The organism is Pseudomonas sp. EpS/L25 (assembly GCF_001512295.1).
GTDB lineage: Bacteria > Pseudomonadota > Gammaproteobacteria > Pseudomonadales > Pseudomonadaceae > Chryseomonas.
This window is the reverse complement of record NZ_LNUP01000014.1, coordinates 1-57,671: the sequence shown is the minus strand read 5'-3', so window position 1 is coordinate 57,671 and position 57,671 is coordinate 1. Positions and strand designations below refer to the sequence as shown.

Annotated in this window: 45 protein-coding genes (1 of these 45 running past the window's edge); 22 read left to right on the top strand and 23 right to left on the bottom strand. The window is 64.7% G+C overall.

Translation table 11 applies throughout. The features are described from left to right. Positions 1 to 1,685 carry the 5' portion of an AAA family ATPase gene (locus tag AR540_RS15160; RefSeq protein ID WP_059230044.1) on the bottom strand. It extends 229 nt beyond the left edge of the window, so the window shows 1,685 of its 1,914 coding nt (coding positions 1-1,685); the start codon lies at positions 1,683 to 1,685; its stop codon lies beyond the left edge, outside the window. A 197-nt stretch (positions 1,686 to 1,882) separates the two neighbouring features. On the opposite strand from AR540_RS15160, the gene AR540_RS15155 reads away from it, so the two are divergent. Continuing rightward, complete coding sequence (locus tag AR540_RS15155) at positions 1,883 to 2,656, top strand: SIR2 family NAD-dependent protein deacylase (protein ID WP_059230043.1); 774 nt, start codon at positions 1,883 to 1,885, stop codon at positions 2,654 to 2,656. 200 nt (positions 2,657 to 2,856) lie between these two features. Here AR540_RS15155 and AR540_RS15150 read toward each other — a convergent pair whose 3' ends face one another. After that, the gene (locus AR540_RS15150) at positions 2,857 to 3,624 is read right to left on the bottom strand and encodes a hypothetical protein (RefSeq protein WP_059230042.1); all 768 of its coding nucleotides are present in this window, start codon (positions 3,622 to 3,624) and stop codon (positions 2,857 to 2,859) included. 152 nt (positions 3,625 to 3,776) lie between these two features. On the opposite strand from AR540_RS15150, the gene AR540_RS15145 reads away from it, so the two are divergent. After that, entirely contained in the window at positions 3,777 to 4,028 is a 252-nt protein-coding gene (locus AR540_RS15145) for a hypothetical protein (protein WP_059230041.1), read from the top strand. Between the two features lie 55 nt (positions 4,029 to 4,083). Here the strand turns inward: AR540_RS15145 and AR540_RS15140 are convergent, their stop codons facing one another. Beyond that, positions 4,084 to 4,359, bottom strand: coding sequence for a hypothetical protein (locus AR540_RS15140; protein ID WP_059230040.1), 276 nt, complete (start codon positions 4,357 to 4,359; stop codon positions 4,084 to 4,086). 125 nt (positions 4,360 to 4,484) lie between these two features. Then, a complete protein-coding gene (locus tag AR540_RS15135; protein ID WP_201786121.1) occupies positions 4,485 to 5,303 on the bottom strand; it encodes an HDOD domain-containing protein in 819 nt (272 codons plus the stop codon). A 342-nt stretch (positions 5,304 to 5,645) separates the two neighbouring features. On the opposite strand from AR540_RS15135, the gene AR540_RS15130 reads away from it, so the two are divergent. After that, entirely contained in the window at positions 5,646 to 6,665 is a 1,020-nt protein-coding gene (locus AR540_RS15130) for a GGDEF domain-containing protein (RefSeq protein ID WP_059230038.1), read from the top strand. Position 6,666: 1 nt separating this feature from the next. Here the strand turns inward: AR540_RS15130 and AR540_RS15125 are convergent, their stop codons facing one another. Next, complete coding sequence (locus tag AR540_RS15125) at positions 6,667 to 8,196, bottom strand: GGDEF domain-containing protein (RefSeq protein ID WP_059230037.1); 1,530 nt, start codon at positions 8,194 to 8,196, stop codon at positions 6,667 to 6,669. Positions 8,197 to 8,737: 541 nt separating this feature from the next. Between AR540_RS15125 and AR540_RS15120 the strand changes: the two genes are divergently transcribed. Beyond that, positions 8,738 to 8,995, top strand: a complete 258-nt coding sequence (locus AR540_RS15120; RefSeq protein WP_059230036.1) for a hypothetical protein — start codon at positions 8,738 to 8,740, stop codon at positions 8,993 to 8,995. 27 nt (positions 8,996 to 9,022) lie between these two features. Here the strand turns inward: AR540_RS15120 and AR540_RS15115 are convergent, their stop codons facing one another. Next, positions 9,023 to 10,105 carry an AbrB family transcriptional regulator gene (locus AR540_RS15115; RefSeq protein ID WP_059230035.1) on the bottom strand — a complete coding sequence of 361 codons (1,083 nt, stop codon included), beginning with the start codon at positions 10,103 to 10,105 and terminating at the stop codon, positions 9,023 to 9,025. A 116-nt stretch (positions 10,106 to 10,221) separates the two neighbouring features. After that, positions 10,222 to 12,186 carry a choline BCCT transporter BetT gene (betT, locus tag AR540_RS15110; protein WP_153014263.1) on the bottom strand — a complete coding sequence of 655 codons (1,965 nt, stop codon included), beginning with the start codon at positions 12,184 to 12,186 and terminating at the stop codon, positions 10,222 to 10,224. Positions 12,187 to 12,435: 249 nt separating this feature from the next. Between betT and AR540_RS15105 the strand changes: the two genes are divergently transcribed. After that, entirely contained in the window at positions 12,436 to 12,840 is a 405-nt protein-coding gene (locus AR540_RS15105) for a response regulator (protein WP_236712077.1), read from the top strand. 474 nt (positions 12,841 to 13,314) lie between these two features. Here the strand turns inward: AR540_RS15105 and AR540_RS15100 are convergent, their stop codons facing one another. The 3 genes from AR540_RS15100 to AR540_RS15090 all read right to left on the bottom strand — a co-directional run bounded on the left by AR540_RS15100 (position 13,315) and on the right by AR540_RS15090 (position 17,251). Beyond that, complete coding sequence (locus AR540_RS15100) at positions 13,315 to 15,144, bottom strand: glycoside hydrolase family 15 protein (RefSeq protein ID WP_059230033.1); 1,830 nt, start codon at positions 15,142 to 15,144, stop codon at positions 13,315 to 13,317. Next, the gene (locus AR540_RS15095; RefSeq protein ID WP_059230032.1) at positions 15,137 to 15,940 is read right to left on the bottom strand and encodes an SDR family oxidoreductase; all 804 of its coding nucleotides are present in this window, start codon (positions 15,938 to 15,940) and stop codon (positions 15,137 to 15,139) included. The genes AR540_RS15100 and AR540_RS15095 overlap by 8 nt, the downstream gene beginning before the upstream one ends. A gap of 84 nt (positions 15,941 to 16,024) precedes the next feature. Further along, the gene (locus AR540_RS15090) at positions 16,025 to 17,251 is read right to left on the bottom strand and encodes an MFS transporter (protein ID WP_177339244.1); all 1,227 of its coding nucleotides are present in this window, start codon (positions 17,249 to 17,251) and stop codon (positions 16,025 to 16,027) included. Positions 17,252 to 17,546: 295 nt separating this feature from the next. Between AR540_RS15090 and AR540_RS15085 the strand changes: the two genes are divergently transcribed. The 4 genes from AR540_RS15085 (at position 17,547) to AR540_RS15075 (ending at position 22,083) form a co-directional block, all read left to right on the top strand. Continuing rightward, positions 17,547 to 18,992 carry a cytochrome ubiquinol oxidase subunit I gene (locus tag AR540_RS15085; RefSeq protein WP_059230030.1) on the top strand — a complete coding sequence of 482 codons (1,446 nt, stop codon included), beginning with the start codon at positions 17,547 to 17,549 and terminating at the stop codon, positions 18,990 to 18,992. After that, positions 18,989 to 20,011: a cytochrome d ubiquinol oxidase subunit II gene (gene cydB / locus AR540_RS15080; protein ID WP_059230029.1), complete on the top strand. Its 1,023-nt coding sequence runs from the start codon at positions 18,989 to 18,991 to the stop codon at positions 20,009 to 20,011. The genes AR540_RS15085 and cydB overlap by 4 nt, the downstream gene beginning before the upstream one ends. Continuing rightward, on the top strand, positions 20,011 to 20,172 hold the full coding sequence (locus AR540_RS24915; RefSeq protein ID WP_017640936.1) for a DUF2474 domain-containing protein: 162 nt from the start codon (positions 20,011 to 20,013) through the stop codon (positions 20,170 to 20,172). The genes cydB and AR540_RS24915 overlap by 1 nt, the downstream gene beginning before the upstream one ends. Positions 20,173 to 21,189: 1,017 nt before the next feature. Continuing rightward, a complete protein-coding gene (locus AR540_RS15075; protein ID WP_059230028.1) occupies positions 21,190 to 22,083 on the top strand; it encodes a proline iminopeptidase-family hydrolase in 894 nt (297 codons plus the stop codon). Here the strand turns inward: AR540_RS15075 and AR540_RS15070 are convergent. Both AR540_RS15070 and AR540_RS15065 read right to left on the bottom strand, forming a co-directional pair. Continuing rightward, the gene (locus tag AR540_RS15070; protein ID WP_059230027.1) at positions 22,080 to 23,456 is read right to left on the bottom strand and encodes a GTPase/DUF3482 domain-containing protein; all 1,377 of its coding nucleotides are present in this window, start codon (positions 23,454 to 23,456) and stop codon (positions 22,080 to 22,082) included. The genes AR540_RS15075 and AR540_RS15070 overlap by 4 nt on opposite strands. After that, positions 23,453 to 24,838: a DUF2868 domain-containing protein gene (locus tag AR540_RS15065; protein ID WP_059230026.1), complete on the bottom strand. Its 1,386-nt coding sequence runs from the start codon at positions 24,836 to 24,838 to the stop codon at positions 23,453 to 23,455. Before AR540_RS15065 ends, AR540_RS15070 begins: the two co-directional genes overlap by 4 nt. A gap of 81 nt (positions 24,839 to 24,919) precedes the next feature. On the opposite strand from AR540_RS15065, the gene AR540_RS15060 reads away from it, so the two are divergent. Both AR540_RS15060 and AR540_RS15055 read left to right on the top strand, forming a co-directional pair. After that, a complete protein-coding gene (locus tag AR540_RS15060) occupies positions 24,920 to 25,435 on the top strand; it encodes a dihydrofolate reductase (protein ID WP_059230025.1) in 516 nt (171 codons plus the stop codon). 129 nt (positions 25,436 to 25,564) lie between these two features. Next, the gene (locus AR540_RS15055) at positions 25,565 to 26,476 is read left to right on the top strand and encodes a hypothetical protein (RefSeq protein WP_177339243.1); all 912 of its coding nucleotides are present in this window, start codon (positions 25,565 to 25,567) and stop codon (positions 26,474 to 26,476) included. A gap of 40 nt (positions 26,477 to 26,516) precedes the next feature. Here AR540_RS15055 and AR540_RS15050 read toward each other — a convergent pair whose 3' ends face one another. The 10 genes from AR540_RS15050 to AR540_RS15005 all read right to left on the bottom strand — a co-directional run bounded on the left by AR540_RS15050 (position 26,517) and on the right by AR540_RS15005 (position 38,139). Then, the gene (locus AR540_RS15050) at positions 26,517 to 26,954 is read right to left on the bottom strand and encodes a hypothetical protein (protein ID WP_059230024.1); all 438 of its coding nucleotides are present in this window, start codon (positions 26,952 to 26,954) and stop codon (positions 26,517 to 26,519) included. A gap of 129 nt (positions 26,955 to 27,083) precedes the next feature. Beyond that, on the bottom strand, positions 27,084 to 28,091 hold the full coding sequence (yejK, locus tag AR540_RS15045; protein ID WP_059230023.1) for a nucleoid-associated protein YejK: 1,008 nt from the start codon (positions 28,089 to 28,091) through the stop codon (positions 27,084 to 27,086). A gap of 253 nt (positions 28,092 to 28,344) precedes the next feature. Then, the gene (locus AR540_RS15040) at positions 28,345 to 29,223 is read right to left on the bottom strand and encodes a GntR family transcriptional regulator (protein WP_059230022.1); all 879 of its coding nucleotides are present in this window, start codon (positions 29,221 to 29,223) and stop codon (positions 28,345 to 28,347) included. Positions 29,224 to 29,312: 89 nt separating this feature from the next. Then, the gene (locus AR540_RS15035; RefSeq protein WP_059230021.1) at positions 29,313 to 30,767 is read right to left on the bottom strand and encodes an amino acid permease; all 1,455 of its coding nucleotides are present in this window, start codon (positions 30,765 to 30,767) and stop codon (positions 29,313 to 29,315) included. A 319-nt stretch (positions 30,768 to 31,086) separates the two neighbouring features. After that, positions 31,087 to 32,577 (bottom strand): aldehyde dehydrogenase, encoded by a 1,491-nt coding sequence (locus AR540_RS15030; RefSeq protein ID WP_059230020.1) that lies wholly within the window; start codon positions 32,575 to 32,577, stop codon positions 31,087 to 31,089. Between the two features lie 2 nt (positions 32,578 to 32,579). Next, positions 32,580 to 33,482: a dihydrodipicolinate synthase family protein gene (locus tag AR540_RS15025; RefSeq protein ID WP_059230019.1), complete on the bottom strand. Its 903-nt coding sequence runs from the start codon at positions 33,480 to 33,482 to the stop codon at positions 32,580 to 32,582. Positions 33,483 to 33,528: 46 nt separating this feature from the next. After that, complete coding sequence (locus tag AR540_RS15020; RefSeq protein WP_059230018.1) at positions 33,529 to 34,845, bottom strand: NAD(P)/FAD-dependent oxidoreductase; 1,317 nt, start codon at positions 34,843 to 34,845, stop codon at positions 33,529 to 33,531. A 180-nt stretch (positions 34,846 to 35,025) separates the two neighbouring features. Next, complete coding sequence (proX, locus tag AR540_RS15015; protein ID WP_059230017.1) at positions 35,026 to 36,051, bottom strand: glycine betaine/L-proline ABC transporter substrate-binding protein ProX; 1,026 nt, start codon at positions 36,049 to 36,051, stop codon at positions 35,026 to 35,028. 45 nt (positions 36,052 to 36,096) lie between these two features. After that, entirely contained in the window at positions 36,097 to 37,053 is a 957-nt protein-coding gene (gene proW, locus AR540_RS15010) for a glycine betaine/L-proline ABC transporter permease ProW (RefSeq protein WP_059230016.1), read from the bottom strand. Positions 37,054 to 37,104: 51 nt separating this feature from the next. Further along, a complete protein-coding gene (locus AR540_RS15005) occupies positions 37,105 to 38,139 on the bottom strand; it encodes a quaternary amine ABC transporter ATP-binding protein (protein WP_059230015.1) in 1,035 nt (344 codons plus the stop codon). 333 nt (positions 38,140 to 38,472) lie between these two features. On the opposite strand from AR540_RS15005, the gene AR540_RS15000 reads away from it, so the two are divergent. The 5 genes from AR540_RS15000 to AR540_RS25450 all read left to right on the top strand — a co-directional run bounded on the left by AR540_RS15000 (position 38,473) and on the right by AR540_RS25450 (position 44,293). Beyond that, a complete protein-coding gene (locus tag AR540_RS15000; protein ID WP_059230014.1) occupies positions 38,473 to 39,438 on the top strand; it encodes a LysR substrate-binding domain-containing protein in 966 nt (321 codons plus the stop codon). A 94-nt stretch (positions 39,439 to 39,532) separates the two neighbouring features. After that, positions 39,533 to 40,876, top strand: coding sequence for an MmgE/PrpD family protein (locus AR540_RS14995; protein ID WP_059230013.1), 1,344 nt, complete (start codon positions 39,533 to 39,535; stop codon positions 40,874 to 40,876). A 224-nt stretch (positions 40,877 to 41,100) separates the two neighbouring features. Beyond that, complete coding sequence (locus tag AR540_RS14990; RefSeq protein WP_059230012.1) at positions 41,101 to 42,336, top strand: aromatic ring-hydroxylating oxygenase subunit alpha; 1,236 nt, start codon at positions 41,101 to 41,103, stop codon at positions 42,334 to 42,336. 141 nt (positions 42,337 to 42,477) lie between these two features. Then, a complete protein-coding gene (locus AR540_RS14985) occupies positions 42,478 to 43,491 on the top strand; it encodes a GlxA family transcriptional regulator (protein WP_059230011.1) in 1,014 nt (337 codons plus the stop codon). 244 nt (positions 43,492 to 43,735) lie between these two features. Next, positions 43,736 to 44,293, top strand: coding sequence for a hypothetical protein (locus AR540_RS25450; RefSeq protein ID WP_153014254.1), 558 nt, complete (start codon positions 43,736 to 43,738; stop codon positions 44,291 to 44,293). A 175-nt stretch (positions 44,294 to 44,468) separates the two neighbouring features. On the opposite strand, the gene AR540_RS14980 is transcribed toward AR540_RS25450, so the two are convergent. Continuing rightward, positions 44,469 to 45,386 (bottom strand): DMT family transporter, encoded by a 918-nt coding sequence (locus AR540_RS14980; protein ID WP_059230010.1) that lies wholly within the window; start codon positions 45,384 to 45,386, stop codon positions 44,469 to 44,471. Between the two features lie 97 nt (positions 45,387 to 45,483). On the opposite strand from AR540_RS14980, the gene AR540_RS14975 reads away from it, so the two are divergent. The 6 genes from AR540_RS14975 to AR540_RS14960 form a co-directional block, all read left to right on the top strand. Next, positions 45,484 to 46,344, top strand: coding sequence for a LysR family transcriptional regulator (locus AR540_RS14975; protein ID WP_059230009.1), 861 nt, complete (start codon positions 45,484 to 45,486; stop codon positions 46,342 to 46,344). 724 nt (positions 46,345 to 47,068) lie between these two features. Next, the gene (locus AR540_RS24910; protein ID WP_160328348.1) at positions 47,069 to 47,761 is read left to right on the top strand and encodes a type II secretion system protein N; all 693 of its coding nucleotides are present in this window, start codon (positions 47,069 to 47,071) and stop codon (positions 47,759 to 47,761) included. Next, positions 47,758 to 49,554: a type II secretion system secretin GspD gene (gene gspD / locus AR540_RS14970; RefSeq protein WP_082707022.1), complete on the top strand. Its 1,797-nt coding sequence runs from the start codon at positions 47,758 to 47,760 to the stop codon at positions 49,552 to 49,554. The genes AR540_RS24910 and gspD overlap by 4 nt, the downstream gene beginning before the upstream one ends. Positions 49,555 to 49,651: 97 nt before the next feature. Beyond that, positions 49,652 to 50,254, top strand: a complete 603-nt coding sequence (locus tag AR540_RS25445) for a hypothetical protein (RefSeq protein WP_059230007.1) — start codon at positions 49,652 to 49,654, stop codon at positions 50,252 to 50,254. Positions 50,255 to 50,285: 31 nt separating this feature from the next. Next, positions 50,286 to 51,017: a transglutaminase-like domain-containing protein gene (locus AR540_RS24905; protein WP_160328347.1), complete on the top strand. Its 732-nt coding sequence runs from the start codon at positions 50,286 to 50,288 to the stop codon at positions 51,015 to 51,017. Between the two features lie 2,184 nt (positions 51,018 to 53,201). After that, a partial coding sequence (locus AR540_RS14960; protein ID WP_153014253.1) for a hypothetical protein occupies positions 53,202 to 57,671 on the top strand: 4,470 nt, incomplete at its 3' end.

Below are 57,671 nucleotides of genomic sequence, written 5' to 3'. Positions count from 1 at the left end.
CTGTGCAGCAACTGGTCGGCGGCGGCGATGCTGGGCGCGGCGTCGAAGTCGATGCCGGCGTCGCGCAAGGCCTGCAGGCTGAGCAGCGAGCCACTCGGGCCCATGCCCAGGGACGCGACCATGGACAGCGCCAGCTTGGAGGCCTCCTGCAGGTCCTGGGCGGCGCCCGAGGAGACCTCGTTGAAGTACAGCTGCTCGGCGCAACGGCCGGCCAGCAGCATCTGGATGCGGCCTTCGAGCTCCGACTTCAGGTGCAGGCGCTTGTCTTCGGTAGGAGTGATCAGGGTAACGCCCAGGGCCTGGCCGCGGGGCAGCAGGGTGACCTTTTCCACCCGGCCGACGTTGAGCACGGCGGCGACCAGGGCATGGCCGGCCTCGTGCACCGCGATACGGGTGCGCTCGGCGGCGCCCAGCGGGGTGACACCGACCGGTTGCTCGCCGATGCGGCAGGTCTCGATGGCCTCGACGAAGTGGGTCATGGTCACGGCGCTGGCGCTCTCACGAGCGGCGAGCAGGGCGGCATGGTTGCTGATGTAGGCGATGGCCGCCGGGGTCAGGCCCACGGTGTTGCGCGCCAGGGCCGCCAGGTCCAGCTCGCCCTGGCAGGGCAGCTTGCCGGCATAGAGCTCGAACAACGCGCGCCGATCTTCCAGGCTCGGCAGCGGCACGGCGATGGTACGGTCGAAGCGGCCTTCGCGGCGCAGGGCCGGGTCCAGGGAGTCGGCGAAGTTGGTGGCGCCCAGGACCAGCACGCCGCTGGTACCGTCGAAGCCGTCCAGTTCGGTGAGGAACTGGTTGATGATGCGGTTGGCCTCGGCGTCGCTGGAGCGCGACTGCTCGGCGCGGCGACCGATGCCGTCGATCTCGTCGATGAAGATGATGCAGGGCGCCTTCTTGCGCGCGGTGCGGAACAGCGACTTGACCTTCTGGATGCCGACGCCGAAGAACATCGAGGAGAAGTCGCTACCGGTCACCTGGATGAAGTGGGCGTTGCACTCGGTGGCCAGGGCCTTGGCCAGCTGGGTCTTGCCGGTACCGGGCTCGCCGGTCAGCAGCACGCCCTTGGGCGGACGGGCACCCAGGGCGGCGAAGGCCTTGGGGTTGCGCAGGCAGGTGGTGACGTCTTCCAGCGCCCGCTTGGCCTCGGCGGCGCCGACCACGTCGGTGAAGGAGATGCCGGTGCCCTTGCGGTGCAGCTTGAAGGGGCTGGTGAAGCGCAGCGCCAGGGGCACGGCGAGCAGCAGCAGGAGCAGGTAGCCCGGCAGGTTGATCAGCAGGGTATCCAGCCAGGGATGGCGCTGGCCGGCTTCGCTCCAACTGGCCACCGGGAACAGCGGTTCGGCCTGGGTGGCGTAGTCGGCCAGCAGCCGGTCGGCGATGCGCCCGCCGTTGTCGGCCACGGCATAGTGCTCACCGCGGTTGGTGTCGATGTAGAGGGTGTGATCGCCGATCACGGCGCCGGTGATGGCCCTGGCGCGCAGATCGGCCAGCAGCACGGATAGGTCACGCGGCTGCTGGGTCCAGTGTTCGGGGGCCTGCTGCACGCTGGCGAGCATGGCAGTGGCGGTCGGGGCCGGGTCGGTGGGCTTGAGCCACAACCAGCCGGCCAGGCTGGCGACGGTGACGAGGGACAGTGCGCCAGCGACGAGCCGGCGCGGATACTTGGCAAAGAGGGACTTCTTCATTCACATACCGTTAGGGTCGGAGCGACATCGGACGCGGACTTCCGGATTATCGGCCTGTGGCGGCGGGGGTGAACCTCGGTTCGGCGGAAAACGATGAGTGGACTCACCATCCGTCGAGTATCGTCACACTTTCGGTCTTTTCCGCGGTCCGCAAGGCCCGTTTGTTTTGCGCCAGATTTCACGGAGTAACCCCTACCATGCCTGCTCCCCTGGATTGCCGAACGGCGCTGCCGACCCTGCCGCCGGCCCTGCTCGAACGCCTGCGCACGGCCGACGAAGTGCTGGTGCTGACCGGCGCCGGCGTCTCGGCGGAGAGCGGTATCGCCACCTTTCGCGAGGCGCTGACCGGTCTCTGGGCACGCTTCGACCCGGCGCAACTGGCCACGACGGAAGCCTTCGTGCAGGACCCGGCCAGGGTCTGGGGTTGGTACGAATGGCGTCGCCGTCAGGCGCTGGAGGCCCAGCCCAATGCGGCTCATCGCGCCTTGGCGGCCTGGGCCGAGCGACACGGGCGGTTGCGGCTGGTCACCCAGAACGTCGATGACCTGCACGAGCGCGCCGGCAGCCGCGACGTCATCCATCTGCACGGCAGCCTGCACGCACCGCGCTGCTTCGACTGCGCGCGACCCCTGGCGTCGCCGGCGCTGCCAAAGACCGGGGATCGACTGCTGGCGCCACCGCGCTGCCCTGCCTGCGGCGGTCCGGCTCGCCCCGGGGTAGTCTGGTTCGGCGAGTCCCTGCCGGCAGAGGCCCTGGCCACCGCCTGGGACCTGGCCGAGCGCTGCGACCTCTGCCTGGTGATCGGCACCTCCGGGCTGGTGCAGCCAGCGGCCAGTCTGCCGGTGGTGGCACGCCAGCGGGGCGCCACGGTGGTGCGCATCGATCCGCAGCCGGCGGCCGATTTCGGTGGTGACTGGCAACTGCTGGGCGCGGCCGGGGCGATCCTGCCGGCGCTCCTGGAGCGGCTCTAGTGTGGTGCTTCAGAGGTTCGCGCAAGAGTTGGCGAGTGATTTTTTGGCGATTCGGCGCGCCGGCTGGGCTAGGCGCCGCGACGAGTCATGGCGGGGCTATGGCGAGGAGTGGCAACCATGCCCAGACGGTCCGCCGCTGCGGCCGAAAAAGCGCCGCCAAGGTTGTGTAGATAACGTCTGAAGCAGCACACCAGGACGGCTCAGTGCAGCGCCTGGCCGCCGGTACCCAGGGCATCCAGGGTGCGCTTGAGGGCAGTGTAGGCCTGGCGCTGCTCGTCGTCTTCGGTGAGCAGGCCATCGAACAGGGTAGCCACCAGCGTCGGGTCCTGGGCCACGAAGCGATCGATGAGCACGTCGTTCTCCTGGCGACCGGCGGTGATCAGCAGCACGGCGAGCTGGGCGACGTAGCGCGCGGCCAGCGGATAGGCCTTGAGGAATACCTTGAAGGGCGCATCGGCCAGGCCCGGGGCGAAGCCCTTGGCGAGACCCTGCTGGGCGGCGGCGATGGCCTGGCGGATGGCGTCCTGCCAGTTGCCGGCGGTCACCGCACCAGCCGGCAGAGCGCGGCGCATCTGGCCCAGCAGGCTGTTGAGGAAGATGCGGCGGTTGGCCTGGTAATCGTGATCGGTATCGAGCAGTTCGCTGCGGATACGGTTGAGTACCCGGTCGTCCTCGGCGTCGGCGGTCACCGCATCCTTGAACGCCAGGGTCAGGTCGCGATCCAGCAGGCCAGGCTTGCGGCCTTCCAGTTCGGCCTGCAGCAAGGGGCCACTGGAGTCGGCGAAGAAGAAGCGTTCGGCATGGGGCGCCAGGCGTTCGCGCAGCCGCGGCCAGAGCTCCGCCGCGAACAGCTGTTCGGCCGTACCGCCGGAGACGATGACGCGGTGCTGTGGCGCCTCGGCCAGGTACTCGAACAGGGCAGGGGTGTCGAGCGCGGTGCGGTCGACGATGAGATAACGGTACTTCACGGCAACTCCTGAACACGACGGCCGCACCTGGCAAGGCGCGGCGGGATGGCCGTTAGTCTATAGGAAGGCGGGAACGCTTGGCCCGGCCTTTGGCCTAATCAGTCAGGGTGCAGTCCGCGACACCCTCCTTCTCGCGGCAGGAGGACACCAACATGCGCAAGACTTCCCTGATCCTCGCCTGCGGTGCCGCGTTGGCGATCCTGGCCGGCCCGAGCCTGGCCGCCAGCAGCAATGACGCCGGGGTCACCGGCAACGGCATAGGCGCCCCGGGTAGCTCCAATACCAGCAATCGCGACAGCGCCGACGATACCTCCACGGCCAACCCCTCCACCCAGAAGAAAGCGGACAGAACGCCGGCCACCAAGGCCCAGGGCGAGAAGCAGAAGCGGGTGCTCAACGACTGACAGGCAAGAAAAAGGCGCCTCGCGAGGCGCCTTCCCAGGCAAAAAACGGCCGGACTCAGGCCAGCGAGCAGGTGTAGCGGACTTGCCAATCAGGTCGCTCGTGGGTGGCGCGCTCGATGCGCGCGCGGCTGTCGCAGATGAAGGCCTCCAACAGCGAGTTGTCCAGCAGGTCGACCCGGGCGATGCGTCGTTGCAGCAGGGCCGTGCCGTTGGGCGCATAGACCTCGACGTTGAAGGTCGCGGGGTCCTGGGCGGTCATGGCGCACAGCATGGGCTGGAAGGCACCCTTGATGATGGTGTTCGCATCCGTGAACTTCAGCGGCTCGGCCATCGCACTCACTCCTGTTAGCTATATGGCTTTGACCGATTCTTGCGACACCCGTTCGACATTTGCCACGACCGACTGGCAGATTTGTGATGCACGCGATGGCGGCGACCGTCGCCACGGACGGCCGGTCAGTTGATGAGGGTGCCGAAGGCCTTGTCCGCCTCGATGATCTCGGGCAATTCCGCCAGCAGCCTGGCCAGATCCAGGTCGTTGAGCAAGGGGTTGACCAGCGCGACCTTGGCCTGCTCGTTGATGCCGCCATGGCGCCGCAGCACGAAGGACACCAGCCGGGCCTGGGCCACCAGCCGGGCCATGCCGGTCTCGTCGGGAGCGTCTTGCGGATGCTGCTGGTAGGCGATGGCCTGCTGTATCTCCAGTGGCAACTGCCAGCGCCGCGCCAGCTCGGCGCCTACCTCGGGATAGCCGAAGCCCACGGCCTGCTCGGGCGTCACGCTCGCCGGGGCGCGCTGCTCGGCGTCGATGCGCGCGCCGATATCGGGCGCCGCGGTTCGGATCAGCAATTCGCCGATGTTGTGCAGCATGCCACAGGTGAAGGCGGTTTCCCGGTCGGCGCCGGCTTGGCCGGCGATGACGCGACAGATGCTGGCGACATCGAAGCTGTGCTGCCAGAAATCGCGTGGATCGAAGCTGGAATTGTAGCGGAAGGCGGCCGTCACCGCCGACGCCAGCACCAGGGTGCGCAGGGCGTCGAAGCCCAGGCGGATGGCGGCGCCTTCGATGCTGGTCGCCGGACGCACCCCGCGGAAGCGGGCCGAGTTGGCCAGGCGCAGCACCTTGGCCGAGAGCACCGGATCGAGGGACAGGTTGCGCGCGATCTCCTCGATGCTGCTGGTGGGGTCGTCGAACTGCTGGATGAGCTCCTGGGCCACCTTGGGAATGCTGGGCAGTATGTGCAGGTGATCGAACAGCGCATCGATTTCCATGATGGAGCCTGGTTTGTTCTATACCGATAGGGAGGGGAGGGATGGCGTAAATCGTGAAGAATATGAACGACCGCACCGCTACTGCCAAGCCTAGCCGAGAATTCGTTTCCCCACCCTAGCGAGTGGTGGTGATGTCCTGGCAGGCCGAGCGGACCGGTGGCGGCATTTTCCCGCCGTCCGTCGTGCCTGCAGCGGCGGATATGAGGTCTTACTCAGGCGGAAGATGAGGTCGGATGAGCGGATGTCTAGACTCCCGACGTGCCGGAGATCGGCCGACGAAAGGCAGGGAATGGTGTCAGGGGTATGATGTCATTTAGCCACTAAATTTGGCGCCAGAGTGCTTCGATGACGTACCAGACTCACATTCGCCAGATGCTGCAATTGCCCAACGTCCTGGCGCAGTGCACCGGTATGCTCGGCTGGCTGCTCAGCGTCGCGATCAACCCTTTCCTCACCGATGGCGTGGCGATCTGGGGTTGGCTGGCCCTGGGCGGCATGGTGCTCTCCTGCCTGGCGATGAGCACTGCGCGGCGTTTCGTGCTCTGGCGTTTGTTCGCCCTGGTCTTCGTGGTGTTCGAGGCCCTGGCCTTCCGCTTCCAGATTGCCGGCATGGGCGAGGCCGGCTATGCCTGGATGATCCCCATCGCCATCATCATCACCCTGGGCTCGACCATCCTGTTCGCCCAGGTGCTCGACTATGGCATCGCCGCCGGAGCGGTCTGGCTGGTGCTCTTCTATGGTCAGTTCGACAGCGTTAGCCCCCAGACGCTGCCGCTCCTGGTGGCGATAATGGTGTCCGGCATGGTGCTCGGCCTGCTGCTCAGTGCCACTTTCGTGCGCATCGTCGGCAGCACCCTGCAGCTCAAGGAAAGCTATCGCCTGCAGGCGGAAACCGATGCCCTGACCGGCATCAGCAACAGGCGCGCCCTGATGCTGGATCTGGAGCGAGTCTGCGCGGAGCCGTCGCCGGACTGGTATTTCGTCATGCTCGACATCGACGACTTCAAGCGCATCAATGATCGCTTCGGGCACGATGTGGGCGATCTGGTGCTCAGGGAAACGGCCGCCACCCTGAGTCGGCACTTCCCTGATGGCTACTTCGGCCGGCTGGGGGGCGAGGAATTCGGCGTGTTGGTCAAATCCGAAGGCGACCGTGAACTGACGCTGCGCCTACAGGGGCTGCTCGACGACATCCGCGCCAATACCCAGGCCGGCTCGTGCTTTTCCTTCAGCGCCGGCGTGACCCGCCTCGCCCCCGGCAGCCTGCCGTCGGACCTGTTCAAGCAGGCCGACGGCGAGCTCTACCATGCCAAGCGCGCCGGCAAGGACCGGGTGCACTACCGCGGCGCGATGATCTGCGGCTAGCTCAGTCGGGTACGGGGGACGGGTGGGTGCGATTACGGCCAGAATGCTTGGCTACGTATAGGGCTTCGTCGGCGCTGGCCAGTAGGCTGGCCGCCTGGGGTTGCCGGGTCTGGTCCGGCTGGTGCACGGCGAAGCCCAGGCTGATGGTGATGCGACCGAAGGGACTGGTCGCATGGCGCAGCTCCAGGGCGAGCAGCCGCTCCTGCACGATGCAAGCCACGCGATAGGCGCCGAGTTCGTCGCAATTGGGCAGCAACAGTGCCATCTCCTCGCCGCCATAGCGCGCGGCGAGATCCCCTGGGCGCCGGGCCGCGCTGGCCACCACGCCGGCGACCGCCTGCAGGCAGCGATCCCCGGCAGGATGGCCGTAGTGGTCGTTGTAGGCCTTGAAGTGGTCGACGTCGATCATCAGCAGGCTGAGCGGCTGACCGCTGCGCTGCGCCCGGGCCAGCTCCAGCGGCAGCAGGGTATCGAACTGGCGGCGATTGCCCAGGCCGGTCAGGCTGTCCTTGAGCGTCAGCAGCTGCAGGTCGTCATGGGCCTGGCGTAGCGCCGCCTCACTGCGCACGTTGGCACGGATCTGCCGCAGCAGGCTGAAGCCGAAGACCAGCATGCCGACGACGAGGATGCCTACGACCACGATCGAGCGCAGCATGTCCTGGCGCCAGCTGGCGAGGATGGCGCTCCGGGAGATGCCGGCCAGGGCCACCAGCGGATAGCCCTGCAGGTGTTCGAAGGCATAGAGCCGCTCCTGGCCGTCGACCACCGCGCGGACCACGGCCGTACCGGTGTCGGCCTGCTTGATGTACCGCTGGAACAGTTCGCCGGCGGCGAGGTTGGTGCCTACGAAATCCGCCTGGAAGGGCCTCCGTACCAGCAGGGTGCCGTCGTCCAGGGCCAGGGTGATGGCGCCGCGCTCGTCGAGCCGGAAGCGGGCGTAGTAGTCGACGAAGTACTTGAGGCGGATGGTGGCGAGCAGGACTCCGGCGAACCGGCCTTCGGCGTCGTCGATGCGCCGCGACACCGGGATGATCAGCTCGCCGGAACTACGGCTGGTGATGACGGCGCCGACGTGCAGGACGTCTTCGGGATGTTGCCGGTGGAACTGGAAATATTCGCGGTCGGCATTGTTGGCCTGTGGCGGGATGGCGCCCTGGTCGGTCACCAGCCAGTTGCCGTCACGGTCGTAGACGAACAATCCGTGCAGCTGCGGCAGCAGGGCGGCCTGGCGGGCGAGCAGCCGGTGCATGCGGGGGCGGTCCAACTGCGCCAGCGGGGCGTCGTCCAGGCGATCGCGGATGCTGATCAGCAAGGAGTTGGCCTCCTTGAGGGCGTCGCTGGCGTGCTGGGACACCGCCAGGGTGATGTTGCCGACATCGCTGCGCGCGCTGGCGAAGGCGTTCTGGTAATTGCGCCAGACCTGCCAGGACTCCAGGGCGAGGATGACGGCGACGGCGCACACCAGCAGGGCCAGCGCCAGGCGTTGGGTGACCAGGTTGCGAGAGGCGGCAGCGGTAGGGCCTTGGGCCATGAGGCAGAAAGATCCTTGCGGTGGAAGACAGGGCGAGTCGCCCGTGGCGATATCCTAGTGTGGTGTGGCAAAGGTCATCTGCACAATTTTGACGGCACTTTTTTGGCCCGGACTGCGTTGACACTCCTCGCCACAGCCCTGCCGTGACTCGTCCTGGCGCCTGGCCCGTACCCAAAAAATCACTCGCCAGTTCTTGCGCGAACGTCTGAAGCGCCACACTGGGACCGCGACGGCTCGACCGGGTCGACAATTTCGTCGGAATCTCGCTGTGCTGGCGAATCCCTGCCGGGCGTCCGCGGTCTCTAGTGTGGTGTTTCAGAAGTTAACTACACAATTTTGGCGGCGCTTTTTGTCCGCAGCGGCGGACCGCCCTGGACGTCGTTGCCACTCCTCGCCATAGCCTGCTATGACTCGTCGCGGCGCCTAGCCCTTGAACAAAAACCACTCGCCAATTCTTGTGCGAACTTCTGAACCACCACACTAGCGGTACAGCCGTCCCTGCGGACGACGTCTTGATACTAGCCGACCAGGAGGTCACCAGATGTCGCAGATTGCCGAACAAATCGTCGACGATGCCATGCAGCGCATCGAGCAGGACGAACAGCAGCATGCCAGCGATCCCGTGCGCAGCTTCTCTCTTACCCTGACCGACCCCGCCGAGATCCGCGCGGGCGCGGAAATCTACTTTCTGTTCCAGCAGCGCCTCAAGGGGTTCTATCCCAATGCGCGGGTAGTGGTGCGTGGCCATGCCGCCAATGGCTACAACATCACGGCCCAGGTGGAGCGCCGCTCGGCCTGAGAGCCTGAGCGCCCGGCCCGCGCCTGTTCAGGTGCGGGCGAGCTTGACCAACTGACGGGCCAGCAATGGCCCGGTCAGGACCACCCCGATCAGGCGCAAGGCCTGCATCGCCAGCACCAGCCCGACGTCGGCATGGGCATCCACCGCGATGATGGCCATGGAATCCAGCCCGCCCGGACTGGTGGCCAGATAGGCGGTGAGGAAGTCGACGTGCATCAGCTTCGCCATCAGCAGCGCCGAGAGCGCGCACAGCACGATCAGCAGCAGCGAGGCGACGATCATCTTCGGCAGGGCGCGCCAGACGTAGCGCACCGTGGCGCGGTCGAATCTAAGGCCGACGTAGCAGCCCATGGCGCCGTAGGCCAAGGCCAGCAGGGCGTGGGGCAGGGTGATGTCCAGCCAGCCATTGAGCTGCAGCACGGTGCCCAGGGCGATGGGCACCAGCAGGGCACCGGCGGAAAACAGGCGGCCGCCCAGCCAGCTGCCGGCCAGGGCCACCGCCAGGGTCAGCAGCAGGTTGAAGGCGAAATGGCCATCGAGGCTGACGACCGTGGCCTGGTGCCCGGTGCCGCTACCTTCGGCGCCGAGCAGCCGTCCGACCAGGGCGCTGATGACTACCACGCAGACCACCCGTACGTACTGCATGGTGGCAACGATGCGCGGATCGGCGCCGTATTCCTCGGCCATGGCGACCATGGCGGCCGCTGCGCCGGGCGTGGTGCCCCAGGCGGCGGTGCTGCCGGGCAGGCCGCCGAAGCGGACCAGCAGGGCGCCGGTGAGCAGGCTGAGCAGTACGGTAAGGGCCGTCGCCAGCAACATCACCGGCCAGTGTTCGGCTACGGTCAGCAGGACCGCGGCGGTCATGGCGTGGGCGATCAGGCAACCGACGACGCCCTGGCCGGACTGGAACAGGCGCCTCGGCACCCGGATGCTGGCACCGCCCACGCCGAAGGCGATGGCCGTGAGCATGGGGCCGAGAAATAGCGCCGCCGGCATCTGCAGCCAGCTGAGCAGACCGCCGACCAGGGCGGAGCAGAGCAGCAGGGCTAGCCATTGCAGCAGGGGCGGACAGGGCGAGGCGGCAGGCGGGGCGGACAAGGCGGTCTCCATACGGCGGGGGACCGGTTGGGCGTACCGACCCCAGGGCCGGCATGGCGCCAGCCCTGGGGCGATTATACGGGCTTTGCAGCTTTCAATGGCCTTTCGGTCCATGAAAAAACCATCGGCTAACGTACCAGGTGCAGGAACTGCAGATGGCGTTCGTACTGGTCGAGCATGTCGTTGAGGATCTGCTCACGGCTGTAGCCCACCAGATCGTAGTCCTGGCTGCCTTCGGTGAGATGCACCTCGGCCCGATAGTAGCGACGATTCTTCAGATGCAGCCCGCCGATGCCGGCACGCGCGAACGAAGGCGTGAAGTAACCCTGCATGATTACCTGGTAGATGAAGGGATGCTCCTCGCCATGGCCGATGATGAGCTGCAGGTTGGCGTTGGTGGCGTCGAATTGGGTATCCACCACCAGGCCTTTCTCCCGCGAGACCTCGACCATTTCCTCCATGGCCGGGCGCACCGTGCTGTCCATGAAGCGATAGACCTCGTCCCGCGAGGGGAAGTACACCGCCTGGGACAGCCGTTGGCGCCAGCCGCCATGGCGCGCCTTGCCGTTGGTCGCCACCGGCGCCAGGGAGTGCAGCCGCGCGCGCTGGCGCTGGGATTCCAGGTGCAAGGCCTTGTGCAGGCCCCACATCATCAGCAGGACCACCACCGAGAAGGGCAGCGAGGTCAGCACCACCGCCGACTTCAGGGCGTCCATGCTGCCGGCGAACAGCAGGCCACCGGTCACCACCGCCACCGCCGCGCCCCAGAAGACCCGCAACCACTTGGGACCGTCCTCGTCGGCCTCGCCGCCGGTGGAGGACAGGGTGGACAGCACCACGGTGCCCGAATCGGCCGAGGTGACGAAGAAGACGAAGCTCACCAGCACGGCGACGCTGATCACCACGCGGCTGGCCGGATAGGTCTCCAGCACCCGGTAGAAGGCCATGGCCGGATCGGTGAGGGCGGTCTGCGCCAGGCCGGTCAGGCCCTGGCCGAGGACCAGTTCCAGGGCGCTGTTGCCGAAGATCGACAGCCACGCCAGGGTGAAGCCCAGCGGGATGAACAGCACGCCGAAGACGAATTCGCGAATGGTGCGGCCGCGGGAAATGCGCGCGATGAACAGGCCGACGAAGGGCGCCCAGGCGATCCACCAGGCCCAGTAGAACACCGTCCAGCCGCCGAGCCAGTCGGAGGGCTCGTCGTAGGCGTAGAGGTCGAAGCTCTTGCCGGGCAGGGCGGCGAGATAGTCGCCGATGTTCTGGATCAGGGTGTTGAGCAGGTGCTGGGTGGGCCCCGCGAACAGCACGAACAGCAGCAGGGCGACGGCCAGCACCATGTTGATGTCGGACATGATGCGCACGCCCTTGTCCACGCCGGAGACGGCCACGGCGATGGCTGCGCCCATCATCAGCACGATGAGGATGAGTTGCACCCAGTGGCTGTGGCTGATGCCGAACAGGTAGTCGAGGCCGGCGTTGAGGTGCAGCACGCCGAAGCCCAGGTCGGCGCCGAGGCCGAAGATGGTGGCGATGATGCCGAAGGCGTCCACGGCATGGCCGATGGGCCCGTTGATGCGCTTGCCGATCAGCGGATAGAGCGCCGAGCGCAGCGCCAGCGGCAGGTTGTGGCGATAGGCGAAATAGGCCAGGGCCATGGCCACCAGGGCGAAGACGCCCCAGCCGTGCAGGCCCCAGTGCAGGAAGAGGATCTGCATGGCCTGACGCGCCGCGGCGGGGGTACCGCCTTCGCCGGCCGGTGGCTGGGTGAAGTGGGTCAGCGGCTCGGAGACGCAGAAGAAGAACAGGGTGATGCTGATGCCGGCGGCAAACAGCATGCCGGCCCAGGAGAGGTAGCTGAACTCGGGTTGGTCGTGGTCGGCACCGAGCTTGATCTTGCCGTAGCCGGACAGGGCGGTGACCACCACGAACACCAGATAGAGCGTCATCGCCAGCAGGTAGTACCAGCCGACGGTGTTGGCGGCCCAGGTCTGGGCCTGGAGCAACCAGGCACCGGCCTGCTCGGGGCGAATGATGACGATCAGGGAAAACAGCAGGATCACCGCGGCCGCGCAGTAGAACGCGGGGGGATTCAGCCGTACGGTGCCGGATGAGGGCGTCGCACTCATGGGGACTCCTTGCGAGCTGCCGAAAGGGGAGGGATTCTTTTTTTATTGATCGTTCGATTAAAAAAGAATACCACAGGCGCCCCCATGGGTGAACGCTTCGAGTCAAGGAGGCGCTGAAAGTTGCCGTTTAGAGGGGCGTCACTGCCGGTTGTCGACTTTGGGACATGAGAGGCCTGAACGGCCAGAACCGAGCCTGCCCGGCAAAGTCTGTTGGGTATGACCCAGGCATCCGCTCCACTCGGCTCCTATCGTCCGCTACTGCTCTTGGTAGAGGACGAGCCGTTGCTGCGGGAATTGGCCACGGAAGCCTTGGAGAGCCTGGTCGACCTGCAGGTGGTGGCCCTGCCCACCGCCGATGCGGCGCTGAGCTACCTGGAACAGATCAATGCGCGGGTCGACGTGCTCTTCACCGACGTACGCATGCCTGGGCAGATTGACGGCGAGGCACTCGCCCAGGTGGTCTCCCAGCGCTGGCCGCACATCCCGGTCATCCTCACGTCCGGCGATCGCCTGACGATCCCCCGTGGTGCCGGCCGCGCCCGCTTCATGCCCAAGCCGTGGCACATCGACGACATGGCCCGTTGCGTCAACGAGGTGCTGGGGCAGAGCCGGGTGGCGTAAGGACGGGCGGAATGGCTGGGCGTCGAGTGATCAGGCGTTGTCTTGCCATCTGCGGATTAGCTGCGCCATCACTCGCTCTACGAATGATTGAGTGATGGCGGTTGCTGTCTGACCTTGAGGGAGTCTTGCCTGAACCTCTAAGTGACTGGGCTATCGCGGCCATGGGCCGCTCCTACGGGTTACATCGCAGTCTGTAGGAGCAACTGTCTTATCGCTGTTGGGATACCTCACGTAGCGTGGAAAACGACGCAGCCTTTTCCACTGGAGACTTGGTGGCGAGGAGGCCCTCACCCCAACCCTCTCCCGAGGGGAGAGGGGGCTATCCGAGCAGGCGTTCAGTTTCATCAGCCACGGCAAAGATCACGTCAAACCGGCGTACCTCTTCCTGTAGGAGCGGCCGCATCGGCGGACCGCCATGGCCGCGATTGGGTTCAAGCCGAGCCGGCGATACATAGAGGGATCAGCCAAGCTTATCTACGGCTGCCACTGCGGGTCCTTGCCGCTCAGCTTGCGATCCAGGAAGAAGGCCGTGCTGATCAGCGCCAGGTGCGACAGCGCCTGGGGGATGTTGCCCAGGGGATAGCCGCGCTTGTCCAGTTCCTCGGCGTAGAGGCCCAGCGGGTTGGCGTAGCCCAGCAGTTTCTCGAATTCCAGATGGGCTTCGTCGACCCGGCCGGCGCGGGCCAGGCATTCGACGTACCAGAAGGAGCAGGCGACGAAGGCGCCTTCCTCACCCTTGAGGTTGTCGGCCGGGGTGTCGACCGGGTTGTAGCGGCGGATCATGCCGTCATAGGCTAGGTTGGTCTTGATGGCGTCGAGGGTGGACAGCCACATGGGGTCGGTGGCGCTGACGAAGCGCACCAGCGGCATCAGCAGCAGGGCGGCGTCCAGGCTCTTGCCGTGGCGGGTCGAGGTGAAGTGACCCAGCTCGGCGTTCCAGAAGTTGTCCCAGATGTCTTCCTGGATGGCGGCACGGGCGGCGTACCAGCGTTCGTAGGGCATCGGCAGCGAGCGCTTGACCGACAGCCGCATGGCGCGGTCGATGGCCACCCAGCACATCAGCCGTGAATGCAGGAAGTGCTCGGGATCGCCGCGCATCTCCCAGATACCGGCATCGGGCTGGTTCCAGTTCTCGCAGACGTGGTCGATCATCCGCACCACGTCCTTCCAGCCGTGGTGGGAGATGGCTTCGCCATACTTGTTGGACAGGTAGATGGCGTCCATCAGCTCGCCATAGATGTCCAGCTGGACCTGTTTGTAGGCCTCGTTGCCGATGCGTACCGGACTCGAGTCGGCATAGCCCGCCAGGTGGTCGAGGGTTTCCTCGGGCAGGTCCAGGCCGCCGTCCAGGCGATACATGATCTGCAGCTTTTCCGGAGCGTTGTGACTGTTTTCCACGCACTGGCCGACCCAGTGGGTGAAATCCTTGGCTTCCTGGGTGTAGCCCAGGCGCATGAAGGCGTAGACGGTAAAGGAGGCGTCGCGGATCCAGGAGGCGCGATAGTCCCAGTTGCGCTCGCCACCCAGGGCTTCGGGCAGGCTGAAGGTGGCGGCCGCGGCGATGGAACCGTGCTTGCAGGAGGTCAGCAGCTTCAGTGCCAGGGCCGAGCGGGTGACCATCTCGCGCCAGCGCCCCTGGTAGTGACTCTTGGCGGCCCAAGAGGTCCAGTAGGCGAGGGTGTCCTCGAAGCAGAGATCGCTCTGGCCGGCGACGACCTTGTCGTCTTCAGCGCAGCCAAAGACGAAATCCAATTGCTCACCCTGTTCCAGTTCGAACTCGGCCAGGGCCGCGTTGCCGTCGACCCGCAGGGTGACGTCCGACACCAGGCGCAGGGTCGGCTGGCCAGCGGCTTCGAACAGGGCGCCGCCGTCCACCAGGCGGGCGCGGGTCTCGGCACGGGCATAGTCGTGGGCCGGAGCGCAGACCAGGCGGAAACGGCAGCGCCCGGCCACCACCTGCACGCGGCGGACGATGCGCGGCTGGGTGTCCTCGCTGCTGCACACCGGCATCAGGTCGGTGACCTCGGCGACTCCCTCCGCCGACAGCCAGCGGGTCTGCAGGATGTTGGTATCCGGCAGGTAGAGCTGTTGTTCGCGGGCGTCTTCCCAGACCGGCGCCAGGCTGAAGTAGCCGGCTTTTTCCGAATCCAGCAGGGAGGCGAACACCGAAGGGCTGTCCAGGTTCGGCCAGCAGAAGTGGTCGATGGTGCCGTCGGTGGCGACCAGGGCGCAGGTGCGCAGGTCGCCGATGACACCGTGGGCGCCGATACTGCGGCGGGCGTGCACGGAGGTGGAATCAGCCATTGTCTTCGAATCCCGGATAGAGGCACATGCCGCCGTCGACGAAGAGGGTGGTGCCGACGATGTAGTCGGCCAGGTCGCTGGCGAGGAAGACCGCCACGTTGCCCACGTCCTCGACCTTGCCGACGCGCTTGTAGGGGATCAGCCTGAGCAGCTCGCGGGCCTTGGCCTCGTCACCGGTCACCTCTTCGTTGATGGCGGTGGCGATGGCGCCCGGGGCGATGCTGTTGACGCGGATGCCCTCGGCGGCCACTTCCTGGGCCAGGCTGCGCATCAGCAGGTTGACCCCGCCCTTGGAGGCGGCGTAGTTGACGTGGCCGGCCCAGGGGATGACCTCGTGCACCGAGCTCATATGGATGATCTTGCCCAGGGCGCGGGAGATGCTTTCGTCGCGGCCCTGCCGGCGGAACTGCCGGATCGCCGCCTGGGCGCAGAGGAACTGCCCGGTGAGGTTGGTGTTGATCACCGTGTTCCAGTCCTCGAGGGACATGTCGGCCACCGCCGCGTCCTTTTGCAGGCCGGAGTTGGCGACCAGGATGTCCAGGCGGCCGAAGGCTTCCAGGGTGCGCTCGAACATGGCCTTGACCGCGGCCTCGTCGCCGACGTCGCCGCCTACGGCAATGGCGCGGCCGCCGGCGGCCTGGATGCGCTGGGCCAGTTCTTCGGCCGGCTCGGCGTGGGAATGGTAGTTGATGGCGACGGCGGCACCGGCCTTGCCCAGGGCTTCGGCGACGGCGGCGCCGATCCCGGAGCTGCCGCCGGTGACCAGGGCGACCTGGCCGTTGAGGGAAAGCTGCATGTCCAGACTCCTGCGCGGAAAAGGTGTCTGACTGCTGACCGTTCCGCTCGGGTCTAGGTTCAGCCCGCGAGCGTTGCCGGATGTTCAGGGCTGGGGTGGTTCGTGCAGCCGGTCGCGCTTGGCCAGGCCCGGAAACAGCTTCATCCACACCCCGGTGACCACCAGGGTGCCGACGCCGCCCAGCACCACCGCCGGCACCGTGCCGAAGAAATGCGCGGTGACCCCGGACTCGAACTCGCCGAGCTGGTTGGAGGCGCCGATGAACAGGCCGTTGACCGCGCTGACCCGGCCGCGCATGGCATCGGGGGTCGCCAGCTGGACGAAGGAGCTGCGGATCACCACGCTGACCATGTCGGCGGCGCCCAGCACCACCAGGGTGAACAGCGAGAACCACAGCGAGGTCGAGAGGCCGAAGGCGATGGTGGCCACGCCGAAGAGGCCCACCGCGCCGAACATGATGCGTCCCACGTGGCGATCGAGACTGACGTAGGCGAGCAGGAAGGACATGCCCAGGGCGCCCACCGCCGGCGCCGAGCGCAGCAGGCCCAGGCCCCAGGGGCCGGTGAGCAGGATGTCGGCGGCGAACACCGGGAGCAGGGCGGTGGCGCCACCCAGGAGTACGGCGAAGAGATCCAGGGAGATGGCGCCGAGCACATCCGGGCGGCTCCGGATGAAGCGGATGCCGGCCAGCAGGTTGTCCAGGGTCGGCTTTTCCTTCTGGCTGGGCGTCTGCCGCGCCGGCAGGCTGGAGACCAGTAATACCGCCACGCCGTAGAACAGCAGGGCCGGGCCATAGACCCAGGCGGCGCCGAGGGCATAGAGCAGGCCACCGAGCGCGGGGGCGATGATGGTGGCCCCCTGCATGGCCGAGGCCGCCGCGGCGATGGCGCGCGGGAAGATCGCCGGCGGCACGATGTTGGGCAGCAGCGCCTGGGTGGTGGGCTGCTCGAAGGCGCGGGCAGTGCCCAGGCAGAAGGCGAGGATAAAGATCAGCTCGCGGGTCACTGCCTGATTCAGGCTGCCCACCAGCAATGCCAGGGCGATCAGCCCCTGGCCGGTCTGGCAGAGGGCGGCGACCCGGCGGCGGTCGTAGCGATCGGCGACGTGGCCGGTGTGCAGCATGAACAGCACCCGTGGCAGGAATTCCACCAACCCGACCAGCCCCAGGTCGAGCACGTTGCCGGTGAGGGAGTAGAGGTGCCAGCCGATGGCCACGGTGAGCATCTGGAAGCTGCCGGCAGTGCAGATGCGGGCGAACCAGAAAGCGACGAAGGGACGATGGTGACGCAGCAGCAGTGTATCGCCGGACATGACGGGGGCTCGGGGCGGAGGCGGCATCTTAAGCCACCTGGGACTGATCGTCATACAACTGCGGGGGTGCGACAGCCTGCCCAGTGCGACATCGAACCACGTAAGCAAATGTATCCAGGAGGACTACTCTAAAGCCTGGCGTTGATCCACGTCAGCCCTGCGGCCGACTGGATGGGCTAGCCGGCGGTTTTTCCCGTTGCGCTAGAACCGTCCGGTCGCCGAGGGGTTCGAACCTCGGTCAGCGTCTTACTCGACCGGCTACCCTCGATGGCCGGCTTGCCTGAGAGGAATCATCATGCTCGGCCTCGAAGCCCTGGATCTCGCGCGGATCCAGTTCGCCTTCACCGTCTCCTTCCACATCATCTTCCCGGCGTTGTCCATCGGTACCGCGAGCTTTCTCGCCGTGCTCGAAGGCCTCTGGCTGAAGACCGACGACCACGTCTACAAGGACCTGTACCACTTCTGGCTGAAGATCTTTGCCATCTTCTTCGGCATGGGCGTGGTGTCCGGCCTGGTGATGGCCTATGAGTTCGGCACCAACTGGAGCGGCTTCTCCGACTTCGCCGGTGCCGTGACCGGGCCGCTACTGACCTACGAGGTGCTCACCGCCTTCTTCATCGAAGCCGGCTTCCTCGGCGTCATGCTGTTCGGCTGGAATCGCGTGGGCCGTGGCCTGCACTTCTTCTCGACGGTGATGGTGGCGATCGGCACCCTGATGTCGACCTTCTGGATTCTTGCCTCCAACAGCTGGATGCACACCCCGACCGGCTTCGAGATCGTCGACGGCCGCATCGTGCCGGTGGACTGGCTGGCGGTGATCTTCAACCCGTCCTTCCCCTTCCGCTGGGCACACATGACCATCGCCGCCTATTTGTCGGTGGCCTTCCTGGTCGGCGCCTCGGCCGCCTGGCACCTGCTGCGCGGCAACGACAACCCGGCGGTGCGCAAGATGTTCTCCATGGCGCTGTGGATGGCCCTGCTGGTGGCCCCGATCCAGGCCATGGTCGGTGATGCCCACGGCCTCAATACGCTGGAGCACCAGCCGGCCAAGATCGCCGCGATGGAAGGCCACTGGGAGAATCCGCCCGGCGAGGCGACCCCGCTGATCCTGTTCGGCTGGCCGGACATGGAGCGCGAGGAAACCCGCTTCAAGCTGGAGATCCCGGTGCTGGGTAGCCTGATCCTCAAGCACAGCTTCACCGAGCCGATCCCGGCGCTCAAGGACTTCCCCAAGGAAGACCGGCCGCCGGCCTACGTGGTGTTCTGGTCGTTCCGCATCATGGTCGCCCTCGGCCTGCTGATGATCGCCGCCGGCCTGTGGAGCGCCTGGCTGCGCTGGCGCGGCAAGCTGTTCGAGACCCGCGCCTTCCTGAGGTTCATGGTCTGCACCGGGCCCATTGGCCTGATCGCCCTGCTGGCCGGCTGGTTCACCACCGAGGTAGGCCGCCAGCCGTGGATCGTCTACGGCTTGCTGCGCACCAAGGACGGGGTGTCCAACCACAGCGTCACCCAGCTGAGCATCACCCTGGTGGCCTTCGTGGTGGTCTACTTCGCCGTGTTCGGCATCGGCACCCTCTACGCCCTGCGCATGATCGGCAAGGGCCCGCACACCGGTGAAGGCGACCTGCCCACCTCCGGCGGTCCGGGTACCGATCGCCATCCCAAGCGGCCGCTGTCGGGCGCCGACGATGGCCTGGAAGAACACAATCCCAATGACCAGTTGAGCGGAGACCGCGCATGAACGGCATCCCTGGCATCGACCTCCCGCTGATCTGGGCGATCATCATCATCTTCGGTCTCATGATGTACGTGGTCATGGACGGCTTCGACCTGGGTATCGGCATCCTCTTTCCCTTCGTCAAGGGCAAGGAAGACCGCGACGTGATGATGAACACCGTGGCGCCCATCTGGGACGGCAACGAAACCTGGCTGGTGCTGGGCGGGGCCGGGCTCTACGGCGCCTTCCCGCTGGCCTACTCGGTGATTTTGCCGGCGCTCTACCTGCCGCTGATCTTCATGCTGATCGGGCTGATCTTCCGTGGCGTGGCCTTCGAGTTCCGCTTCAAGGTCCAGGAAGGCAAGGAAGCCCTGTGGGACAAGTCCTTCATCTTCGGTTCGCTGCTGGCCAGCTTCTGCCAGGGCGTGGCGCTGGGCGCCTTCATCGAAGGCTTCCCGGTGGAGAATCGCCAGTACGTCGGTGGCCCGCTGGACTGGCTGACGCCCTTCTCGCTGTTCTGCGGCCTGGGTGTGATCGCCGCCTACGCCCTGCTGGGCAGCACCTGGCTGATCATGAAGACCGAGGGCCCGCTGCAGGCCACCATGCGCCGCCTGACCAAGCCGCTGCTGTTCCTGCTGCTGGCCTTCACCGTGGTGGTTAGCATCTGGACCCCGCTGAGCCAGGCGGCGATTTCCGACCGCTGGTTCAGCATGCCCAACCTGGTCTGGTTCCTGCCGGTGCCGATCCTGGTGGGTGTGGTGACCCTGGCCCTGCTGCGCGCCATCCTGCGCGAGGACTCGCACCATGCGCCCTTCCTGCTGACCCTGGCGCTGATCTTCCTCGGCTACAGTGGCCTGGGCATCAGCCTCTGGCCGAACATCATCCCGCCAGCGGTCTCCATCTGGGAGGCCTCGTCGCCGCCGCAGAGCCAGCTGTTCCTGCTCATCGGCACCCTGTTCATCATCCCCATCACCCTGATGTACACCTTCTGGGGCTACTACGTGTTCCGCGGCAAGGTACGCGCGGGGGAGGGCTACCACTGATGGTCGGCCGCTCGCGCGAACCCAATCCCGCCGACAACAAGCCGCTCTGGCAGCGGCTGGCCTGGATGGCCGGCATCTGGGCCTGCAGCCTGGTGGCACTGGGCGTGGTGGCCTGGGTGCTGCGACTGGTGCTGACGGCGGCGGGGCTCAAGTCGCACTGACTTCTCTCGGGTGTTTTGGTGGATGAGGCTGCGCCGTCATCCACCCTACGCGGGACGCAATCCTATGCTGGAAAGCTACCCTTTACGCTGGACAGCTCCCTCTCCCGCTTGCGGGGGAGGGGTGGGGTGGGGGCGGTTAGCTTGGTCGCCAAGCTGATTTGCGGTGTGCTCGGTGAGCTTTTGTTCCGCCCTCGCCGGGCGGGTTACTTTTTCAGTCGCAAAAAAAGTAACCAAAAATGCTTGCCCCACCTGGCCGGTCCTGCGCCCTGCGCAGGATGCCCTCACGTCAGCGCCGCTCCAGCGGGCCGGGGCCGAAGGGCCGTCCTTGGCCCTCGGCCCCTTTCGCGGCATCCATGCCGCTCACCCGCTTACTCGACCCTGCCGCTCGGCCGGCCAGACGGGGCACTGGGTGCCAACTGAAAGTTGGGGCTCACTCAGGCTGCGTTGGTGCTTCTGGTTAGCGATTTCTGTTGGCCGTACCTGTCGAGCAAAAGCCGTCTGGAAACGTGCCAAGAGTAGGAACAATCGCCTTAAAGAGACACTATCAGCCGGCACCCAGCGCCCTGTTCAGTAGGCTGAGCGCAGCCGTTCTGTAGGTGGGTGAGCGGCAAGGATGCCGCGAAAGGCGTCGAGGGCCAGGACGGCCCTTCGACGACGGCCCGCCGGAAGGACGGCGGAGCGAGGGAACCCGGCGCGCAGCGCCGGGCCGGATGACCAGGGCAAGCGTTTTTGGTTACTTTTTTGGCAACTGAAAAAAGTGACCCGCCCGGCGGGGGCGGAACGGGAGCTGTCCGAGCACTCCGTGAATCAGCTTGGCGAGGGAGCCCCCACCCCAACCCTCCCCCGCAAGCGGGAGAGGGGGCTGTCCGGCGTGAGGGGGAGATACCGCGAGTCAGCCTGGCCGCTGATTAAAACTGCAACGCAGCCCAACCCCCAAACCTACAACTTTTCCCAGTTATCCCCTCAGCCCCCGCCCGCTAGCCTGACCCCGTTCCCATCGTGACGAGGAAGGTTTCCATGCAGGTTCAAGAAGGCTACGCCGGTTTCCAGGGCCACCAGACCTGGTATCGGGTCACCGGTGATCTGACCAAGGGCCGGCTGCCGCTGGTGGTGGCCCATGGCGGACCCGGTTGCACCCACGACTACGTCGACAGCTTCAAGGACCTGGCCGAGCACGGCTGGCCGGTGGTCCATTACGACCAGCTCGGCAACGGCCGCTCCACCCACCTGCGGGGCATCGATCCGGGTTTCTGGACGGTGGCGTTGTTTCTCGACGAACTGAACAACCTGCTGCGCCACCTGGGCATCGCCGAATACGTGCTGCTCGGCCAGTCCTGGGGTGGGATGCTGGGGGCCGAACACGGGGTGCGTCGACCAGCCGGGCTGCGCGGTCTGATCATCGCCAACTCGCCGGCGTCCATGGCGCTCTGGCGCGAAGCTGCGACAGGGCTGCGAGCCGAGTTGCCGCCCGAGGTGCAGGCCACCCTGGATCGCCACGAGGCCGCCGGCACCACCGACTCGCCCGAGTACCGCGCCGCCAGCGAGGTGTTCTATGCGCGCCACGTCTGTCGGGTGCAGCCCATGCCGCCCGAGGTGGCGCGGACCTTCGCCGCTATTGATGACGATCCCACCGTCTATCACGCCATGAACGGCCCCACCGAGTTCCATGTGATCGGCAGTCTCAAGGACTGGAGCGTGATCGACCGGCTGGAACGGATTCAGGTGCCGACGCTGTTGCTCTCCGGGCGTTTCGACGAGGCCACGCCGGCCTGCGTGGAGCCCTTCGCGCGGCTCATCCCGAACGCCCGGTGGCGCATCTTCGAAGCCTCCAGCCATATGCCCCACGTGGAAGAGCGCGAGGCCTGCATGGCCGTTGTGGCCGATTTCCTTGCCGAGGTGGAAGGCCGCTAGGCGTCGGCGTCCAGGGCAGCGGCGATCTCGTCGATCCGGCTCTGGCGATCCTCGGCCTGCAAGCGCGGCCGTGGATTGAGCGCCGACCATTCGGGATGGGCGCGGGCTACCTGCACCGCGGGCGGTAGCTTGCCCTCGTGCCAGCGCTGCTCATCGGGGGCGGCCACTTCGATGGCGCCCTGGGCGGCATGGCCGCGGGCTTCCAGCGCCGCCAGCAACTGGCGCTGGCGCACGGCCAGCAGGCGCAGCACGGCATCGTCGATGGAGAGCTCCCGACCGCCGCGCAGCTTGCCGAACAGCCGCTTGCCGTAGTGGCCGCCGGTCTGGGCCAGACCACCGGCCAGGGCGCCCAGCACCGTGGCGGCGCCCAGGGTCAGGCCGCCAGCGAGCAGGTCCAGGCCCACTCCCGCCGCGGCTCCGGCAGCCACGCCGCCGCCCAGGCGAATGCCCAGCAGGCGCAGCGTTTCCGGATTGAACAGGTCATCGCCCCAACGTCCATCCAGCAGCGGCAGGTCGCTGGCGTGGGCATCGCCCGGGCGAAAGCCGAACAGCCGCAGCAGGTCTTCCACGCAGCGCTGTTCGCGGGTGCGCAGGCCGTCGCGCAACTCGGTCGTTGCCGCGGCCACCTCGGTATCGCCAGGGGCCACGCTGCGCCGCGCGGCGGCGGCATCCACCAGCAACTCGGCGATCAGGCGCACGCCTTCCTGGTGGCGGCGCCGGGCCTGCTCGGCATGGTCGGTGATGAGTCGCTGCAGGGCCGGGCGGCCGCTTTCCAGCAGGGTCGCCAGGCTTTCGTAAAGACGTGCCTCGCCGTCCGCCGGTGGCGCCACGCTGTCGAAGCGCACCAGGGCGTGCAGGCCGAGCCGGGCCAGGGTGGCACGCCAGTCGTCGGCCCGGTGGCCGTCGGCGGCGACGAAGTTGAGCACCGGCACCAGGGGCCGACCGCAGCCGGCCAGCACCGCCAGCTCGTCGCGGTACTTGGCCAGCACCGGCTCCCGGGCGTCGATCACATAGAGGCCGGCATCCGAGGCACGCAACTGGCGGATCACCTTGGCCTCCTGCTCGAATCTCTGGCGGGCTTCCACGCTGTCGAGGAAGCGATCGAGCAGGGTGGCGGCGTCCAGGCGTTCGCCGGGCCTTTCCAACTGCTCCAGGTAGTCGCGCAGGGCGATGGCGTCTTCCAGGCCTGGCGTGTCGTAGAGTTCCAGCAGGGCCTCGCCGTCCACCGACAGTCGCGCCCCCTCGACGTGCCTGGTGGTGCTCGGGCGGTGGGAGACCTCGCCGAAGTCGACGTCACGGGTCAGGGTGCGCAGCAGGGAGGTCTTGCCGACGTTGGTGTGGCCGACCAGGGCCAGGCGCAGGGGACCGCTCATGGATTCGCCTCCAACCAGCGCAGTTCGTCGTCGCTTTCGCTGTGGGCCAGGCGCAGGGCATCCAGGGCCTGGCGCCAGTCGTCCAGGCGAATCGGATCGACCTTGCCACCCAGGGGTGCGGGCAGCAGCCAGATCCGGGTGGCGGTGGCGCAGCGCGACAGCTCCGCGAGTAGCACCAGGGTGCCGCGATCCGGCGAACGGCGGGGATCGCAGGCGATCAGCAGGCGCCGTGCCGGATAGCGGGTCAGTTGTTCGAGCAGGTGACGGCGCCCCTGGCCGTCGTCGAGCACCCCGGCATCGCGCACGCCGGCGGGAAGCGGCGGCGGCCAGGTGTGGTCGGTGAGTTCGATGCCCACCAGCAGGGCCTCGTCGCCGTTGCGCACCCGGGCACTGGCATCCTGCTGCGGTAGCTGGGCGGGGGCGGCATCGTTGACGCCCAGCCGTTCGCTGGTGGGGAGCAGCCGCTCCCGCAGCTGCAGATAGCCGGGCCGCTTCACATCCAGCCGCAGCCGTTGGCGACCCTGGCGCCAACGCCACAGGCAGAGCAGGGCGAGCAGCAAGCGCGGCAGCAGGCCATAGACCAGCACCACGCCCAGCAGCCAGCCGGCCCAGGCCTGGCGCGCCGCGGCGAAGGGGCTGGTGGCATCGCCACTGGCGGCGATGCTGGCGGCATCGGGGAGCGGAAAGCCCAGCAACTGGGGCAGGGCACCGAGCCCTTGGGTGAGCAGCACGAAGGTGTCGCTGCCGAGCAGGGTGGTCTCCCAGACGAACAGATAGCTGCGCCCGGACAGCAGTGCCAGCAGGGTTGCCAGGGCACTGCCGAGGATCAGCAGCCAGAGGCCGTGGACCAGGCCGCCCAGGGCCCAGGGCAGTAGCCGGGCGCGACCGAGCAGGCCGACCAGTGCCGGCCCCAGGTGCAGCGCCCGGGCATCCCGGGCGAGGCGGCCGGACAGCCACAGCCAGAGACGGGCCAGGGGCGAGGCCAGCTGGCGCCCGCCACCCAACAGGCCGAAGGCCCAGACCAGCAGGCTGAGCAGATTGAGCCCGAGCAGGCTGCCCAGCGCCCAGAAGACGTTGACCGGGCGGCTGCCATCGCCCAGGGCGCCGGCGGCGAGCCCGGCACCGCAGAACAGCGCCACGATCCCCAGCAGCCAGGCGGCCAGCCGTGCGCCCTGGCGCCAGCGGCGCTGGGCCGCCAGCAGGCCGTCCCGCTGGCCGAGCAGACGGGCCCGGGCCACCAGGCGTGCCTCGAAGCCACCGCCGGCCGCGCGGGCCTGGCGATTGGCTTCGGCATCCTCCAGCGGACCGCTGTCCTCTTCGGTCAGGCGCAGGGCCTCGGTCAGCCAGAGATCGTCGAAGGCAGGAGTTGGGGTTGCGGTCACGCGTCGGCGCCCGTGCAGCGAAAACGGCGAGGATAGTCCCTGGCACGCCCGCTGTTAACGGCTCTGTTATGCTCTGTCACCATGAAAACCTCTCTTCCCCTGAGCCTGATCGTCGCCGTGGCCGACAACGGCGTCATCGGCATCGAAAATCGCCTCCCCTGGCATCTGCCGGCGGAGCTCCAATACTTCAAGGCGGTGACCCTCGGCAAGCCGCTGGTCATGGGCCGCAAGACCTGGGATTCCCTTGGTCGCCCGTTGCCGGGTCGCCTGAATCTGGTGGTCTCCCGTCAGACTGATCTGGTAGCCGAAGGTGCCGAGGTCCGTGCCTCGCTGGCTGCTGCCGTGGAGCGCGCCGAGGCCTGGGCCCGGGAGCGTGGCGCCAGCGAGATCATGCTCATCGGCGGGGCCCAGCTGTTCGCCGAGGCGCTGCCGGTGGCGCAGCGTCTCTATCTCACCCGCGTCGCCCTGGCGCCCGCGGGGGATGTGTTCTTTCCCGCCTGGAACGAAGGCGACTGGCAACTGGCCTCGCGCCAGGAGCATCCCGCCGAGGACGGGCGCCCGGCCTATGCCTGCGAGGTCTGGGATCGACGCGGCTGAAGCCTCGTCATGACTCCCGCTTTCGTACCAGGTCGGCGACTCCTGGCCGTGGCCCCTAAGCAAAGCCTAAGACTGCCCTGGTATAAAGGAGGCTGAGACGAGTCATCGGTGCGACCGGAGGGCGTGAAGATGAACGTGACAGCGACCCAGGCCTATTCGCCATCGACCCCGTCGCCACAGCCGAATCCGCGTGGCACGGCCGAGTCGACGGCCGTTTCCACCGACGCCTCCAGCGCCGCCGAGGCCGCCGGTGGCGCCGACGTGGCGGTGGACCTGTCGCCCGCCGCCCAGGTGATCGCCGGGCTGCTGCCGGGGCAGTCGGGCAATGCCGCCGATCTGGACGGCTTCATGCAGATCCTCCAGCAGCAGATCCGGACCCAGGGTACCGCCGCCGCCGTGCTTGGCGAATTGCCCCAGGATGCCAGCGCCGACCGCATCCAGCTGGCGAAGCAGGCGGCCAATCACCTGCTGGTGAGCTTCTACGGCGCCGACAGTCGCTATACCGACGCCTCCACCCAGGACCCCTTCGCCAACCTGGACAGCGACAGCCTGAGCCGTATCGCCGGCGACGATTCCGGGACCTTCACCCCAGCGGAGCGTCAGCTGGCCTACTTCGAAGGGGCGCAGCGCGGCACGGATGGTGCCAACCTGGCCTATGGTGGCCTGGCGGAGACCGGCCAGGACTCGGCCGCCTGGAACTGGGCGCCGAGCGCCACCGAGGATGCCGGCATCCTCGGTACCCTGAATCCCGGTGCGGCCACCTGGCAGACGGGCGAGCTGACCACGCAACTGGTCGATCAGTTGAGCCCCAGCGGGGTGGCGACGGCCGCGAACCAGGATAGCGCCGATCTCGCCGCGCCGGCCTTCGGGATCACCACGGGCAGCGATGGCACACCCCAGTGGACGACGCTCGCCGCGGCGGACGGGCAATCGAACGCCACGACCACCGCCCTGGACGGCAGCATCCTCAGCCAGATGACGGACACCGCGACGACGCCGGCGCTGTCGCTCTATCGCCAGGTGGCCGGTTACGGTCTGTGAGGTAGGCTCACTGCAGTGAGCTGGCCGAATCCGGCGCTGCTCAGATCGCCCGCAGTTTCTTCGCCGGCAGATAGTCGCGATGGACGCGCTCTTCCACCAGATACAGCCAGCAGGGGCCTTCCACCTGGGGAAAGAGGCGCACTTCCTGGATGCTGCTGGGCTTGAGCGCGCCGTTGGCCAGTTGCACGGCCACCTCCTGCCCGAGGCGGAAACGCGGGATGACGCCACTGTCCACCACCGCCTGCTCGGCCTTGGTCGCCGGGCGGCCCAGGTATTCGCCCAGGTCCACCGGGCCCGCCGGGCCTTCGGCGACGGTATCCACATGGAAGCTGTAGGCGGTGGCCAGGCCTTCGTCGCCGCCGTGGGTCTCGCCCTGCTTGATCCGACTCACCGCCTGGTCGAGGGCGGCGTCCAGCGTCAGTTCGTTGTTCGATTGCAGGGTGATGACGATGCGGCGTTCGAAGGGGTACTGGCTCATGGTTTCGACTTTTTCGGCAGATGAAGAGAAGAAGGGACATCTTGTGCCCCCTTTGCGCGGCCGCTGTCCAGCCGGGGGCGCCCGATCGGTGACTTCGTTTGCAACCCCGGGTGTCGGGCGCTCCGCCGGTCAGTCCTTGCGCCGCTTGAGCTGGTCCTTGAGCTGGGTCGGCACCTCGCGGATGATCAGCAGGTCCTGGCTCTCATCGTATTCGATGCGCGAGCCCAGCAGATGCGCCTCGAAGCTGATCGACAGCCCCTCGGCGCGGCCGGTGAAGCGGCGGAATTGGTTGAGGGTGCGCTTGTCCGCCGGGATCTCCGGCGCCAGGCCATAGTCCTTGTTGCGGATGTAGTCGTAGAAGGCGCGCGGTGCCTCGTCGTCCATCAGCTCGGAGAGGGCATCCAGGGCCATGGGCTCGCCACGCTTGGCCTGGCTGCTGGCGTAGTCCACCAGGGTGTCGGTCTTTTCCTTGGCGGCTTCCTCGGGCAGGTCCTCGCTTTCCACGTAGTCGCTGAAGGCCTTGAGCAGGGTGCGGGTCTCGCCCTTGGCGTCGACCCCTTCCTGGCAACCGATGAAGTCGCGGAAGTAGTCCGAGACCTTCTTGCCGCCCTTGCCGCGGATGAAGGAGATGTACTGGCGCGACTGCTTGTTGTTGCGCCATTCCGAGAGATTGATGCGCGCCGCCAGGTGCAGCTGGCCCAGATCCAGGTGCTTGGCCGGGGCGACGTCCAGGGTCTCGGTGACGGTCACCCCTTCGCTGTGGTGCAGCAGGGCGATGGTCAGGTAGTCGGTCATGCCCTGCTGGTACTGGGCGAACAGCACATGGCCGCCGGTGGAGAGGTTGCTGCTCTCCATCAGGCCCTTGAGGTGCTCCACCGCCTGGCGGCTGAAGGCGACGAAATCCTGCTCCCCTTCCAGGTAGACGCTGAGCCAGCCACTGAAGGGATAGGCACCGGATTCCTCGTGGAACAGACCCCAGGCCTTGTTGGGCTTGGCGTTGTAGCTGTCGTTGAGATCGGCCAGCAGGTTCTCGATGGCCTGGGAGTCGGTCAGGGTGGCGTCACGCGCGTGCAGGGTCGCGGGCTGGCCGTCGGGCTTCTTGTCGATCAGATGAACGATGGCGTGACGGATCGGCATGGCGGACTCGGGTAGCTGAGAGCCTGTTCAACGTCTAGCGAGCTAGAGACAAACAAGGCGAAAATGGCTGAGGAAGCGGATCGGACTCGCGCTCGAGTTTACAGGTAGTAAATGAGCATTCCGACCGGGCTGGCGACCCAGGCCATTTTCAACGCCGTTTGGCCGACGCGCAGCAGACGTTGAACAGGCTCTGGGAAAGTCCGCCAGTCTAACGCGCCCGCGGGTTGGTGGGCAGGCCCCTGGCGCCGCAGGTTCAGGGCTCGGCGATGTCGCGCTTTTCCTGGACCGCGTTGTTCAGGTGCAGTGTCAGGAAGGCGGCCGCTTCCTCGCGGCGATCTTCCAGCAGCAGGTCGATCAGCTGCAGGTGCTCCTGGCAGCGGCGCTGGGCCTGCCGGCGATCCACCGACTTGCGGTATTCGATCAGCCGGCGCAGGCGATTGAGGCGGCGCAGGGCATCGAGGATGAAGGCATTGCCCGAGCAGCGGGCGATGGTCTCGTGCAGGCGGGTGTTGGCGTCGAAGATTTCCGCGGGAGAGGCCTCGAACACGCGACCTTCGACCAGCAGCGCCTGCTCGTCGCGACAACGACGCAGGGCATCGGCATCCAGGGCGAAGCCCGGTTCGCGAATGCCGGCCGGCTCGATCAACAGGCGGAAGCTGTAGCTCTGCACATAGGCGTCGGGGGAGGTGAGACCCTCGACGAAACTCCAGCCATAGCCCGGCAGGCGTTCGGCCCAGCCTTCCTGGACGATGCGCCTGAGGATGTCGGCCAACTGGCCCCGGGTGATCGGGTAGCGGCGTAGCAGTTCGTTCTCGCTGATCCGCAACGGCAACTCGCCGTCGATACGATCCTGGGCGATGGCCAGGTACAGCCGCTCGCTGGCGGACACCTCTTCCCGCGCCGGCGGCGTGGTGGCCAGGGCCGCGGCGGCGACGGCGAAACCGCCTTCGGGATGGCGGTCGAGCAGGGCCTGGTCGGCCATCTGCTGCAGGGCGCTGCGCACCGGCGAGCGGGACACCCGCAGCCGCTCGGCCAGGGCCCGCTCGGGCAGTCGCGTACCCACCGCCAACTGGTGCGAGGCGATGTAGGTGAGGATGTCGGGGATCAGGCGAGAGGCGAGGGTGTTACCCATGGCAGCGCGGAGGAGTCGGCGGGAAGAGCCGGGATGCTAGCACGGCAGCCACCGGACGCCCCGGTCCGGCCGCTGCCGCGTGGCGCCAATCAGTCGGCGCCTGGGCTAACGTCCATGTCCTTGAGCGGCACCAGCCGGCTGCGGTGCTTGAATCTATAACCCAGCCAGACGGCGAGGAACAGCGGCAGGCTGATGTAGGTGGCGGCCAGGCCCAGCCAGTCGACGCCATTCGGACCGAACAGCGCGGCGTAGTTCTGCCCCAGGGTGATCACCAGGCAGAGGGCGAAGGCCAGCAGCGGCCCGAAGGGAAACAGCTTGGCGCGATAGGGCAGGTCTTCCAGGCGCCGGCCCTGGGCCAGGTAGCCCTTACGGAAGCGATAGTGGGACACGGCGATGCCCAGCCAGGCGATGAAGCCGCACATGCCCGAGGTATTGAGCAGCCAGCCGTAGAGCGCCTTGTCGCCCACCAGGGAGGTGAAGAAGCACAGGGCGCCCACCGCGGTGGTGGCGAGCAGGGCGTTGCGCGGCACGCCATTGCGCGCCACCCCGGCGAACAGCCGCGGCGCCTTGCCCTGTTCGGCCAGGCTGTGCAGCATCCGCGTCGAGGCGTACATGCCCGAGGTGCCGGCGGAGAGCACCGCCGAGAGGATCACCGCGTTCATCAGGCTGGCGGCGAAGGCCAGGCCGGCGCGCTCGAACAGCAGGGTGAACGGCGAGACGGAGACGTCGGTGGCATCGTTCTGCAGCAGGCGCGGATCGGTATAGGGGATCAGCATGCCGATGACGAAGATCGCCAGCACATAGAACATCAGGATGCGCCAGAACACCTGGCGGATGGCGATGGGCACGTTCTTGCGCGGATTCTCCGATTCGCCGGCGGCGATGCCGATCAGCTCGGTGCCCTGGAAGGAAAAGCCGGCGATCATGGCCACCCCGACCATGGCCTGCAGGCCGCCGACGAAGGGCGCCTCGCCCTGGGTGAACACGGCAAGACCCGGCGGCTCTATGCCGCTGAAGATGCCGAGGATGGCGGCCAGGCCCAGGCCGATGAAGACCACCACGGTGGCCACCTTGATCAGCGCGAACCAGAATTCGCTCTCGCCGAAGCCGCGCACCGACACCGCATTGAGCAGGAACATCAGGCCGAGGAACAGCGCGCTCCAGATCAGTCCGGGCACCTCGGGAAACCAGAAGCCCATCACCAGTTGCGCTGCCACCAGTTCGGCGGCGATGGTCACCGCCCAGTTGTACCAGTAGTTCCAGCCGAGGGCGAAGCCGAAGCCGTCCTCGACGAAGCGACTGCCGTAGATGGAGAAGGAGCCCGACACCGGTTGGTAGGCGGCCATCTCGCCGAGGCTGGTCATGAGGAAATAGACCATCAGGCCGATCAGCGCATAGGCCGCCAGGGCGCCGCCCGGACCGGCAGTGGCCACGGTGGCGCCGGAGGCGACGAACAGCCCGGTGCCGATGGAGCCGCCGATGGCGATCATGTTGAGGTGACGGGGCTTGAGCCGGCGCTGCAGACTCGGGGAGGCGGTGGACATGGGGATTCCAGCTGGCAGTTGAACGGGGTGCGGCGATGGCTCTGGCGGCCATTCGCGGTGGGGCGGTACGCTGAGCGCGGCCGGCTACCCGCATGGGCAGGCGGCAAAAAAGCGGCGAAGCTTAGCAGGCCGCGGGCACCAGGTGGGATGACGGTCGTCGGTGCGCGTTCGGGCGAGGGGAGCGGACGGGGCGGCTGCGCCGATCCGCGACGATCGGCGTGTGTTGGTCGTGCGGTCTGAGCCGGCGATCGTCAGCCGCACGGCTGCGGTGCGGTAGCAGGAGGTCCGCCGTCCTGCGACGGCGGACCGGAGACCTTGCTCAGGACGCGTCGATCCAGATGGTCTTGATCTCGGTGTACTGGTCGTGGGCCCAGAGCGACTTGTCGCGACCACCGAAGCCGGACTCCTGGTAGCCGCCGAACGGGGTGGAGGCGTCGCCTTCGCCGAAGCAGTTGACGGTGACGATGCCGGCACGAATGCCGCGAGCGAGCTTGATGGCGTTGCGCAGGTTGCCGGTGTAGGCCGAGGCGGCCAGGCCGTAGGCGGTGTCGTTGGCCAGTTCCAGGGCTTCGTCGAGGGTGTCGAAGGAGGTCACGCTCAGCACCGGGCCGAAGATCTCCTCGCGGAACAGCTTGCTGTCGCAGGCCACGCCGTCGACAATAGTCGGCTCCACGTAGACGCCGTCGCGGGTCGCGCCGCCGGTCACCAGCTTGAGTTGCTGCGCGCGGGCATGTTCCAGGTAGGCGCGGACCTTGTCGAAGTGCGCCTTGCTGACCATGGAGCCCAGGCGGTTGTCCGGGTCCAGCGGATCGCCCAGCTGCCAGTCCCGCAGGTGGATCAGCACCCGCTCCAGCAGGGCATCCTTGACCTCGCGATGGACGATCAGGCGCGAGGTGGCCGAGCAGTTCTCGCCCATGTTCCAGAAGGCGCCGTTGACCACGTGCTGGGCGACCACATCGAGGTCCTCGACGTCGTTCATCACCACCGCGGGGTTCTTGCCGCCCAGTTCCAGCACGATGCGCTTGAGGTTGGATTCGGCGGCGTACTTGAGGAACAGCCGGCCGGTGGCGGCGGAGCCGGTGAAGCTGACCGCGGCGACGTCCGGATGGCGGCCCAGGGGCTCGCCAGCCTCCTTGCCACCGCCGGGCACCACGTTGAAGACGCCCGCCGGCACCCCGGCCTGGTGGGCCAGCTCGGCTACGCGCAGGGCGGTGAGGGTGGTTTCCTGGGCCGGCTTGACCACGATGGAGCAGCCGGCGGCCAGCGAGGGGCCGATCTTCCAGGCCAGCATCAGCAGCGGGAAGTTCCAGGGCAGCACCAGGCCGACCACGCCGATGGGCTCGCGCACCACCATGGCCAGGGCGCCGGCCCCGGTGGGGGCGGTGGCATCGTAGATCTTGTCGATCAGCTCGGCGTGCCAGCGCAGGGTGTTGATGGTCTCGGGCACGTCGATGGTCTGGCACTCGCGCACCGGCTTGCCGCTGTCGAGGCTTTCGACCACCGCCAGTTCATGGGCGTGTTCTTCCAGCAGGGCGGCGAATTTCTGCAGCACGGCCTTGCGCGCCGAGGGGTGCAGACCGCTCCAGCGGCCATCCTTGAAGGCCGTCTTGGCGGCGGCCACGGCGGCGTCCACGTCGGCGGCGCCACAGGCGGCCACCCGCGCCAGCTCGGCACCGGTGGCCGGGTTGGTGGTGACGAAGGTGGTGCCATCCTTGGCCGGGACGAAGGCGCCGTCGATGAAGGCCTGGGTACGTAGCTCAACGGCGGCGGCGAGGTCGGCGTAGGCGGCTTTGCTCAGCAGATCGGTCATGATCAGGCTCCTTGGACGATGAGGTTGACGTTGCTCTTCAGCGCGGTGATCACCTGCGCCAGTTCGGCCCGCTCGGCCTCGGTCAGGCCCTTGAGCGGCGCGCGCACGCCACCGTTGGGCAGGCCTGCCAGTTCGCAGCCGTACTTGATCGATTGCACGAACTTGCCACCTTCGAGGTAATCCATCAGCGACAGCATGGCGGCCATGATCCGGCGGCCCTTGGCGAAGTCGCGCTCCAGCACGCAGGCTTCGTAGAGCGCCACGTGCTCGCGCGGCACGAAGTTGGAGCCGGCGCAGACCCAGCTGCGCGCGCCCCAGGCGAAGAATTCCAGGGCCTGGTCGTCCCAGCCGCAGGAGAGTTGCAGGTCCGGGCGCCTGACCGCGTGGCGGTGCAGGGCGGCCATGTCGCCGCTGCTTTCCTTGATCGACTGGACGTTGCGGCAGCCGGCGATGGCGTCATAGAACTCCTCGCCCATGGCCACGTTCATCCGCCCTGGATAGTTGTAGAGCATGATCGGCAGGTCGGCGGCGCGATCCACCGTCAGCACGTGCTCGGCGATCTCCTGCTGGGTGGGCAGGGCGTAGGGCGGGGTGCCGACCAGGATGGCGTCGGCGCCCTGCTGGCGAGCGGCCTGGGCGAACGCCACCGAGTCCTCGGTGCGGATGGCGCCGGTGCCGATCACCAGTGGCAGGCGCTTGCCCACCACGTCGCAGGCCTGGGCGATCAGCGCCAGGCGCTCTTCGCCGCTGTGGGCGTAGTACTCGCCGGTGGAGCCGCCGACCACGATGCCGTGCACCCTGGATTCGATCAGGTGTTCCAGGACCTGGGCGAAGCCGGCCTGGTCGATGGCGCCGTCCGCCTTGAGCGGGGTGATGGCCGGGGTGTAGATGCCGTCGAAGTTCATGGTGGAGTCTCCAAGGGTTGCACGAGGGTCGGTGGGGAGTGGGCCGTCAGCTTTCGCAGCCGGCGCGGTACTGCCCCCACAGGAGGTTGAAATTGACGCCGGCCGAGAGGAACGGCTGCGGTGGGTTGGCATTGGGGCCGGGCGCGGCCAGCAGGAAGTCGATGAGTTCGTCGCGCTGGCCGGCCAGCCAGTCGGCCAGCAGCTTGCCGGTAGCGGTGCCGCGGGTGACGCCCAGGCCGTTGCAGCCCAGGGCGCCGTAGACATTGGGGGCCAATTGGCCGAAGAAGCCGTTGTGGTTGCGGGTCATGGCCAGGGCGCCGCCCCAGGTGTACTCGAAGTCGACCTGCGGCAGCATGGGGAAGCGCCGGGCGAAGGAGGCCCGGTGGCGCTGCAGCACCCGCTGCAGGTGCTTGGGATTGCTGCGCCCGTCGGGGTTGAAGCTGAAGCTGTTGCGGATCAGCAGGCGCTGGTCGGGGGTGCGCCGCACCGTGGTGCCGAAGGGGTCGGCGGGAATGGCGCCCCAGAAGGGCTTGCCGCCCAGGCGTGCCTGTTCCTCGGCGGTCAGCGGCCGGGTCAGGCTGCCGTAGGTGAAGATCGGCAGCATGCGCCCCTGCAGGAAGCCGAAATGCTGGCCGAAGGAGTTGTTGGCGAGCACCAGTTTGCCGGCGGTGATGCGTCCGGCGGCGTGGCGCAGCTCGGGGCGCGGACCGTAGTCCACGGCCTGGATCGGGGTGCGCTCATGGAGAGTGACGTTGGCCGGCAGGCTGTCGGCCAGGCCCTTGACCAGGGCGCTGGGTTGGATCAGCACCGCGCCGGGGGTATAGAGCGCGCGCTGGTAGAAGGTGGTGCCCAGGTGCTCGGGCAGGACGTCCCGCTCGATCATCCGGTAGGGCTGGTCGAGCTTGTCCAGGCCACGGCGGTAGGCGTCCAGCACCGCCAGGCCGCGGTCTTCCACGGCGGCCTGGTACTTGCCGCAGGCCTTGAGCTGGCAGTCGATGGCGAAGCGCTCGACCTGCTCGCGCAGATAGGCCTGGCCGCTCAAATTCAGTTTCAGCACAGTGCGGGCAATGCGGATGTCGCCGATGTAGTCCTCGGCACCGATGTCGTGGGGCAGGTCGATGGCGAAGCCGGCGTTGCGCCCGGCCGGCCCCAGGCCGACTTCCTGGGCCTCCACCAGGATCACCTCGTCGTCCGGGAAATTCAGCGCCAGCTGCCGCGCGGCGGCGAGCCCGGTGAAGCCGGCACCGACCACCACCCAAGGGGCATCGCTGTGTCCGCGATGACTGGGGCGCGGTGCGCGCGGGGCGCTGGTGTGGTACCAGCCACAGCTGTTGTCGTCGGCGGGCAGGGCTTGGACTTTCATGGTGCGCAACCGTCTCTGCTGAAGAGTCTGGCCTGGACGCGAGGCGCACAGGGCTTGCCCGCCTCCCAGGGGAAGCGGGATATCGCTGGGGTTCGGGTGGTTCGGCGCCGCGGGCAGGGCGCCGAGGTGCCTAGCGGCTCGCCAGATCGTGGCGGAGCGCCGTGCTCGACTACCGCGCGGTCACTTCTGGCCGGTGGCGCGGGCATCCGCCAGCCAGCCATCCCACTCGCTCTGGTGCGCCTTGATCCACTCGGCGGCCTGGCGCCTGATGTCGTCCAGCGACTTCTCGCCGTTCTGCATCTTGAGGTTCTGGGCGCTCTCGTCGGCGGTGGCGATCTTCAGCTCCGAGAGGAACTTGACCGCGGCAGGATTCTTCTTGGCGAAGTCCTTGTTGACCACCGCCACCACGTTGTCGATGGGGGCGCCGAGGTTCTTGCCCTCGAAGGTGGTGTTCACGTCGTTCTTGCCGTCGGGCAGGGAGGTGTAGGGCACCGGCAGCCAGACCACGTCACGCCCTTCCACCAGCACGTTGGAGATCCACTGCGGCACCCAGGTGTAGTAGAAGATCGGCTTGCCGTCCTTGTAGCGCTGGATGGTGTCGGCCATCAGCGCGAAGTAGGAGCCGCGGTTGTCGGTGACGGTGTCGTTCAGGCCATAGGCCTTGAGCTGGTGCTCGACGATCAGCTCGCAGCCCCAGCCGGGGTTGCAGCCGGTGAGGTCGGCCTTGCCATCGCCATTGCTGTCGAACAGCTTGGCGATTTCCGGCTTCTTGAAGTCCGACAGGTCCTTGATGTGATACTGGTCGGCGGTCTTCTTGTCGATCATGAAGCCCTGGATCACGCCGGGCATCACGTAGCCGGCCTTGACCATGGTGTCGTCGCCACCGGCCTTGTCATAGAAGGCCTGGTGCAGGTGCTCCCACATGTGCACGGTGAAGTCGGCGTCACCGTAGGACAGCGCCAGGAACAGCGCGGGGTAGTCGGTTTCCTTGGGTGCCTGGACGTTGTAGCCCAGCGCCTTGAGGCCGGCGATGGCGATCTCGCCGCGGAAGCGTTCTTCGGCGATGGTCGGGAAGATCGGCGTGACCTTCACGCCGGCCCCCGGTTGGTCGGCGCTGGCGGCGTGGACGGCGCCACTCAGTGCCAGGCCCAGGAAGGAGGCGGCGAAGCCGGTCAGAAGTGCTTTCTTGCATGCGGATAGAGTCATGGAGCACCTGTCGCTGTCTGGAGATTTTTTGGGTGAAAGGCACGTTCAAGGCGTAACCGGCTGGGGAAGCGCTTTTTTCTTGCCGACCAGTCGCACCACCAGGCCGATCGGGCCGCTGTGATACCAGCGTTGACCGGTGGCCAGGTGGGCGCTGCGCTCGCCCATGGCCTGGGTGAAGCGATCGAGGAAGATCGCCAGCAGCACCAGGCCGATACCGCCGACGCTGGCCAGGCCCATGTCCAGGCGACCGATGCCGCTGAGGACCATGAGGCCGAGCCCGCCGACGGAAATCATCGAGGCCACCACCACCATCGACAGCGCCAGCATCAGGGTCTGGTTGACCCCGGCCATGATGGTCGGGGCGGCCAGCGGCAGCTGGACCTTGACCAGCATCTGCCAGGGCGTGCAGCCGAAGGCGCGGGCGGCCTCGATCTTGTCTTCCGGTACCTGGCGGATGCCCAGGTTGGTCAGCCGGACCAGCGGCGCCAGGGAGAAGATGATGGTGACGATGACCCCCGGCACGTTGCCGATGCCGAACAGCATCACCACCGGCACCAGGTAGACGAAGGCCGGCAGCGTCTGCATGGCGTCCAGCAGCGGGCGGATGCACAGTTCCAGGCGATCGCTGCGGGCGCTGATGATGCCCAGCGGAATGCCGATCACCGCGCAGAACACCAGGGAGGTGAGCACCAGGGCGAGGGTGACCATGGCATCGTTCCAGACGCCGATCAGGCCCAGGGCGGTGAGCGTGGCCAGGGTCAGCAGGCCGATGCGGCGACCGCCGATCTGCCAGCCGAGCAGCGCGGCCAGCACGATGAACACGGTGGGCGGGACCGACATCAGCGCCGCCTGGATACCCTCCAGTACCTGGTCCACCGGCCAGCGGATGGAACGGAACACCTCACGGAAGTTGTGCACCAGAAAGCGCAGCGCGCCTTCCACCCAGGAGCCGACCGGCACCGTGAGCGTCTTGAAGGGATCGAGCAGGCTGAAATCGGACATGAGCGGGACCTCCGGCGCGAATGGGCGCGCCCGTACAGATGAGAACAGCGATCAGTGGCCGCCGAGATAGCTCAGCAGGCGGCCTTGGGAAATGTGGCCCTGGTAGGCGCCCTGGGCGTCCACCACCGGCACCGGCGCGCTGGCGCGGGCCAGGGTGCCGAAGATCTCCTTGAGCGGCGTCTCCGCCGTGATCGGGGTGTCGCGGCCGGGGGTGTAGCGGATCCCGCCCTCACGCTGGGCGATGTCACCGGCCTTGAGGATGCGGCTGGCGTCGAAGCCGTTGAAGAAGGTGCGCACGTAGTCGTTGGCGGGATTGCACAGCAACTCGCGCGGGGTGCCGATCTGCACCACCCGGCCGCCTTCCATGATGGCGATGCGGTGGCCGATACGGACCGCTTCCTCGATGTCGTGGGAGATGAAGATGATGGTGCGGTCCTGCTGCTGCTGCAGCTTGATCAGCTCGCCCTGCATCTCGTGGCGGATCAGTGGATCGAGGGCCGAGAAGGCTTCGTCCATCAGCAGGATGGCCGGGTCGTTGGCCAGCGCCCGGGCCAGGCCCACGCGCTGCTGCATGCCGCCGGAGAGCTGGTGCGGATAGCAGTATTCCTGGCCGGCCAGGCCCACCTGGCGCAGCGCGGTGATGGCCCGCCCATTGCGCTCCTTCTCGGACACACCGCTGATCTGCAGGCCGAAGCCGACGTTGTCGAGCACCGTCATGTGCGGCATCAGGGCGAAGGACTGGAACACCATGCCCATGTCCTTGCGGCGGACTTGCAGCAGATCGCGGTCGGAGAGACCGGTGATTTCCTTGCCGTTGAGGAAGATGGAGCCGGCGGTGGGTTCGATCAGGCGGTTGAACAGTCGCACCATGGTCGACTTGCCCGAACCGGAGAGGCCCATGATCACGAAGATCTCGCCGCGCAGCACCGAGAAGTTGGCGTCGAACACACCGATGACCTGGCCGGTCCGCTCGAACACCTCGGCCTTGGAGGCGCCGCCCCGGACCAGCGCCATGGCCTGGTCCGCCTGGGCGCCGAACACCTTGTAGATATTGCGGACCGTGATGATTTCGTCGGAGCGAGTCATGCCAGGCCTCCTGCATGCCCGGCACGGCGGTTGGGCACCACCATGCCGATCGGGTTGATGAAAGGTACTGGGCAGGAGCAAGGGGATTCTGTCTTCACGAGGGCGGTCCGCTCTTATTGTTATTCGTGGCCCTCTCGATAGGGGCTTTCAGCAAATCTATAAGCTGGCCTCCAGCAAATCCAACAACATTTCCGGTCCCGATTTGATAACGTCCCGTTATGAGTTCGCTGAGCGCGCCAGGATTGTCGTCGTGGGATATGCCAGGGATTCTAAGGTCGTCAACACAGGGCCAATAATCGTGTCTTCCACCCGTCCCCTTCGTCGAGAAGCGCGATGTCCAAACCCGTCGATCCCGATACGTTGCTGCTGAAGATGCCCTCGCTGCGCGCCGTCAAGGCCTTCGTGGCGGCCGCCAAGTATGAAAGCTTCACCCGCGCCGCCGAGGCACTGTGCGTTTCCCAGGCGGCCATCAGCCGGCAGATCCGCGAGCTGGAAGGCTATCTCGGTGCCCAGCTGTTCAGTCGGGTCGGTCGCGCGGTGGCGCTGACGCCGGCGGGCGAGCTGTTCTTCGATGCCGCCCAGTTATCCTTCGTCAACATCGCCCAGGCCGCCGAACGCATCCGCAGCAACCAGGCGGCCAAGCGCATGCTCACCCTGTGCTGCTCCCCGGCGTTCTCGGCGCTGTGGCTGTCCCACCACCTGCCGGACTTTTTCGCCCAGCACGGCGACATCGAACTCAACCTGGTCACCACCCAGAACTTCCTGGCCATGGAGCCGGGGGTGCAGCCGGACGTCTTCATCACCAAGATGCCCAAGGTGCGCGAGGGCTATCACAGCACCGCGCTGTTCCACGACGTCATCTATCCGGTGTGTTCGCCGCTCTACCTGGAGCGCAATCCGCAGATCCGCAGCCTCGAAGGGGTGCGCGACGCGGCGCTGCTCAACCTCAGTCCCTATGGCCGCTCCCAGGTGGCCGAGCACGTCGACTGGGGCGTCTGGCTGGCCTTCCAGGGGGTGGACCTGGACGAGCGCCCGGCCGGCAGTCCGCAGCTGTTCAATGCCAACGACTACAACCTGATCATCGGCATGGTGCTCACCCACCAGGGCATCAGCCTGGGCTGGAACCACCTGGTGGCGGCCCTGCTGGAGCAGGGGCTGCTGGTGCGGCCGATCCAGGAGCAGGTGGTGCTGCGCAACAGCCGGCACTACCTGTCGATCCGCGAGGAAGCCGAGGATCACGAGGCGGTGCGGCGCTTCCAGCAGTGGCTGCTCGGGCGGCTCGGGCGGGCGCCTGCCTGACCTGGCGTTATCCTTTGCCCGGCGGAAAAGTCGTTGGAGTTCCCGCGCGTTCCTGGCTCATTGTCGGCTGACCGCTGACGACAAGGAGCCCAGGATGTCGCTACATGCCTTTTGCCAAGACTTCACCCTGGCCCAGGTGCCGGCCCCTACCCGGGCGATCCTGCAGAAGAGCCTGCTGGACATCCTCGGTACCATGGCTGGCGCGGTCTCCAACGCCACCAGCCAGACCCTCTATCGCTACGCACGCAAGCACTATCCCGGTGGTGAATTCCTCGCCCGCTTGCCCTTCGATGGCACCCCGGTGAACCTGCTGGGCGCCGGTTGGGCCGGTGGCTTCACCGCCGACAGCCTGGATGCCCACGAAGGGCACTTCACCTCCAAGGGCCATGCCGGCGCCACCGTGGTCCCGGCGCTGCTGGCCCTGGCCGATGCCCTGCATGCCCAGGGCCGCATCATCAGCGGTCGCGAGCTGCTCGAAGCCCTCTGCCTCGGCTACGAGACCGGCCTGCGCGCGGGCGTCGCCCTGATGGCCACCTCGCCGACCTATCACGCCTCCGGCGGCTTCTCGGCCATCGGCGTGGTCTGTGGCGGTGCGCGCTTGCTGGGGCTGGACGAGGCCACCTTCCGCCATGCCTTGGGCATCGCCGAGTACTTCGCCGCCCGCTGTCCGATGATGCGGTTGATCGAGCATCCCACCATGTTGCGCGATGCCCATGGCGCTGGCGCCTACAACGGCCTCAATGCCCTGCTGCTGGCCCGCGAGGGCGTCACCGGAGCGCCGGCGGAAACCCTCGAGGCCGAGGTCGCCGGTCCCTACTGGAACGACCTCGGTAGCCGCTGGGAAATCGATGCCCAGTACTTCAAGCCCTGGCCGGTATGTCGCTGGGCGCAGCCGGCGCTCACCGCCATGACCCGCCTGAGCGCGGAGCATCCGCAGATCGACGCCGCGTCCGTCGCCGCCATTCGCGTGGAGACCTTCCGGGAATCCAGTTGCCTGCAGGGACATCGCCCGGCCGATGCCGACGAGGCCCAGTACGCCCTGGCCTTCCCCCTGGCGGCGCTGATCGCCCGTGGGCGGGTGGGACCGGAGGAGGTCACCGGCGCGGCGATCGGTGCCGCGGACATCCTGGCGGTGAGCGAACGCATCGAGATAGTCGAGGCGGCGGACCTGTCGGCGCGCTTCCCGGAGGAAATCCTCTCGCGGGTGACGGTGCGCCTGCACGACGGCACCACCTTCACCTCGCCGATCACCGCCGCCCTAGGCGATCCGCACCAGCCGCTGACCCTGGCCGACATCGAGGCCAAGTTCGAGCTGTTCGCCGCCGTCAACCTGAGCCCCGCCGCCCGGGCGGCGGTGAAGGGTGCGGTGTTGGAACTGGAGGGCGCCGCGGTGGCCATCGAGACCCTGGCACCGATCTTCGCACCCTGGCATCGATAACCCCAGCGCATGCTTTGCCCGCCGGAAATGTCGTTTGTGGCGCGGGCAGGGCGCGACCTAGGCTGCGACCATCAGCGTTGCTCCTGACGCCGGGTCCGGCCTGCCTCGCCGCCCATCCGCGCGTGACGATCGTCCAAGCGCTTCGCGCGTCGCTGCGAAACCCAAGAACAACAACAGCCTTAACCGAGGCTGCCCCCAAGCCAGCCGTCCGAGGAGCCGTGACCATGAATCCCCAGCAAGCCGTCATCGACCTGATCGCCCAACGCAAACCCCGGCACTCGCTGCCCCGCGAGCTGTACAGCGATCCCGCGGTCTATCGCCAGGATCTCGAACAGCTCTGGCACCGCGACTGGATCTTCGCCGGGCATACCTTCGAGATCGCCAAGCCCGGCCAGTACTTCAGCCTGCAGGTCGGCGACTACCCGGTGGCCGTGGTGCGCAGCAAGGATGGTCAGGTGCGCGCCTTCCACAACGCCTGTCGCCACCGCGGCGCCAAGGTCTGCGAGCACGAGCAGGGCAAGGTCGCCAAGCTGGTCTGCCCCTATCACAAGTGGACCTACGAGCTGGACGGCAACCTGCTGTTCGCCGGCAACATGGGCGCCGACTTCGACAAGACCCAGTACGGACTCAAGCCGGTGCACGTGGCGGTGGTGGAAAGCTGCATCTACGTCTGCGTGGCGGCCAGGGCGCCGGACTTCGAGGCCTTCCGTGCGGCGGTCAAGCCCTTCCTCGCCCCGCACTCCCTCGACAATTGCAAGGTGGCCTTCACCTCCAACCTGATCGAGCGCGGCAACTGGAAGCTGGTGTTCGAGAACAATCGCGAGTGCTACCACTGCGACGGCACCCACCCCGAACTGCTCAACTCCTACGTCGAGAATCTCTCGGTAGCCGGCGTGAGCGACGCGGACGATCCGGAGCTCACCGCCCACTGGGCCCGCTGCGAGCGCGCCGGGCTGCCGAGCAGGCTGGTGATGGATATTCACGGCCGCTTCCGCATGACCCGCATCCCGCTTTCCGCCGGCGCGTTGAGCTACACGATGGATGGCCAGCCGGCGGTGGCGGGGCGCCTGGACCGTAGTGGTGAGCCCGACATCGGCGCGCTGCTCTATTTCAACTATCCCTCCACCTGGAACCACTTCCTCGGCGATCACGCCCTGACCTTCCGCGTGCTGCCTCTCGGCCCCAACGAAACCCTGGTGACCACCAAGTGGCTGGTGCCGGAATCCGCCGTGGAAGGGGTGGACTACGACCTGGAGCGCCTGACCAAGGTGTGGATCGCCACCAACGACCAGGATCGCCGGCTGGTGGAAGGTGCCCAGGCCGGGGTGAATTCGCCGTCCTACGAGCCGGGTCCCTATTCGGAGGTCGCCGAGAACGGCGTCTGCCAGTTCGACGACTGGTACTGCGCGACCCTGCTGGAACGTTTGCAGGGACCGATCCCGTTGCAATCGGTGGGCTGATTGCGCATCGCCCAGGCCCCGTCTCGTCATCCAGGGTGGCGGGGCCTGGTCGTTGGCGACTTGGTGGGCGGCGGTTCTCTCGCCGAGCAAGGGGAGGGCTTGGGCTAGGATGGGCCCAGGCGCAAGGCAGGGCGGTACGACGTGATCGATTCGAGAACCTTCGGTAGCGGTATCCAGGGCAAGAACTACCTGCAGTTGCAATCGACGCGACCAAAGCCGGAATTTTCCCGGCTGGTCGGCTTCATCCTGCTCGACCACTTCTCCCTGCCGTCCTTCACCCAGGCGCTGGATACCCTGGTCACCGCCAACCTGCTGGCCGCCGGTACCTTCGCCACCCGGACCTACAGCCCAACCGGCGCCGAGGTGCTCAGCGACCTGGGCATCGTCATCCGGCCGGATGGCGACTACCGCGCCGCGGAGAGCGCCCGCTTCGACCTGCTGGTGGTCTGCGGCGGCCTGCGCACCCCACTGGAACTCGACCCACGTCTCAAGGCCCTGCTGGCGCGCGCGGCCAAGCAGCAGGTCACCCTCTGCGGCCTGTGGAACGGCGCCTGGCAATTGGGCCAGGCCGGGATGCTGGACGGCTACCGCTGCGCCATCCATCCCGAGCAGCGCAGCGCCTTCAGCGAGCGGGTGCGCGGCTGCAAGGCCACGGCGGACAGCCACGTGCTGGATCGCGATCGGCTGACCGCCGCCAGTCCCAGCGGCGCCTTCCACCTCTTCCTCGAATGGATCGGTGCCCAATGCGGCAGCGCCCTGGCCGACGGCCTGGTCAACATCCTCGCCTTCGAGGAGTCGCGCTTCCGTCAGGTCAACCCGACGCTCAAGGTGCAGATGACCCCGCCGCTGCGCGAGGTGGTGACCCTGATGGAGGCCAACATCGAAGAACCCCTGACCATCGAGCAACTCTGCGACTACGCCGGCCGCTCGCGGCGCCAGGTCGAGCGGCTGTTCCGCGAGCAACTCGACACCGCGCCCATGCGTTACTACCTGGAACTGCGCATCACCGAAGGGCGACGCCTGCTGCAGCACTCCACCCTGTCGGTACTGGAAGTGGCGGTGGCCTGCGGCTTCACCTCGGTTACCCACTTCAGCAAGAGGTATTCGGCCTACTTCGGCTATCCGCCCTCCAAGGAGCGGCGGTTGAAATATTGATGGTCTGTTCTATCTCTATTGTAGAGGTAGAGTGTGAGCTCGCTTTTTTGACTGGTCGGGCTGTGATCGATTCGAATGCTATTGCTGCCGTTCTTGCTGTTACTATGCTGGCTGAATGGCTGTCTCTCAGTTTGTCAGGCAGATAGACCTGTTTTTCCTTGTTGGTAAGTCAAAAAGATGTGCGGCGGTTTGATATGGGTTTTCATGGTTCAAGATTGCGTTTATTTTTGATGGAAGTAGAGTTATGTGGCTTTGTGAGGGTGCTAAAATAGACTGGGGTGCTGTGGGGGCAATCGCTACGGCTGTTGCTGCTCTGATAGCCTTAAGCGTCTGGATAATTGATAAATTACAAAGGCAAAATGAGCGAAAAAGAAGCGCAAAATTACTTGCTCAAATGATGACTGGTCCTGTTGGCGCTGCTCAGATTGAGATAGCTCGCCTGCGGAGCGACATCACTGCAGATGATCATGACCAGTCATATGTCGTCGGTCTAATAAATTCGCAAGAGGTACGCAAGGATTTCTTTTTGAAAGTCTCCTTTGTTACTTTTGATCTGCCTAGTCAGTATATAGATAAAGCTGATTTATTTGCCGAGAATGTTAATAGTCGGGTTGCTTATGCTTTGTCTCAGGTGAGTAGGTTGAAGGTCTTAGCTAGTTTGCTTGCTGCGCTTCCTGACTCCGCTCGTGAAGAGGATATCAATGAGCATGCCATAGTTGCGCTTCGTCAGATTTTAGAAACGGAGAATTCAATCGGTAAGGCATTCCAGGCGCTTCTGGATGTAGGTAAGTCTGCTGTGTGATGGAGGTGAATGAAATGCATTGTAGCTGGGGCTGAGAAAATCTCAAAAGTAACTCCGGCTGTTGGTGTGTTGAAGCTTTTCATCTGTAAGTGGCGGGGCAAGTTGGGGAAATGTCCTACAGGCAGCTATGCTCTCAATTATTATGTCTGTGCTTGCCTAAACTAGGCCCCGCCGATCAAGGCTGCTGACCACAGTTCGCCGGCACCGCGTGGCCTCGATCCGCGTCGCGCTCCGCCGCATTCAGGCAGAGCAACCCGGCCAGGGCGAACAGCAGGCCGAGCAGCATGCCGGGTGCCAGCGGCTCGTCGAAGCAGGCCCAGGCCCAGAGTAGCGCCACCGGCGGACTGAGATAGAGGGCGCCGCTCACCGCCTGGGGACTGCCCTGGCGCAGGCACAGCCAGTAGAGGCCATAGCCGAGTAGTGTCGGGATCAGCAGCCAGAGCAGTGCAAAGGCGAAGCCAGGCGTCAGCGGCGGCCGCAGCGGGCCATCCAGGCCAGCGACTACCGTCATCACCAGGCTGCTAGCCGTAAGCTGAATGAACAGCTGGGTCGGCAGGGCCAGACTTACCGCCGGCAGCCGGCTTTGCACCAGGGTCGCCAGGGCCAGCGCCAAGGCGCCGCCCAGGGGCAGGGCATAGGCCCAACCTGGTGCCACACCCAGGCCCAATCCAGCCCCGGTGGCCAGCAGTACCCCGGTCAGGCCCAGGGCTAGCCCCAGCCACTGTCGTCCGCTGGTGCGCTGGCCGGGCAGCAGGCAGCAACCCAGGGCCACCAGCAAGGGCGACAGATCCGAGAGCAGGGCGGCCAACCCAGGCGAGACCCCTAGTTCGATGGCCTTGGCCGCAGGCGCGATGCAGCCGGCGAAGGCGAGGGCGCCAAGGGTCGCCTGCTGCCCGATGATCCGCAGCGGCAGCCGCCGTAGTTCGGCCCAGGCGAAGGGCAACAGCAGCAACGCGGCCAGGGCGAAGCGCCACAGTGTCACCAACAGCGTGGGCGCCTGTTCGGCGGCGTAGCGATAGCCGACGAAGCCGGCACTCCAGCACAGCACCAGGGCGAATTGACGTAACAACGGCGAAGACAGTACAGGGGACATGACCAGGCTCCAGGTGACGGGATGCCTTGAGCCTGGCTCAGGGTGGTAATACACTCAAGCGACATTATTGGCATCTATGGTTCGATAAAAGCGCATCATGCCTCTGCCCCTCGATATCGATGTCCTGCGCACCTTCCACACCATCGTCCGCCTGGGCCAGTTCCGCGCCGCCTCGCTGCAGCTCAATCGCAGCCCCTCGGCGGTGAGCAGCCAGATCCGCCGGCTGGAAGAGCAGACCGGTGGCCGACTGTTCGAGCGCGACAACCAGGCCGTGACCCTGACTCCGCTCGGGCGCCGCGTGCTGCTCGAAACGGCGGAACTGTTGCAGGCCCACGACCGCATCCTCGCCGGGCTCACCGGCCAACCGGTGGTGGGCGAGGTGCGTTTCGGGATCGCCGAGGACTACGCCGCCCGCCTGCTCAAGGAAGTACTGCCGCGGCTCCAGGGCGAGCACCCCGGCATCGTTCTCGAAGTACTCACCGGCAATAGCGGACAGCTCCGGCGTTGGCTCGGCCAAGGCCTGCTGGATCTGGCGCTGCTGGTAGGGCCGCCGCGCGACGGCCAGCCGGAAGGTCAGGTGTTCGGGCATACCCAACCGGTCTGGGTGGGCGGGCCCGGTCTGCTGCTGAGCCCGGACGCCAGCGTGCCCCTGGCCCTGCACGGCGAGGGTTGCAGCTATCGCGAGCTGGGTATCGACCTGCTGACCGGCCAGGGTCGGCGCTGGCACACGGTCATGACCAGCGCGGCCTCTTCGGCCTTGGAGGCGGCGGTCGAGCTCGGTCAGGCCGTGGCCATCACCGACCGGTCGCGGATGACACCGCTGATGCGTGAGCTCTCGCCTGACGAGGGCTTCCCAGCGCTGCCATTGCACGAGTTGCGCCTGGCCTCTCTGCCCGGCGAACGCAGCCTGGCCTGCGCCCGCCTGGCGGCGCTGATCGCTGAGGACTTTCGGTTGTAGCCGGTAGATAAAGGTCAGCGGGTCAAACCCTGGCTTGCGCCCGCTGACATCGCGTACTCGCGCTGTTCAATTCTGTGAGCTGGTCTATCGGCGGTGCTCCGCATTCCAATAGTCCCCGAGTTGTTGGGACCACCGTCTGGCGCAGCCGTAAGAGTTGGTCGCGCGACCTTGTATCGGCCATCAACGACCTCCTGTCTACAAGGGTGTTGTCAGCTGATAGCCATGAAGGAAGTAGCTAGCCTGAGGTTTTGCCTTGTTAGTATTGCTATTTTGCGCTGTCATTGCCGATGTTTAAAAACTCAGAAAATGGCTTCCATGCTTATTTTTGGATAATTTCAGGCTTTTCTGGATTTTGGGAGGGTTTATCGGTTTTTCTTGGGGGAGGCTTCATTTCAGGAGTTTGTTTTTTCTTGTATTAGTATTACTGTTTTAAGGGTCCGATGGCAGTTTGATTGTGCCGAGGTTCACGGGCTAGGATCTGCCCCGACTCATGCGCTCTTTTTATCCCGGTAGGGCTTAAGCCCTCCTTAAGACAGAAGCGGCAGCAGCCAGGTTCCAGAAGTTCTCGTGCTAGAGACCGAGAACGGCTTTGACAGACGGATAGTTCGAGCGCCTCGACTGGATAGCTCAAGGTCGCGAACCATCCGGATACGGATATCGACAGTTAGGCAAGGATGCTTATGTCAGCTCATATACAGGCCGCATGGTCACTAGCGTCACTCGAATGCGCATTTCCCAGGATGGGGACGATGCGCATTTTTTTCGTGTGCTCACCATGAAGCCACGGGCTCCCTATGTCCTGCCGATGTCCTGCGTTCTTCTTATGTCAGGTCTCGGTGCTTGGTATGTCTATTCGAAAATCAGCGTGATTCTCACTATTTCTCAATACGAGAAAAAAGCGAGTTCACCAACCCAGGCGCCGATAGCGATTCAAGCGGGCTCCCCTTCTGAACAGAGTATCGGAAGGCTTAAAGGTTTTTTTGGCGACGCCAAAAAAGTCTTACCCAAAGCGCCCAAAGAAAAGTCCAACACATCGATTGCCTTGCATGGTGTTTTGGCTGGTTCTGCCGAGGGCAAAGCGGCTGCCATTATTTCCCTCAATGGAGATAGACAACGGATTTACTATGCAGGGGATTTTCTGACTGATGGACTCAAGCTCGTTTCCGTACAGGATAAGGAAGTTCTGGTAACGGATGCTGACGGTTTGAGATCTGTCCGACTTGAACGAACCAAAGGCGGGGATCAGGGCACCCTACCTGTTGATCGCATTATCCAGTCGCCGTCGACAAAAGAGGTCGAGACTAAAGAAACCGCCCGCATGCCTGGCAGTGTTGAGCAGGGCTTCTCAGGTGTGCAGCCGGAGATTGCTGAAAAGCTGAGCCGGTTGAAGTCGCTGGCTCATGGGGAACAAAAATGAGAGTGGTTGTTTTTCTTTCTTTAATGCTTTTGGCTTTTTCAGCAGTGGCGGAAAGCAAAAATGAGCAGTTTGGTGTCGATCTGGAAGATACGGATATTCGGACGCTCATTCAATGGGTGGCTAGCCAAACCGGTAAGAAGATAGTGTTGGATCCTCGAGTTAAAGGCCGTGTGACATTGACGGCCAATGGGCCCATAGAGAATGAGGATTTGAACCAGCTGCTGAACACGGTCCTCAGTGTGAATGGCTATGCTCTTGTCAATGACAACGGCATATACAAGGTCATTCCAGAAGCAGATGCCAAGTCTTCAAGCTTGCCGGTAGGTGCCGTCGACGGAGTGGCCGGGGACACCGCAATCAAGTTGTACAAGCTGGATAACGTTTCCTCTACGCAGCTGGTTAATATCTTGAAGCCTTTGGTTTCGCAGTCAGCCTATCTGGCTGCCTATCCTGATCGGAACTTTATAATAGCGGCTGATCGTGCGGCCAATCTGAAAAAACTTGATGAATTGGTGAAGCGGCTCGATCAGTCTTGGCAAGTGAACTCGGACGTCGTTCCCCTGAGCTTCGCCAATGCGGCTGATATTCTCGCCATGGTCAATGGCCTGTTTCCCAAGCCCCAGACGAACTCTCCAGAAAGCTTCTTTGCCATAGGGGCTGACGTTCGCACGAACAGTATCGTCATCGCGGGCGACGAAGTGATGCGGCGCCAGGTCAAGGCAGTTATCGCCAAGCTAGATCGCAAAGTACAGGGTGTCGGCAATACCAAGGTCATCTATCTGCACTACCTGAGGGCAGCGGATGCCTTGCCTATCGTGCAGAGTTTAGGCACCAGTATTCAAAAGCAAAAGTTGAATGTCTACGACGCGGCTGTGGACGTCAGTATCCAGGCGAGCGAATCGACCAATGCCCTGGTAGTGACAGGTCCGCCGGAAGTCTTGGCGGCAATAGATGACGTCGTGAAGAAACTCGACATTCGTCGTGCACAGGTTCTCGTTGAAGCGGTGATCGTCGAAGTCTCTGAGAATCTCAGAAAGGAATTAGGCGTTGAATGGCGAACGGCTAGCAGTGCGGTGGGCGGGGACGGCTGGTTCGGTGGCACCCTCTATCGTGACGGCGGTGGCGCGCCCAACGAAACGCCTAATCTTCTGAGCGGGCTCTCACTGGGCTTTTATCGAAACGGCTCGTTGCGCGCCTTGATCAGGGCTCTGGAGACCCAGGATGCGCTGAATATCCTGTCCAAACCCAACCTGGTCACCCTGGATAACGAGGAGGCGAAGATCATCGTTGGTCAAAACGTCCCCTTCGTCACGGGGCGCTCCACCAGCGCTGCCACACCGGTAAGCAATCCCTTCCAGACGATCGAGCGCAAGGACGTAGGCATTTCGCTCACCATCAAGCCTCAGGTCAATGAAGGAGATGCGGTAACCCTCGACATCCTGCAGGAAATATCCAGTGTGTCTAACTCCAGAGTGGCCCAGGCACAGGACATCGTCACCAATACGCGCTCGGTAAAAACCCGTGTCTTGGTTCAGGATGGACAGACGTTGGTATTGGGTGGGTTGATTTCCGACGAGTCCCAGAATGGCGATGCCCAAGTTCCTTTCTTGGGCAAAATCCCCATCATCGGCGCGGCATTCAAGAGCGATAATAAGAGTAAGAAGAAAAACAATCTGATGATCTTCATTCAGCCGCGCATCATCAGAACGGTCGATGATGCGCAGTTGGTCACGGGAGGACGGTATCGCTATATCGACAAGTCTGCAGCCAGTATGGGATATAAAATTGAATAGCATCCTACGGTCTTGCGCACTTGTCGCTCTAGGCGGCTTTCTGTCGACAGCAGCCTACGCTACTGAATCCGATTGCTGGAGCGAAAAGGCGGGCAAGGTGCTGATCGATGTCAATGGGGATGGCGCCGTCAAAGGGGCCTGGACGATGACGTCCGCCTTATTGCCCACTCGCTTGAAAGGTTCGCAGGAGCGAATCAGCTTATTGCTACCCGCCTATGACGTCTTGTTGGCGAGTAGCCTCTGTCAGGAGTTGGGCTTGAGCCAGGGCTTGCACTCGGCACATTTTCTTGTAGGTGGTCGTGAGCGTCTCTTGGCTCAACAGAAGGCGCCTGCCTGGGATTGGCTGGTGATTACGATCGACCGTCTGGCCACCAATATCCTGGCCGGCAAGGTGGAAGGTTACTTCATCGGGAAAGAAAAGATCGTCTCGGGCAGGGGATTGGAGCGCCTATCCATACGAGATCCTGCACGAGTAGCGGCAAAGATCCTGGCGAAGAGAGCTGCAAGCAGTACCAAGCCGATAGTGCTCTTCGTACGCCCTGAAGATCAGGCCGCTTTTCTCGATTTCTTTTCGATAAACCCGGTGCCAGGGCTTTATCTCTCTTTCGACACGGCAGAGCATGTCAGAGATGTTCTTAATCAGGTGGCGAGTATTTCGAAGGATCTTGCGGATAAGGCTGGTCTGTATTATTGCAATTAGTGTTTTCCCCAGGTTTGCCTGGAGTCAAGTCGTGGAGTTTGATCTCCGCCTGCAAAATACGGCGTCCTCGATAGTGGTTGATGCTCAGGTCGAAGGTGCTTTGCCTATGACCCTCAATGGGGCCTCCTACGAGTGGAGGGTGGAGTCTTCGGTGCCGGTGATTGTGGAGGGTGAAAGATTTAGATTGGCGGTGGGTAGCTTCGGGTCTTTTGCAGTAAAGCGAGTAAGACTTTCATTTGTAGGTATGGGGAGTAAGGCGCAGCAGAACGTCGTAGCGGAAGCTTATCCTTTGACTGCGACGCCTTCTTCCGAACTGTTTGCCCTGGCTGAAAGCTTTGCGGGATTGAGCTATCAAGAAAAAGTCCGTGCTATCTACGGGTGGATGGTAGGGAATATAAAGTTCACCGGAATCGATAGGCAGGTGGAAGGAGCGACCTATGCACTGTCCAAAAAAGCGGGTGATTGTACTGAGCATATGTTGTTGGCTGGTGAGCTGTTGGCTCGTAACGGTGTGACCGTTAGGAGAGTTTTAGGGTTTGTGTCTACCTCCATTGATGAAAGATTGACCTCGGGTGACTTGCATGACTGGCTGGAGGTGTACGACGGAGGGCGTTGGATAGTAGTAGATTCCTCTTATATTTTTTATGATGATGCCAGTGCTAGTAGGCGATACGTAGGGGCCCATTATTACGTCAACGAAAAAGATCTGCGCTATCAGCTGTTTACGCCTAGTGATAATAGGCTTCGAGTGTTTTTAGACTGATCAGTGCACTGGTTTGACCGTTGATGGTTTAGTCTGAAATTAGCTTGGCTAAGGAAGGTCGTGCTTATGAGAGTTTTTCCAAGGATCTCATTTTTGTTGAATCCTCTTTTCTGGGATTTTAGCTGTCGATTGTTATTTTTTGTGTTGTTAAGTTGCTTTTTGATGTCGAAATCCTATGCTGCGATAAATACAAATTTGGCCGGTGACGACTATGTGGCAGGCCCCTTCCCGATAGGCTTTGAGTTTGCCATGCAAGGTCGGATCTATACCAATTTCTATGCTTCGACCAATGGGCTGCTGCAATTCGAGAATGCCACTAGCGCTTATAATAATTCATGCTTTCCAAGCATGGGGGCCACTATTTATGCGTTCTGGGACGATCTCAGGACGGATTCGCCAAGTCAGATTCCTGGAAAAATCGAATATCTGACTGTTGGTGATGCACCCAATAGAAAGCTGGTAGTCCAATGGACGAATCAATATTTTTATGGGTCAAATTTGCCTATGGGTACCTTTCAAGTGGTGCTGTATGAAGGGACCAATGAGGTTAAGATTCAATATCGAAACCTGTTGGACAGCGTAAGTCGGGGTAGTAGTGCAACCATCGGCATTCAAGGGTTGAACGGGGTGTACGCTGAGCTGGGCTGCAATAAGGCAGAAGCTGTGCAGCCAGAGTCAGCAGTGTCTTTTAAGTATTCTGACGGTGAAGGCTATGTCGTTGACAAGGCGGCGCCTTACGACTTCATGGATATTTCGGGCTATACAGTGGTAAGGCCAGTTACGCAAGAGGCCTATGCCAATGTGAGCGCTCGGTGGAGTTGGACAAAAGTTTTAGGTCTCAATAATTATGAAGTGGAGGTCCTAGGTGAGACAGGAGCTAGCCTGTATAAGGCTCTCGTAGGTAACGTCGATGTGTTTTCCTGGGCAGAGGGTGAAACAGGCAAGTCTTATCGGCTCCGCGTTCGAGGAAGCATAAATAATGGTGGGACTTGGGAGGCTTGGTCTAATCCAAGTGAGCCTGTTTTGTTTGATAAGGAAGTGCCTGTCGCTAACTTGCTTTCGATCGAACAGGTTTCGTTTAATTCTGTGAGGGTTTCCTATAATGCTTCAGATGACGTATCAGGTGTAGAGAATGCCTTCTTGGTGATTTCAGATGGCGTTAGCCCCGAAGCCGTAATTTCCACAGTTAATTTGTCTGGTGGTAGTGAAATTATAGGGTTGGATCCTTCGCTCAATGGCAAGCTTCTATATTATAAGGTGGGGGCTTTTGACAAAGCTCATAATCAAAGCAACCTTCCTGAAAGTGGGAGTGCTTTTATTCTTTTAAGAAACCCTGATTTGCTTCGATCCATAGCGGATGTCAATAGTTTTGAGCTTTCTTGGGATGCTTCATCGCCTTCTCTCTATGTGAAAAAGTATGATGTCTATGTTTCTGAGAATAATTTCAATGATGTGTCAGGTATGCAGCCCAGACTTTCGGTGCCGGTTGCGGGTCTGGCAGCTTCGATATCTGGTTTGAAGGTTGGTGCGACCTATTATGCTGCGGTAGTGGCTAAGAATATAAGCGGAGGGTACGACCCCTCGGTGGTTCCTGTAGAAGTTAATTTGTTGGCCGATACGAGAGGTCCTGATCTCAAAAGTTTTATTTGGCGCGATAATTCTAGCATCGTAGATGTCTTGGCTCAGAATCAAGATTTGCTCTCTGGGGAGTTTCAGCTTCAAGCGGATGATGTGTCGGGTGTGGCCAGCATTCAGTTGCAAGTCGATAATGCTAATCTACCCATTTTGCGCAAGGATGGTGCCACTTATAGGTTTTCCTTCGATGCAGAGAGCGTTGCAGACGGTAATCATGAGTTGCGCGTTGTCTTGACAGATACGCTTGATAATACAAGTGAGGTTGTACGTCCCTTCCATGTCTCCCTCCCACCCCCAGCAGCGCCCACGCTTCGCTTGCTCAGTGGTCTGAAGCAGACCAAGGATGCGCTGCAACGAGTGCTGTTGCAGGGGGCGGCAGGTACCACGGCGCGAATCGCATTGAACGGTGAGGCTATTGGTGAGGTACTGCTCGATAGGTCAGGCAGCGCAGAGCTACCGGTCACTTTAAAACCAGGCATTAATAGCCTCACCGCCCAACTCCGCTACACCAGCCGAACCCAATTTGGCACGGCGAGTGCGGCTGTTCAGGTGCTATTGGACACCTCCATTCCCGATGCGCCAACGGGTCTGCAGGTTGCGACCCTGTCCGGGGGCGTCATCCAGGCGCAATGGGGCAATGTCAGTACCGCCGCAGGATACAACCTGTATTACGCCACCCAGCCTTTCACCACTCCAGGTGAGGCGGGCGTGACGCGCCTCAACAGCGCTTTGTTGAAAAGCACCAGCTATCAGCATCGCCCGGCTGAAGACGGCCTTTATTACTACCGTGTCAGCAGCGTCAATGCCTTGGGCTCCGAGAGTGCGCTGTCGACGCCACAGTCCGCTCGCATCGACCGCACCGGACCGCGTGTCAAGGTCGCTCGGTATTCCAGCTCTGGTCCGGTGTCTGCCGATGGCCGCTATGGCAGTGGTCAGGTTCAGGTTGAGTTGGTGATGAGCGAAGAACTGCGCAACGCGCCCTTCTTCAGCCTGGACATGCCCGACGGCCTGTCGATCCCGGTACGGATGACCAAGGCCGCTAGCGATCCGCTGCTGTATCAGGGCAGCTTCGACCTGACTTCGGCCATGCCGGCCGGCACTCTCTATGCGCGCGTCTCGGCCCATGATGCCGCTGGCAACGAGGGCACGGAGATCCTGGATGGCAAGACCCTGAAGGTCGATACCCAGGGGCCGGAGGTACAGCAACTCACCCTGCAACCTGCGCATCCCATCCGCAATGTGGCGCGTACGGGGGAGAGCGTTACGGTGCAGGTTGCGCTGGGCCTCAATGAGGCGGTCGTCGCCACGCCGCAACTGACCGTCAACGTCGATGGCGCGCCGAGTTCGTCCATTCCGGGGCCCCTGGCTCTGGTCGCCGACGCCACCGCCTCTGCCGATGCCCCGGTATACCGAGGCAGCTTCACCTTGCCCGCGGACCTGGGTGCGAAGAAGGTTCAGCTCCTGAGCTTCTCCTATCAGGCCACGGATGCCCTGGGCAACGTCGGCCAAACCATCCGCGGTCGTAATCAATTCCAGGTCTATACAGGCGACCTGCCACCGCTCGACATTCCCCAGGGCTTGACGGGCAAGGCCCTCGCGCGTGGCCGCGTGGAACTCAATTGGCGCGCGGTCGCCGAGGCCGATAGCTATGCGGTGTCTCGTCGCGCGGAAGGCGAGAGCGCCTTCACCCAGTTGGGACGGACGACGCAGCTGCAATACCTGGATGACCTCGCCGCGGCGGGTTTGGCGGATGGCACCTGCTACTATCGGGTCGCCAGCATTCGCAAGCATGACGGCGCAGAGGCCTTGAGCCTGCCGAGCGATCCGATCAAGGTCGAGGTGGTCAGCCGGGCACCCAAGGCGCCCACGGGGCTGCAGGCCGAGCTGACGGGGGGCGGGGTTGCCTTGAACTGGCAGGCTTCTGAAGCCAGCAACGTCAAGACCTATCGGCTCTACCGTGCCGCCGTGGCACAAGGCGAATCCCTGGACATTGCCAATTTGACCGCGCTGCAAGCGGACCTGACCCAGACGGCGACGGTCGATACCCAGCCCTCCAGCCAGCAGCACACCTATGCCGTTACAGCGGTGGACGCCATTGGCAACGAGTCACCACCCTCCACCAGTGTCTACCTGAATGCCAAGTTGCTGCCGGTACGCAACCTGACCATCCAGGCGACGGCCGACGCCGTACCGGTATTGCAGTGGGAGCACGAAGGCACGGGCATCGCCGGCTACAACGTCTATGCCAAGCTCAACGGGGTGGCTCAGAAACTCAATCGGACGCTGCTGACGCAGTCCTCCTATCGTGACGCCGCGGTCACCGTACCCTTCACGGGTGAGCGTCTGTATAGCGTGACGGCAGTGGATGCCCAAGGCGTCGAGAGTCTGCCCAGCGATTTGCTCCTGCCTTCCTTACAGGCGCAGGTGCTATCGACGCCGCCGTTGGAGCGTGGCGTGTTCAGTGAGCTGCGGGTGCGGGTCGTCAACCAGGGGACGCACGAACTCAAGCGGTTGCGCCTGGCCCTAGGGGTCGAAACCCAAGGTCAGATCAAGCAGCACTACTCGTCCTTCTTCGATCTGGCTCCGGGGGCCTCCAGCGAGGTCGGGGTCGTGGTCGGTGGTTATCAAGACCTCACCGGCACCACCTCCCTCACCACCCAGGTGCTCTATGCCCCGCAGTCGGGCCAGGAGGCGCGGGTCGCCCGACAACAGTCGCTGCCGGTAGGAACGAACGGCCTACTGGTCGAGCTCGTTCCGGATGAATGGGTTGCCGGTGCCAAGGGCAATGTGCGCCTGCGCCTGACCAATCCCACGGCCGTGCCGACCGAACTGATCACCGCACAGGGCAATGGTACCCAGCCTTCGGCCGAAACACGGCTGATCCTGGAAGACCTGCAAGGCAACATCCTGACCAGCGAGCCGCTCAAGGCGTCGGTGGGCACGGCCCTCGTCACCGTGCGGGATGGCCGGACGGTGGCGCGTGTGGGTGGGCTCGAGACGGTGGATGCCGGACCGTTCAGTCTCCTGGTTCCCGAAGGGGCGCCGGAGCGGGTGCGGTTGCGCTTGGAAGCCTCTGCCCTGCATTACCATACGGGGCAGGCCGATGAGCTGCAGATCGCCGGTGCCCAGAGCAGTCGCGAGCTGACCCTGGCGAAAACGCCCTATTACGGCGAGTTGACCAGCGTGACCCCTGAGGCCGTCCAGGCGGGGGAGACGGTGATCCTGCGTGGCCGGGCTTTGGCGCGCGACACCAAGCAGCCTCTGGCCGGCGTCGAATTGAAGCTCGTCCTGGCGACCCGCGGGTTCGAGCGGACCTTCAGCGTGACCACCGATACCCAGGGCGCCTTCGAGTATCGGCATGCCACCGCGCTGACCGACTCGGGCAACTATCAGGTGTCGGTCATCCATCCCAACCTCGACGCCAGGCCCCAGAGTGGCAAGTTCTCGATCAAGGGCGCGACCTACTCACCCGCGCTGGTGAAGGTCAGCTTCCCCAAGAACTACGAACAGCGCGTGGATATCGTCGTGGCCGCGGGGCATGACACCGCCCTGCAGAACGTCCACCTCGAATACGTGCAGCCGTCCACCAGTACGGGTCTGCCAACGGGTATTCGAGTGACGCAGTCCGCCCCGCTGAATCTGACGGCCCAGCAGCAGGGCACCCTGACCCTGAGTATCAGTGGCGACAACACGGCCGCCGCCAGCGGCCTGCTGGACTATCGCCTCGTCGCCGACGATCTCGCGCAGCCGATCGGTCAGACGCGCATCCAGTACAGCCTCGGCGAAGCCTCGCCCGTGGTGCGCGTACAACCCGCGCAACTGCGTACCGGGGCCGTCCGTGGCAGCGAGCAGGTCGAGAATCTGAGCCTGAGCAACACCGGGCTGGATGTCCTGCGCAATGCGCGCATCAGCCTGCTCAACGACCAGGGCAGCGCGGCGCCGGCCTGGGTCAGCCTGCGTACGCCGGACTGGATTGCCAGCCTGCCGGTGGGGGCGAGCAGTTTGATGAGCGTGGCCTTCACGCCTTCGGAAACCTTGGCGGAGGGCGATTACTACTTCACCCTGCGGGTGCAGAGCGACAACCACCCGGTGGTCGACATCCCGCTCAGCATCGCCGTCAACCAGTCCGGCAAGGGTGGGGTGATCTTCCAGGTCGAAGACATCTACACCGGCACCCTGGACAAGCAGGGCAAGCGCATCCTCGGCTTGCAGGGCGCGCGGATCAAGCTGCAGAACCGCAAGGTGCTCAGCGCGGAGTTCGCCGCCAGTACGGACGAGAAAGGACAAGCCCTGCTCAAGGATCTGCCGGCGGGCGAGTACAGCTATCGCCTGTCCGCCTGGGATCACGAAGACCTGACCGGGCAACTGTGGATCAAGCCGGGCCTGACCCAGGACGAGCGGGTCTTCCTCAAGAGCAAGCTGGTCACGGTGGAGTGGTCGGTGAAGGAGATCTCCGTTCAGGATCGCTACGACATCCTCCTCAACGCGACCTTCAAGACCAATGTGCCCACGGCCCTGGTCCTGATCGAGCCCCTTGCCATCAACCTGCCGCCCATGCGCCGGGGGGATGTCTTCCAGGGCGAATTGACGCTGACCAACTATGGGCTCATCCGCGCCGATAACCTCACGTCCAACCTGCCCTCGGGCGATGCCCGGGTCAGGATCGAGTACCTCAGGCCCGTGCCGACGACGCTGGAGTCCGGCGACGTCGCCATCATTCCCTATCGCATCGTCGCCCTCCAGAGCTTCGACCCGGACGATCAACTCAATGGCGCCGCTGGCTGCTGGAGCTTCGCCCTGTGGGGCAGCATCCGCTACGACAGCATCTGTACCAACGGCATGGTCATCGGCGGCCAGGCGAGTCTGGTCTGGAACGCCAGTGGCAATACCAGCAGCTTTGCCGTTGTGATCCTTGACCGTGACGATGCGGCCCTGGGCATCCCGCTCGACGCTGACGGTGACGCCATTGCGTTGGCTGTAGCTCGTCATCCGACCCTGGGCATCGTAGGTGATGCTGTT

Bases quoted from the DNA above. Each gene is read 5' to 3' on its own strand.
- AR540_RS15155 (WP_059230043.1), top strand. From the start codon at position 1,883: ATGCCTGCTCCCCTGGATTGCCGAACGGCGCTGCCGACCCTGCCGCCG.
- AR540_RS15145 (WP_059230041.1), top strand. From the start codon at position 3,777: ATGCGCAAGACTTCCCTGATCCTCGCCTGCGGTGCCGCGTTGGCGATC.
- AR540_RS15140 (WP_059230040.1), bottom strand. From the start codon at position 4,359: ATGGCCGAGCCGCTGAAGTTCACGGATGCGAACACCATCATCAAGGGT.
- AR540_RS15130 (WP_059230038.1), top strand. From the start codon at position 5,646: ATGACGTACCAGACTCACATTCGCCAGATGCTGCAATTGCCCAACGTC.
- AR540_RS15125 (WP_059230037.1), bottom strand. From the start codon at position 8,196: ATGGCCCAAGGCCCTACCGCTGCCGCCTCTCGCAACCTGGTCACCCAA.
- AR540_RS15120 (WP_059230036.1), top strand. From the start codon at position 8,738: ATGTCGCAGATTGCCGAACAAATCGTCGACGATGCCATGCAGCGCATC.
- AR540_RS15115 (WP_059230035.1), bottom strand. From the start codon at position 10,105: ATGGAGACCGCCTTGTCCGCCCCGCCTGCCGCCTCGCCCTGTCCGCCC.
- AR540_RS15105 (WP_236712077.1), top strand. From the start codon at position 12,436: ATGACCCAGGCATCCGCTCCACTCGGCTCCTATCGTCCGCTACTGCTC.
- AR540_RS15100 (WP_059230033.1), bottom strand. From the start codon at position 15,144: ATGGCTGATTCCACCTCCGTGCACGCCCGCCGCAGTATCGGCGCCCAC.
- AR540_RS15095 (WP_059230032.1), bottom strand. From the start codon at position 15,940: ATGCAGCTTTCCCTCAACGGCCAGGTCGCCCTGGTCACCGGCGGCAGC.
- AR540_RS15090 (WP_177339244.1), bottom strand. From the start codon at position 17,251: ATGTCCGGCGATACACTGCTGCTGCGTCACCATCGTCCCTTCGTCGCT.
- AR540_RS15085 (WP_059230030.1), top strand. From the start codon at position 17,547: ATGCTCGGCCTCGAAGCCCTGGATCTCGCGCGGATCCAGTTCGCCTTC.
- cydB (WP_059230029.1), top strand. From the start codon at position 18,989: ATGAACGGCATCCCTGGCATCGACCTCCCGCTGATCTGGGCGATCATC.
- AR540_RS24915 (WP_017640936.1), top strand. From the start codon at position 20,011: ATGGTCGGCCGCTCGCGCGAACCCAATCCCGCCGACAACAAGCCGCTC.
- AR540_RS15075 (WP_059230028.1), top strand. From the start codon at position 21,190: ATGCAGGTTCAAGAAGGCTACGCCGGTTTCCAGGGCCACCAGACCTGG.
- AR540_RS15070 (WP_059230027.1), bottom strand. From the start codon at position 23,456: ATGAGCGGTCCCCTGCGCCTGGCCCTGGTCGGCCACACCAACGTCGGC.
- AR540_RS15060 (WP_059230025.1), top strand. From the start codon at position 24,920: ATGAAAACCTCTCTTCCCCTGAGCCTGATCGTCGCCGTGGCCGACAAC.
- AR540_RS15055 (WP_177339243.1), top strand. From the start codon at position 25,565: ATGAACGTGACAGCGACCCAGGCCTATTCGCCATCGACCCCGTCGCCA.
- AR540_RS15050 (WP_059230024.1), bottom strand. From the start codon at position 26,954: ATGAGCCAGTACCCCTTCGAACGCCGCATCGTCATCACCCTGCAATCG.
- yejK (WP_059230023.1), bottom strand. From the start codon at position 28,091: ATGCCGATCCGTCACGCCATCGTTCATCTGATCGACAAGAAGCCCGAC.
- AR540_RS15040 (WP_059230022.1), bottom strand. From the start codon at position 29,223: ATGGGTAACACCCTCGCCTCTCGCCTGATCCCCGACATCCTCACCTAC.
- AR540_RS15035 (WP_059230021.1), bottom strand. From the start codon at position 30,767: ATGTCCACCGCCTCCCCGAGTCTGCAGCGCCGGCTCAAGCCCCGTCAC.
- AR540_RS15030 (WP_059230020.1), bottom strand. From the start codon at position 32,577: ATGACCGATCTGCTGAGCAAAGCCGCCTACGCCGACCTCGCCGCCGCC.
- AR540_RS15025 (WP_059230019.1), bottom strand. From the start codon at position 33,482: ATGAACTTCGACGGCATCTACACCCCGGCCATCACCCCGCTCAAGGCG.
- AR540_RS15020 (WP_059230018.1), bottom strand. From the start codon at position 34,845: ATGAAAGTCCAAGCCCTGCCCGCCGACGACAACAGCTGTGGCTGGTAC.
- proX (WP_059230017.1), bottom strand. From the start codon at position 36,051: ATGACTCTATCCGCATGCAAGAAAGCACTTCTGACCGGCTTCGCCGCC.
- proW (WP_059230016.1), bottom strand. From the start codon at position 37,053: ATGTCCGATTTCAGCCTGCTCGATCCCTTCAAGACGCTCACGGTGCCG.
- AR540_RS15005 (WP_059230015.1), bottom strand. From the start codon at position 38,139: ATGACTCGCTCCGACGAAATCATCACGGTCCGCAATATCTACAAGGTG.
- AR540_RS15000 (WP_059230014.1), top strand. From the start codon at position 38,473: ATGTCCAAACCCGTCGATCCCGATACGTTGCTGCTGAAGATGCCCTCG.
- AR540_RS14995 (WP_059230013.1), top strand. From the start codon at position 39,533: ATGTCGCTACATGCCTTTTGCCAAGACTTCACCCTGGCCCAGGTGCCG.
- AR540_RS14990 (WP_059230012.1), top strand. From the start codon at position 41,101: ATGAATCCCCAGCAAGCCGTCATCGACCTGATCGCCCAACGCAAACCC.
- AR540_RS25450 (WP_153014254.1), top strand. From the start codon at position 43,736: ATGTGGCTTTGTGAGGGTGCTAAAATAGACTGGGGTGCTGTGGGGGCA.
- AR540_RS14980 (WP_059230010.1), bottom strand. From the start codon at position 45,386: ATGTCCCCTGTACTGTCTTCGCCGTTGTTACGTCAATTCGCCCTGGTG.
- AR540_RS14975 (WP_059230009.1), top strand. From the start codon at position 45,484: ATGCCTCTGCCCCTCGATATCGATGTCCTGCGCACCTTCCACACCATC.
- AR540_RS24910 (WP_160328348.1), top strand. From the start codon at position 47,069: ATGCGCATTTCCCAGGATGGGGACGATGCGCATTTTTTTCGTGTGCTC.
- gspD (WP_082707022.1), top strand. From the start codon at position 47,758: ATGAGAGTGGTTGTTTTTCTTTCTTTAATGCTTTTGGCTTTTTCAGCA.